Annotated in this window: 39 protein-coding genes and 4 tRNA genes (1 of these 43 running past the window's edge); 6 read left to right on the top strand and 37 right to left on the bottom strand. The window is 35.9% G+C overall.

All coding sequences use genetic code 11. The features are described from left to right. The 16 genes from KS419_RS02140 to KS419_RS02065 form a co-directional block, all read right to left on the bottom strand. Positions 1–1,284: the 5' end (the start) of a DEAD/DEAH box helicase gene (locus tag KS419_RS02140; protein ID WP_217064433.1), read on the bottom strand. It extends 1,893 nt beyond the left edge of the window; 1,284 of the gene's 3,177 nt are visible here — the first part of the coding sequence; the start codon lies at positions 1,282–1,284; its stop codon lies beyond the left edge, outside the window. A 30-nt stretch (positions 1,285–1,314) separates the two neighbouring features. Then, a complete protein-coding gene (pglZ, locus tag KS419_RS02135) occupies positions 1,315–3,810 on the bottom strand; it encodes a BREX-1 system phosphatase PglZ type A (RefSeq protein WP_217064432.1) in 2,496 nt (831 codons plus the stop codon). Between the two features lie 50 nt (positions 3,811–3,860). After that, on the bottom strand, positions 3,861–7,373 hold the full coding sequence (gene pglX, locus KS419_RS02130; RefSeq protein ID WP_217064431.1) for a BREX-1 system adenine-specific DNA-methyltransferase PglX: 3,513 nt from the start codon (positions 7,371–7,373) through the stop codon (positions 3,861–3,863). A 47-nt stretch (positions 7,374–7,420) separates the two neighbouring features. Then, positions 7,421–10,987 (bottom strand): BREX system P-loop protein BrxC, encoded by a 3,567-nt coding sequence (gene brxC, locus KS419_RS02125; protein ID WP_217064430.1) that lies wholly within the window; start codon positions 10,985–10,987, stop codon positions 7,421–7,423. A 14-nt stretch (positions 10,988–11,001) separates the two neighbouring features. Beyond that, a complete protein-coding gene (locus KS419_RS02120; RefSeq protein WP_217064429.1) occupies positions 11,002–11,550 on the bottom strand; it encodes a BREX protein BrxB domain-containing protein in 549 nt (182 codons plus the stop codon). After that, positions 11,547–12,149, bottom strand: a complete 603-nt coding sequence (locus KS419_RS02115; protein ID WP_217064428.1) for a DUF1819 family protein — start codon at positions 12,147–12,149, stop codon at positions 11,547–11,549. Before KS419_RS02115 ends, KS419_RS02120 begins: the two co-directional genes overlap by 4 nt. 410 nt (positions 12,150–12,559) lie before the next feature. Further along, a complete protein-coding gene (locus tag KS419_RS02110) occupies positions 12,560–17,446 on the bottom strand; it encodes an AAA domain-containing protein (RefSeq protein ID WP_217064427.1) in 4,887 nt (1,628 codons plus the stop codon). Between the two features lie 208 nt (positions 17,447–17,654). After that, the gene (locus KS419_RS02105; RefSeq protein WP_217064426.1) at positions 17,655–18,407 is read right to left on the bottom strand and encodes a hypothetical protein; all 753 of its coding nucleotides are present in this window, start codon (positions 18,405–18,407) and stop codon (positions 17,655–17,657) included. A gap of 636 nt (positions 18,408–19,043) precedes the next feature. Continuing rightward, entirely contained in the window at positions 19,044–19,295 is a 252-nt protein-coding gene (locus KS419_RS02100; protein WP_217064425.1) for a hypothetical protein, read from the bottom strand. Positions 19,296–19,454: 159 nt separating this feature from the next. Next, positions 19,455–23,927, bottom strand: coding sequence for a rhoptry family protein (locus KS419_RS02095; RefSeq protein ID WP_217064424.1), 4,473 nt, complete (start codon positions 23,925–23,927; stop codon positions 19,455–19,457). After that, positions 23,927–24,661: a DUF6063 family protein gene (locus KS419_RS02090; RefSeq protein ID WP_217064423.1), complete on the bottom strand. Its 735-nt coding sequence runs from the start codon at positions 24,659–24,661 to the stop codon at positions 23,927–23,929. Before KS419_RS02090 ends, KS419_RS02095 begins: the two co-directional genes overlap by 1 nt. Positions 24,662–24,663: 2 nt before the next feature. Next, positions 24,664–26,169, bottom strand: coding sequence for a hypothetical protein (locus tag KS419_RS02085; RefSeq protein WP_217064422.1), 1,506 nt, complete (start codon positions 26,167–26,169; stop codon positions 24,664–24,666). Next, positions 26,156–27,256, bottom strand: coding sequence for a DUF2399 domain-containing protein (locus KS419_RS02080; protein ID WP_217064421.1), 1,101 nt, complete (start codon positions 27,254–27,256; stop codon positions 26,156–26,158). The genes KS419_RS02085 and KS419_RS02080 overlap by 14 nt, the downstream gene beginning before the upstream one ends. 610 nt (positions 27,257–27,866) lie before the next feature. Then, positions 27,867–28,247, bottom strand: a complete 381-nt coding sequence (locus tag KS419_RS02075; protein WP_217064420.1) for a hypothetical protein — start codon at positions 28,245–28,247, stop codon at positions 27,867–27,869. Between the two features lie 126 nt (positions 28,248–28,373). Then, complete coding sequence (locus KS419_RS02070) at positions 28,374–31,469, bottom strand: AAA family ATPase (protein WP_217064419.1); 3,096 nt, start codon at positions 31,467–31,469, stop codon at positions 28,374–28,376. A 19-nt stretch (positions 31,470–31,488) separates the two neighbouring features. Next, the gene (locus tag KS419_RS02065; RefSeq protein WP_217064418.1) at positions 31,489–32,685 is read right to left on the bottom strand and encodes an exonuclease SbcCD subunit D; all 1,197 of its coding nucleotides are present in this window, start codon (positions 32,683–32,685) and stop codon (positions 31,489–31,491) included. Between the two features lie 189 nt (positions 32,686–32,874). Here KS419_RS02065 and KS419_RS02060 point away from each other — a divergent pair, with 189 nt between their 5' ends. After that, positions 32,875–34,026: a helix-turn-helix domain-containing protein gene (locus KS419_RS02060; protein WP_217064417.1), complete on the top strand. Its 1,152-nt coding sequence runs from the start codon at positions 32,875–32,877 to the stop codon at positions 34,024–34,026. 115 nt (positions 34,027–34,141) lie between these two features. On the opposite strand, the gene KS419_RS02055 is transcribed toward KS419_RS02060, so the two are convergent. From KS419_RS02055 to KS419_RS02005, 12 genes are all read right to left on the bottom strand, one after another. Further along, positions 34,142–34,357: a hypothetical protein gene (locus tag KS419_RS02055; protein WP_217064416.1), complete on the bottom strand. Its 216-nt coding sequence runs from the start codon at positions 34,355–34,357 to the stop codon at positions 34,142–34,144. 158 nt (positions 34,358–34,515) lie between these two features. After that, entirely contained in the window at positions 34,516–36,048 is a 1,533-nt protein-coding gene (locus KS419_RS02050) for a glycoside hydrolase family 32 protein (RefSeq protein WP_217064415.1), read from the bottom strand. A gap of 17 nt (positions 36,049–36,065) precedes the next feature. Then, positions 36,066–36,323, bottom strand: a complete 258-nt coding sequence (locus KS419_RS25120) for a PfkB family carbohydrate kinase (RefSeq protein WP_281419756.1) — start codon at positions 36,321–36,323, stop codon at positions 36,066–36,068. Further along, positions 36,307–36,819, bottom strand: coding sequence for a PfkB family carbohydrate kinase (locus KS419_RS02045; protein ID WP_281419755.1), 513 nt, complete (start codon positions 36,817–36,819; stop codon positions 36,307–36,309). Before KS419_RS02045 ends, KS419_RS25120 begins: the two co-directional genes overlap by 17 nt. A 380-nt stretch (positions 36,820–37,199) precedes the next feature. Continuing rightward, on the bottom strand, positions 37,200–38,315 hold the full coding sequence (locus tag KS419_RS02040) for a glycoside hydrolase family 172 protein (RefSeq protein ID WP_217064414.1): 1,116 nt from the start codon (positions 38,313–38,315) through the stop codon (positions 37,200–37,202). Continuing rightward, positions 38,312–39,784 (bottom strand): xylulokinase, encoded by a 1,473-nt coding sequence (gene xylB / locus KS419_RS02035; protein ID WP_217064413.1) that lies wholly within the window; start codon positions 39,782–39,784, stop codon positions 38,312–38,314. The genes KS419_RS02040 and xylB overlap by 4 nt, the downstream gene beginning before the upstream one ends. 142 nt (positions 39,785–39,926) lie before the next feature. Further along, a complete protein-coding gene (locus KS419_RS02030; protein WP_217064412.1) occupies positions 39,927–40,703 on the bottom strand; it encodes an energy-coupling factor transporter transmembrane component T family protein in 777 nt (258 codons plus the stop codon). A gap of 58 nt (positions 40,704–40,761) precedes the next feature. After that, positions 40,762–41,388, bottom strand: coding sequence for an ECF transporter S component (locus KS419_RS02025; protein WP_217064411.1), 627 nt, complete (start codon positions 41,386–41,388; stop codon positions 40,762–40,764). Between the two features lie 20 nt (positions 41,389–41,408). After that, complete coding sequence (locus tag KS419_RS02020; RefSeq protein WP_217064410.1) at positions 41,409–42,224, bottom strand: energy-coupling factor ABC transporter ATP-binding protein; 816 nt, start codon at positions 42,222–42,224, stop codon at positions 41,409–41,411. Next, complete coding sequence (locus KS419_RS02015; protein ID WP_217064409.1) at positions 42,187–43,080, bottom strand: energy-coupling factor ABC transporter ATP-binding protein; 894 nt, start codon at positions 43,078–43,080, stop codon at positions 42,187–42,189. The genes KS419_RS02020 and KS419_RS02015 overlap by 38 nt, the downstream gene beginning before the upstream one ends. A gap of 16 nt (positions 43,081–43,096) precedes the next feature. Then, positions 43,097–43,831, bottom strand: coding sequence for a nucleoside phosphorylase (locus KS419_RS02010; protein WP_217064408.1), 735 nt, complete (start codon positions 43,829–43,831; stop codon positions 43,097–43,099). Between the two features lie 326 nt (positions 43,832–44,157). Then, a complete protein-coding gene (locus tag KS419_RS02005) occupies positions 44,158–45,372 on the bottom strand; it encodes an ROK family protein (protein ID WP_217064407.1) in 1,215 nt (404 codons plus the stop codon). A gap of 777 nt (positions 45,373–46,149) precedes the next feature. Between KS419_RS02005 and KS419_RS02000 the strand changes: the two genes are divergently transcribed. The 3 genes from KS419_RS02000 (at position 46,150) to KS419_RS01990 (ending at position 48,156) form a co-directional block, all read left to right on the top strand. Continuing rightward, positions 46,150–46,785, top strand: coding sequence for a tyrosine-type recombinase/integrase (locus tag KS419_RS02000; RefSeq protein WP_217064406.1), 636 nt, complete (start codon positions 46,150–46,152; stop codon positions 46,783–46,785). A 61-nt stretch (positions 46,786–46,846) separates the two neighbouring features. Continuing rightward, positions 46,847–47,017, top strand: coding sequence for a tyrosine-type recombinase/integrase (locus KS419_RS25605; RefSeq protein WP_380087555.1), 171 nt, complete (start codon positions 46,847–46,849; stop codon positions 47,015–47,017). Next, a complete protein-coding gene (locus KS419_RS01990; RefSeq protein WP_217064405.1) occupies positions 47,014–48,156 on the top strand; it encodes an IS91 family transposase in 1,143 nt (380 codons plus the stop codon). The genes KS419_RS25605 and KS419_RS01990 overlap by 4 nt, the downstream gene beginning before the upstream one ends. A 465-nt stretch (positions 48,157–48,621) precedes the next feature. On the opposite strand, the gene KS419_RS01985 is transcribed toward KS419_RS01990, so the two are convergent. From KS419_RS01985 to KS419_RS01975, 3 genes are all read right to left on the bottom strand, one after another. After that, positions 48,622–49,011 (bottom strand): hypothetical protein, encoded by a 390-nt coding sequence (locus KS419_RS01985; RefSeq protein ID WP_217064404.1) that lies wholly within the window; start codon positions 49,009–49,011, stop codon positions 48,622–48,624. 374 nt (positions 49,012–49,385) lie between these two features. Continuing rightward, positions 49,386–50,198: a helix-turn-helix domain-containing protein gene (locus KS419_RS01980; RefSeq protein ID WP_246593607.1), complete on the bottom strand. Its 813-nt coding sequence runs from the start codon at positions 50,196–50,198 to the stop codon at positions 49,386–49,388. Positions 50,199–50,984: 786 nt separating this feature from the next. Further along, on the bottom strand, positions 50,985–51,524 hold the full coding sequence (locus tag KS419_RS01975) for a hypothetical protein (RefSeq protein WP_217064402.1): 540 nt from the start codon (positions 51,522–51,524) through the stop codon (positions 50,985–50,987). A 552-nt stretch (positions 51,525–52,076) separates the two neighbouring features. Here KS419_RS01975 and KS419_RS25430 point away from each other — a divergent pair. Beyond that, on the top strand, positions 52,077–52,238 hold the full coding sequence (locus KS419_RS25430) for a DUF771 domain-containing protein (RefSeq protein WP_343215015.1): 162 nt from the start codon (positions 52,077–52,079) through the stop codon (positions 52,236–52,238). Between the two features lie 69 nt (positions 52,239–52,307). Further along, complete coding sequence (locus KS419_RS25425; RefSeq protein WP_217064401.1) at positions 52,308–53,123, top strand: tyrosine-type recombinase/integrase; 816 nt, start codon at positions 52,308–52,310, stop codon at positions 53,121–53,123. Positions 53,124–53,403: 280 nt separating this feature from the next. On the opposite strand, the gene KS419_RS01960 is transcribed toward KS419_RS25425, so the two are convergent. The 6 genes from KS419_RS01960 to KS419_RS01935 form a co-directional block, all read right to left on the bottom strand. Then, positions 53,404–55,677, bottom strand: coding sequence for a S8 family peptidase (locus KS419_RS01960; protein ID WP_217064400.1), 2,274 nt, complete (start codon positions 55,675–55,677; stop codon positions 53,404–53,406). A gap of 17 nt (positions 55,678–55,694) precedes the next feature. Beyond that, positions 55,695–56,810, bottom strand: a complete 1,116-nt coding sequence (locus tag KS419_RS01955) for an ATP-binding protein (protein WP_217064399.1) — start codon at positions 56,808–56,810, stop codon at positions 55,695–55,697. A gap of 442 nt (positions 56,811–57,252) precedes the next feature. Next, positions 57,253–57,339: transfer RNA gene (locus tag KS419_RS01950), tRNA-Leu, on the bottom strand. Between the two features lie 32 nt (positions 57,340–57,371). Then, positions 57,372–57,460 (bottom strand) — tRNA-Leu (locus KS419_RS01945). 36 nt (positions 57,461–57,496) lie between these two features. Next, positions 57,497–57,571, bottom strand: a tRNA-Cys gene (locus KS419_RS01940). 5 nt (positions 57,572–57,576) lie between these two features. Beyond that, positions 57,577–57,651, bottom strand: a tRNA-Gly gene (locus KS419_RS01935). Between the last annotated feature and the right edge of the window lie 20 nt (positions 57,652–57,671).

Genomic DNA, 57,671 nt, shown 5'->3' with positions numbered 1-57,671 from the left:
TTCTCCTTCAGCATACTCTTCCATTAGTTCTTGTTCTTCAATTGAGCTATCTTCATAATCCTCAAAGTCCAAAACTCGTTGAATTTTACGACCTGTTTCCAATGCTTTCTGTAAACGCCCTCTACGCCGGAAGAGGGATAAGTAAATAGCTTCTACCGAAGAGCTCAAACGCCTTTGTAAAATCATCATCGCAAAAGCAACATTAGGTTTGTTATTTTGTTTTGCTCGATTAAAGTAATATCTCACATAGTCTGTGACTGCTTCATATAAGTCGATCTCCGCAGGACTCAAGTCGAACCCTAGTGTTTTTGTTGTCCTCTTTGGGAACAACGGAGTACCATCAAAATTAACCATATTTTCTTTTAAGCGACGAATGACATAAGGATTACTTTTTTCGAAAATGGAATCTCCTCGGTTTAACTGGGAAAAGATATCATGATCAATCAAACTCATGAGGTGGCGGAAATTTTCCTTATCACCTTTGTGAGGTGTTGCTGTTAACAACAAACAATGTTCTGTATGCCTGAGTAAGTTCTCGCCAAGTTGAAACATTTTTGTTCGTTTCACTTTCCGTTTCTTCTGACCAACTGTATAAGCTGCCATTTTATGCGCCTCATCTACAATGACTAAGTCAAAATTGGAGTTTACTATTATATTTTTTATATCTTCTCTAGATGCCCAATATACCGATGCAATCACTTGTTGATGTATATCAAATGGATTTAATTCACCGGAAGCATCTAAATAAGACCGAGTAATGATTAAAAAATCTTCATCAAATTTTTCTTTTAATTCCATTTGCCATTGCTTTAGAACGAGAGGAGGGACTAGGATCAAAGTTTTTCTAATTAGGTTCCGTGCTTTTAATTCTCGTATGAGCATTCCTGACATTATCGTTTTACCTGCACCTGGATCATCTGCTAATAGATATCTTATCTGCGGTGTTTGAAGCATTTTACTATATACTGCTTCAATTTGATGTGGCAATGGAATCATATTTTTATTACCACGGGCCCTTGCTTGAGAGTATTCCTTTTCCGTTCTTAATACGTAATATTGTAAATAGTGTTGGAAGCGCGCCTTCAAACGATCAGAGGCATCTTCATCAGAGTAACGTTCTACCTCTTGTAGTTGATATTTCTCTAAATAGTTTTCAAAAAATTGATTCGACTCCCTCCCTACTGCTTCTACTAGATACAAATCATTATCTATGACTTCCACGTGTTTCACTTGTACTGGTTCTGGCCAAAAAGAGGCTCCTACTATTTCACCTTTTTTAAGCACGTTAATAAACACCTTCTTTTCTATCTCAAATTAATACAAGGTTTCATACAAACGTAAAACGAATTCTTCTTCTAAATACACTACTTTACCTTTTTTAGTCACAGTTTCGATTCTTAACGCGCATGTTTCACCAATCTTGTAATGTTTTTCAACTAGAGTAAATTCCACTTGAATGTTACGAGCACGATTTTCTCCTTTTAAGTCAAATACAAGATCTAATTCATTCGATATTCGCTCGTCACCTTGATAAAAAGCTGCTCGAACTTTACGGGATGTAAATTCATCTGAAATGCTTTGCTCTTGATAAAAGGAAATTGGAATGCGATAATTCGTGATTACTTTATTAATCATTGCAACGGCTATATCTACAGGTTTTGCTTTTTCAATACGACGGTATTCAATTAATGGTACTATTGCTTCTTGAGGCAGTGCTCCACCATGGATAAACTGAAGACCTCCACCTGTTTTAAAACGGTTAAGACTTTTGGCCATCACAACTTCTACATTCTTTAATGGAGTCTGTTTCTCCATTATCTTTATGGAACCCTCTGGAGTTGATAAATGATGTCCAATAGCAAAACGTCGGTTACTATCAGTTACCTCCCCTTCTACAGCTGGTATTTTACCGTGCGGTTCAATTTGTTTAAACTGGAATAAGAAACCATGATCAGCCGTAACGAATATTCGTTTCGCTTGAAGGCGTGATAATCGATCCACAGCATATTCTAAATTATTGATTGCCTGATGGACTGCCTCATAGGTTTCACGTTCTGACTTAGCAGAATCACCAAGTGCGTCGATATGATCATGGTATAAATAAACAAGCCGTTTCCCTCTTAACAACAGATCGGCTTCCCCTGCTTTCATATCCAAAAGCTCCTTGAGTCGTAAAACTTCGGCTTGTGACTCTACAGTTTGTAGAAGTTGACGACGCTTATCCATTCCCTTTGTTGACTGGCCGTCAGCTAGGATACCTTTCTTACTATCTGCACTGAGCTCACGATGTGGTAACAGCGACGCCATCCCTAACTGCGTGTATGTTGGATAACTTGCTGCCATTGGGAGAATGCTAGACTTTCCATTTTCTCTTTGATCTAATTGTTCGTGTAATTCACATGCAGCTTCATAACGCAAAGCATCCGATATAATTACAAATACCCGTGTCTGTTCCTTCTCCAAGATTGGTCGAATCTTTTTTTGAAAAAACGTTCGCTGTGGCATCAATTTTGACAAATCTCCATCTTCCAACATGTAATTCGCCTCTTCACCGAGTTTAAGTAGATAATGATTCTCGTACCAATTCGTCGTTCGACTTGCAATATCTTCTAATATTTCTTTAACATTAAGTCGTGAGAAGTAATACATGAAATGACGATAAGCTTGGTCTATTTGATACAGACTGTTGGCATATCTTTCGTAAAGATCTTCTTCCTGATGCATATTAGTAATAACGGGTTTTAATTTTTCCACTCGAATCGCTTCATACAACGTTTTATATAAATCCTTTATTTTTCCTTTCTTCCCCCAATATGTTTGTAAACGTTGTTCGATTAAAGACAATCTCTCATCTACATGAATGGTTTTATGTTCAAGTTCATCAACACATTTCTCGATTATCAGAACATCAACAACAGGGATGGTAACGACTTTCTGAAAATTATCAATGTCCTGGGTACTTAAAATTCCTCTTACTTGATGAGATCGTTCCCACTTTTTGATAATTTCCTCAATTACATCACGCTCTGTATGTTGTAACCACTCTTCAATAAATAAAGCACAGACGTTAGGAGATGAGGAAGACCACTTCTTTTCCCATTCATCTACTACAAATGACGCATCTCTTCGGAAGTGCTGATAAATTAGGATCTGTAATAGTTCCTTTAAAGGTTCCTGTGTTTCTTCAATCGATACTCCAAAATAACGACCAATAAACTCTAAGGCACGCACTAAAGAAAAATTCCTTTGTAATTGATTACTTAACTCATTTTCTTCCATATGTAAACCATTCATAACAAGTTGACGTGTAATAACCCGAATATCTGGTACGGGTGCTTTAAGTAGTACTGCCATCATACTAAGTTCAAACTCATACTCGCCTGCGCTCTTTGGTAATACTTTTCCTAATTTTCTTCTACGTTCCTTACTTTCAAAGAATAACGGGTACTGTTCCATCATTGATCGAAGTACATGATCAGATACGTGTAATGACTCGGATAACATTGCTACTTCATCTGCTTTGAATTCTAAACTGTAGGATAAAATATCTAACAATACATTTTCCTTATCATTTGGTCTTGGGTTTGCCGAATAAATTAAAAAAGATTCTGTTGGCTTTTGAAGTTCCACTTCAACTTTAATCTTAAAAAAATTGCGGTCCGTTAACTCTCGAACATGAATGTCATCTATCTGTTCTCTTAATTCATCAACAGTTACTTGTGCTTGTGGATCATACCAAAATACAATAGCACGTCCTTTTACTTCTTTTTCTTGTTGTATTTTCTCCTGTAATTTTTCAATTACATTCACCTTTCCCACCTCATTATGTAAAGAGAAAGAGGAGAATCCTCCTCTTTCTGTTATTTAATCTTTGCTAATACTTTGTCAAACTTGGCATAATTCACTTTGACACCATCATCTAGATCAATGGTAATTTGTTCATTCGCATAAGTCGCTAAATGCTTATCAAATGTTTGTAACTCCTCAAGTTTCTTTTGGAAAACTGTTTTTGAACGTTCAAATTCACGTCGATCGGCTGGTGATAAGCTTGGATTAGCTATACGTGTATTTATCATATCAATTTCGTTCTGGTATTTGGATTGAATTTCTTGCAAATGTTCAAAACGGATTGTCGCCATCGTATCCTGCTGATAACGATGCATATAAATAAACGTTCGTAACCCTTTTTGTTTTCCTGAATCCACCAACCAATAAATTGGTCGCTTTTGATAATTTTTACAGTGATCGTTGAAAAACTCATCTATGAAATAACGACGTAACCGATCCTCCGGAGACTCATTTTTCTTCATTGTTAACGATTCTGCTAGCCATTGTATATTTTCATTTACAGTCTCTGGACTAAATCCAATAGACAAAAACTCACGTAAACGCACAATAATGTCATTATCAAAATAATGTTCATCCGTTAATTGAATGAGACCATGTTGATTCGGTTTGAATGTCTCATACTTTAATTCATTAAATTCACCACCAGCATACGCAATACCTTCAAATTCTAATGAGTAACGCCCTAACACACATCCGATAAAGTAAGATAAGAATGACTTTGTATCTCTTTCACGATTAGCTATTGAAAGGGTAATATCATCGTCTTCTACTTTTGATGAGGTTTCTGATTGTAATCCATATATTTCAATAAATACTTGATTTAATACTTCCTCATTTTTTTTAAGAGTTTGAAAACGGTATTGAGTATTCTTATCCCAACTATCATATGCTTCAAGAATTCTCGAAAAGTAATTAGATAGAAATGGGTGCTTTAAAAAATTCCAGGAAGTTTCATATGAATCCCAATCATCTTTACTTAGATTTATATTTTCTTCACTCAAAATATCAATAGAGGACTTATTATCAAAAAGAACTGGTAATGATTTTATATTATTAACTTGAAAGTTTAACGTGGGATTTAATGACCGTAAAAAATTATAAGCCACTTTACTTGTTAAGAAAGCCATTAGATAGTACATTAACTCACCTTTTGGAAAAGCTGTTGAGCCTGCAACATCAAAAATAAAACCATGGGGTGTATAACGTACCCCAAATTTAGATGAGCTGATAAATGACCATGTAAGTCCGCTTTTAAAATAATATTGTTTATTCCGAACCGGTGCGCCTTTATAATCAAGAGGTATCCCATTAAAATCATGAATTTCCTTTCCACGCGATTCCCAATTTACTACATGCGTTTGGTTTCCATACCACTTTCTAAAATTACCACCTTTGTTATATGGAAACCATTTTCTCTTGCTATTTTCTGCATCTGTATGATCTTTCATATCAAATCCTATTTTATTGAAATCGACTTCGTGCCAGTGCCTTAAAAATATTTCATTCTTACCAGTCTGAAGACCTGCCTTTGGCTCTGCAAACTCTCCTAGTAATTTAGCATTTTGGAAAACATTTTTTTCGTTTTCTGTTAACCAGAAAGATATTGGACTTTTAGGCAACTTTCCGAATTCTTTACAATCAAAAATATATTTAAATTCTACGTGACCTTGAGAAACAGCTTCTTTTACTTTTAAAGGTTGTATCTCTTCTCCCTTAAAATTATCAAGACTTAGATATTCACCAATTGAATTAGTAGTCTGGTTTTGAATTACAAACGTACATATTGGTACAGTAGCTTCTTTAAAAGCTGAGTATTCCAATTGTATTAAACTTGAGATAGAAAACTTTTCAATTAACATTAATCTTAATTTTTCATGTGTAGTTATAAACATCCATGTAAATGGAGTCATTAATGATGAATATCCATTCTTCTTTACCATCTTTGTAGTTTTATATATAAACGCAGAGTATAAATCTGATTTATAATCATTATAATGTTGATTAATAAACTTCTTCAGTACAGTATTATACTTACTATGGTACGGTGGATTAGTTACAACCACATCATACTTTTGATACAACATCAATGCTTGTGTCAGTACGGGTAAAAGCCTATCCTTTAACTCATTAAAATAAGATTCATCTAACAAATCACTTTTTCTGCTTTCTAATTCATATATCCGATTAATCCATTCTACATAAGGAATTTCGATTGGATTTATCAACGCACCAAATTGTTTTCCGTTCTCAAATTGACTCAATAATTCATTGATTAAAGATTTTTCGGTCTCATTTTTAGTAAAATAATCAATTGCTTCTTCAGATAGGGATTTGTCAGCATCTACAATTTCATACACATTCAATTTAGGACTTTCACCTTTTCGGCTAAGTCTTGATATGAAACGTGGTTGTTTTTCAGCAGCTTTCATCAGTAAGGCAAAGTTAGCAATTTGTTGTGCACGTTTATCAATATCTAGTCCATATAAGTTATTTTCTAAAATTAATTGTGGAATTTCTCTAGATGGATATCCTGCTTCCACATACATGTCATATAACATTTCAAACGCATAAATAAGTATATGACCAGAACCACATGCAGGGTCGATAATTTTAAGTTCTTCTAAAGAATCGAATTCCGGATACAATTGGTTGTTTTCTTCATGCTTTAAATAATACTCCCAATGCTGAGCTAACTGATTGTCTTCAAATTTTTCATCGTAAAGTTTACCTAAAGAATTTTGTACCATATACTGTACAATCCATTTAGGAGTAAATAATTGGGTTACTACAGGTAAGTCCTCTTTTTTTACGGCAGTATTTCTTAGGCCTCCAACTTGCTCCTTCTTCTCTGACATGTAGTATTGATATAGCCAACCCAATACTTCCACATTATCAGTTCTAGTTCCATCCTCATGAAGTTGAGAGAAATTTTCTTGAGATAAATAATTAACTATCTTACGGATGATTGATTCTTGATCTAATAGATAATCAGGTAATAAAAGCTCTGTATAATCATCAATTCTTTCAAACAAGAAAGGCAGTAATTTATTTAATGCGTTACACTGTGCAATAAACAACTTTCGGTACGCTTGTTCGTTATCTCCTTTTTGAGTTAATTCATTTACTGTTTGGGAGTCAATATCTAGATTCATCGTTTCATATTGAAGCAATATATCTGGTTCATTTTTCCCCGTGCTGCTTGATAAAACATGAACGCGATCAGGCAAGTAGTTATTTACTTCCATATAACGAATGGCAATGATCCGGTTAAACCACGTATAAGCAATTTCTTCAACGAGTTGGTCGTATCCAATCACCTTTATGCGTTGGTGAAGACTGTAAAATACAGTCTTCATTTCCAATGGATATGATTTACCGTTAACATATAATTGCCCATAGTTCTCTTCAATGGAGAAATCTTGTTTATCTTTAGCTATTCCGTATTGTTCCGCCTTTAATGACACTTTTTCAATTAAGTCACGTCTCGCTTCTACTGCGAATTTTTTCAATTCTGCCTTATTCATCGTTTCACTCCTATATAGAGAGAGCAGATACTTATCTGCCCCACATATTATGATTTAATAAAATAATGTGTTTGTAAATCTTTAGTTAATCTTTTTTTCAATGATTGAACAGCACGCTCTAAATCATCTTCGGAATCAATTGTGGTAAGTTCGCTAAAAAACGATTCATACAATTCATATTCAGTAATCTTCTTCGGTTGTCTTTGTTTTGAATGGGAGTTTCCTTTTAACTCTTGCATCATTTGACGTACTTTATTCTCCGTACCATCAATAAGTTCATTTAATTGTTGTTGATTAATTCGTGCGCTAGAAATACGATTATTTTCTTGAATTTTTTGATATAGTTGGTCTGCCTTTTGTTTTTGTGACTGAATGTAATTTCCTATTTTCTCATACTGGACATATCGCTCCAGCATATCATTCAGTTGAGACATTGATTTTTCAGAGTGAACCAATACTGCTTTCTTTTGTTTATTCGTTTCTGTTTGAATTACATCCTTCAGGTTGTTTGTTAGCTTCGATAAGTCACTAATTTCTCTTGTTGGTTTTTCTTTCAGTAAAATTTGTTGCATTCGTTGTACAATTTCTTCAAGTTTCTCATTATTAAGGATGATTTCTATTTCTTGTTCATGCTCTTTAAGAGCATGAACAGCTTCATCAAACTTAGCGATTGGATTACCTTCATAGAAACCTTGAAGCGTTTCTAAAATGTCATACCAGTTTTCTATATCATCTTCGTATTGGACAAAGGTACGACAAAATTGTTCAGGGTCACGAATAGCAAGTAATTTTTGTGTGTCATTCGCAACTGTTCGTATATCACTTTCACCAGGGTAAGGGAACTCACTCGTTGGGTCTTGCCTGCGGCGACGTTCTCGAATTCTTTCTATAGGCTCTACGAATTCATTATTGATTTTTTCTCGAATTATCTCAGCGTAAGCATCATATGAGTCATACGGTTGAGTTATGGAGAAGAAATCTCGAACTAGTGCAATGAGTTCTTGTTTGATTTGATGATCCATCTCGACGATTGGTAAGACAACGATACGGTCACGTTCCGATACTTTTTCTAATCGCACATAAAACTGATTGGAACTTGGTGTAAACGGTTCTCCTGCATATGTAAAACGTAACTTATTCCCATTCATCAAGCCCATTAGTATACCTATTGTATCTTGCTCTTCCCACCCATACGGAACAGCATTATACTTTTGTACGACCTGTTTTAATGTTCGTTTGTCATGGGAACGTTCTAGCTCCTCAATAAAGTGCTTCACTTCATCCAAAGCATTTTTATTATAGTCCTTGAATAAGTCAAGTTGTCCCAAATCTTCAGCAACCTGCATCCATTCATGCTTACTATTTTTAAACGTAATAGGTTTTTCAATATAATGGATCTTGGTGAAAGTATTACGAATTAACATATCCATAGCCTGGTTTACTTTGCTTTCAAAACTACCATTGAAATCACGCTGTTGACCCTGAATATAAAATGCAGCACTATCACAGGCTTTGGCCAATAATTGTTCAGCTTTTTCTACATATTCATCCACTTCCGCCAACTTTGCATCGTAAATACGTTTTTGTTGCTGTGTCGTAGTAGTTGATTGTTTACGTCTTACATAGCTATCCACCTGCTGAATATATGCTAATGCACTTTCTGCTTCTGCAATGAGATCTTTATCTAAAAGAATGATTAAATAACCAGAATTAGCTTGTAAAGCCGCTTCTGAATCTGTCATGCCTTGAGAAAATACTTGCATCGTTAGTTCGTGATTCATCTGACCTTTTACATAATTGTCGAAACGCTTATTATAGTCAAAGTTCTTTGTTAGTTCATTATGTTTATATTCGTATTTCGGAAAACGATACATCACGTTAAAAAAGAGGTTTCCTAACCGTTCTTTAACTGCAGTTGGATTATAATCTTCCACACGAATATCGCGATTAATCTCTTGTTCCTCATCAGATAAAAAAGAATAAGAACCATCAGCATGTTGCTCAATAAACATCATGGTTTGAAGGCGATTTAAAGATTCTTTCACACGATATTCAAGAGGCTGACGTTCATCATATACTGTTTCAACCATTAATGTTGCGATATTACTTGATGTAGCTTTGATTTCGTCAATGCCTTTAATCAAATAAAGTACTTGTAATACCGAAACGTCATATACTAGCAGTCCTTCATTGTTTCTAGCACGATCATGTGCACGGGCAATTGTACTCGTAATGGAGGATTCCAAATAATCGCGAATGGAAGGATAAAATTCTGCCATCGTAACCATGTTTTCTACATTATACCCTGCATTTAATTGCCCAGCTTCCTGGAATGCCTTTAATAGAGAACGTTCCCCACGGGATGTATGCTGTCCACCTTCACCTAAGTTTCGAATTTTCGTGAATATTTTCTGTAATAACTCAATTTGATATGGGACAAATGGATAAAAATCTATAAACTCATCAATGGAACGATAACCTGATCGTAACTGAGTATTCTTCTTATCAAAGGCTAAACGGTTATAGATAAGTTTTCCTTCTTGATCATGAATTGTTTTTAACTTATCTGCACCAATATCCGTTTTCTCTAGCAAGCGCTTTTTAATAACTTCATCCGTATTGGCACTCGATAAGTTTATTTTCGTTTCAAATCGTCCTTGAATTTTAGAAAAGTCCTTTGTGCTGTCAAGATCAGAGACGGTTGCTTCTAATTTTTCCTGTGATGTTACAATAACCCACGCCTGCCCCTGACAAAGGTCTCCTAATTTCTCTGTAATTGTTTGTAAATTCAACATTAAACTCGTATTATTTCCAATATACTGGCCAACTTCATCAGCTAAGAAAACGATTCTATAGTCTGGGCCTTGCTTCTTACAGTAATTTGCAACTAGTTGGGCAACCCTTAAGGCATCAATTGAAAACCATTCACGGCTTATATTAAAAAAACTTTCTGCTGTATCTTTGTCATATCCTACTGCTTCCAATGCTTGAATGACTTTCTTCTTACGTAATAAGACCTTTAATCGAAATTCTTCCCAAGATTTTCCGTTCTTGTCATAAATCACTTGTTTAAATGTGTAGTAATTACCGTCATCATCCAGTTGGCGTTCCATTTCTGCAACCCATAGCGTATCCGAATAACCTAAATGGTTATTAAATACCCTCAGGAACACCTCAAAGATCCGTTCTTTTTCCGAGTCATTAGCGGATGATGTGGAACGTGAGTCTATATTGAATAGTAGTGCATCTGTTCTCTTCTCAGATACTTTTTGCATCATGTCTAACAGCTCTGTTTTGTTAGTCTTTTCTCTAAAATAATCAGCAGGTGTTCTCCCCACAATTGACTGATTATGTAACAAGTAGGATAAAATTTTTAAAAAATGTGATTTACCAGAACCGAAGAAGCCTGAGATCCATACACCGACTTTTGTTGATGGTTGATCATATATTGCTAGATAATTACGATAAAACCGTTCTAAATAATGTGCACTTTCCTCTGTTAACACATATTCATCTAGTTCATTCTCGATAGTTGATTCATCCACCTGCTCCGCTTGTACAACATTATTAATGGGGCGATGTATATCTTTCTTAAATAACTCTTCTATTTTCACTTATTTCCCTCCCTCTAAGATATACGCGATAATTGATAGTCATCTTCATAATCTAAAATTCCAAATAACTTTAACCTTAACCCTGTAAATTCGCCTGGATAAAACAAAACAATTGGTTTCTTATAACCTTTACTAGAGATAGCTTTCAACAGTTTACTTGATCGTAAAAAAGGATGAGCTGTACCGACACCAGTAATAAAGATGATGTCTGCTTCCCTCGTTTCATTCATGAAGTGTTGAGTTATTTTGTTGTTTTCATTTAATAATGTTCCAAAAACATCATCCAATCCACGAAGTCCTTCTTCTTCTGATATCTCATATAATTCTTCTAATTCATCCTCATCAAAAAAGGAAAGGAGAAATTCAAATAAATTCACCTCTTTGATGTTAATTTTTGTTCGCTTCAACATATTTTTTAGATAAATGCGAACTTGTAATTCATCTTTGGGTGGATAATCCAATACAAAATGTGGAATATCACTACCAATTCCTTTTGGTCTCTCAAATTCATCCTTGGTAATTCGTGTTTCCATTTGTTCTAAACGCTCGTAAGTAGTTCTCATAGTTCATTCACCTTTTCTAAAGTTGTGAAAGAATACAGAAGAGGTGCATTCTTTTCAGCATATGATTTTAATGGCCTATTCATATGTATTGATTTAACTGTGTATTTTGTCTTATCAATCTTTTCGATCATGTTCGATTCTCTAAAGAAAAGGATTAACGTTCGTATTAACCGCTTAATGGTTTCTGGTCTCCATTCAGAAATTTTATTACTTTCGCTTGATTTTTTTTCAAAAAAATAATGAAAGTCATTACTGTACAAATGTTCTTGCTGCTCATTTTTATATAAGATAACTTCATAATAAAACTCCAACGGTACTCTATAAACTTTTAGAAATGAATATAAAGTTAACGCTTTACGATTATACACATTGGCATCTAAAAAATATCGCTGCATTTCTTCGTCTAAGATAACTGCTCGATTATAGACCATATTAAATCGGTTACTTATACTAACAGGACTCCTTAACTGAAATAAATTATGTTCCGTAACTTCTTCTAAAATTTCTCTTTTGTTTTTCCCTTTTAATATTAGTTCCAAAACAATGGCTATATCATTTTCTGACCATTTTTCTTTTGTAAATCCTGCAGAATAATCCATGTTAATTTCCTTCCCAAATCTTTTTTCCTATCATTAAAATGTTCTATAATTTTTCCAAAGTTTTCAGTTGTCAATCCCAATTATTTGAGTGGCAATATTCAAGATAATAAACAATCAATAGCTTTTTAATTATATGGTGAGTTACATAGGGGTAAAATTTTTAAATAAGCAAATTGGAATTATTATAGGAACGTACCCCAACATAACATCAGGAAAGGCTTATAACTTGGCTTATCATTGGCTTTCCAAAATATTCCCTTTTAATTAAATTATAACCTTAGGGTTGTACAATTAAAAGGGATATTAAAAGTCATCTAGTAGAAAAAGCCTAGATAACTCTAGGCTTGGAATAGTTGATTCTTGTTGGTGAATTTTTGTACTATGGGGATATTTATTTCTCAGTCTAATCCTTACTCTTTATATGATGTAAACCAAGCAGGTCTCTTCTTTGTTGCACGACCTCCGTTTTTGGAATAGGTAAATTCAATACCTTGCTTTTTTAATTGTTGTACAATCGGTGTTAATTCTTCTGCTTCAATTACCCATAATGATCCACCTTTTGGGCGATTATCGATTACTTCGAAACCTTCATTTTCTAAATAAGACTTGAGAGAGGGTGTGTGTTTAACCTTTTTATCGTGAGGTTTTCTAGTCTCTTCCTCGGGTACGGAAACAATTGGTGTAATAATTTCTTCCTTAAACAGAGATAGTTGCTCTTGTTCGTCTCCGGAGAATAGATGCATTTGTTCCACCTTACTTGACACATGGTCATCCTTGCTTTCTTGGTTTCCTTTGTCTTTCTTCTTGCCTTTATTTTGTGTACTCTTTTTCATTAAAGTTATGGTTTTTGTATTAATAGAGCTCACCAATTTATCACTGTTTTGTTGATTCTTTGATAAACTACTTTCATCAGAACTGTCTTCTTCCTTAGGCTCGTGTTCGTAACCTTCTGGCCATATGTCATAAAAGTCTAATGTTTTCCACAGTAAATCAAGTGCTGTTTCAGGACTTCGATAATACTCGCTCCCTCTAACACGCCAGAATTTCCAACCACATCTTTCTAAAATTCTTTGTCTATTCATGTCGTAATCATAACGTTCTGGTCCGTGCCACTGATCTCCATCACATTCAACAGCGATTCTTCCAGTTGTACCCTCAACAACCAAATCAATTCGGAAGCCAGCAACTTCATGTTGAGGAACCACTTTAAATCCTCTTGTTGATATTTGATCAAATACTGCCCTTTCGAAGTCACTTTCACATTTTTCACGATTAGATTCCATTGTCTCTTTAGAAGGATTCTGACAATAAGCTATTAATTGGTAACGTAAGCATGATTTATTTCTAAAGTCATTAACTGTAGGAGTATGGAATAACCATAGCTGATCTTTAGCACGACTAGCTGCAACGTTAAATCGGCGTCTATCTTTTTCTGATGTTAATGCTCGCATCCCAGTTTCACCTGGTGCAGCAACTAGACTTAAAAAGATGATGTCTCGTTCGTCCCCTTGGAATGCATAGGCATCACCGCAAATAAGGTTTCTTCGTTCCATTTCTTCTGTTCCAATTTCATTCACTAACAATCGATGGATTTCTTGCGCTTGACCAATACTCTGAAGACTAATTACTCCCATTGTTTTACCATTATAACTTGGGTCATTTATACATCTTTTTATTTGTTCTACGACAGCCTCAGCTTCTGGAAGGTTTAAAACTTTTTGTCCTGATCCTTCACGATAGCCATTGGCTATATGTTTAGTCTTTATTGGTTCCAGCCTATTGGGCGGATATTGCCGCAAAGGAGTTAATGGGGTATTTGTATAACATATTTTATTTGAGAATTCAATGATTTCCGGCATACATCGGAAATGCTCTCGTAATGTAATTCTTCCTCCAAAAAGAACATTTGCAAGATCAAAGAATGAAGTATCTCCATCCAGCATATCCGCTATTTCGAAATCAAATAGAAATTCTTTTCTCAAATAATTAACATCATCCCTATTTAAACCAACATACTCAGGACTGATTTGCTTATCGTCACCAACGACAATTAATTTTTTCGATAGATACTTTAGAATAACAGCTTCTGGACCTGATTGACTCGCTTCATCAATAATTGCCACATCGAATAAATTCGATTCCATTTCAAATGTGTCAAAAACTCGATACAACGGCAACACCCACGCTGGTATGGCATCACGACAGTAATTCATATGGAATTGAGCATCTTTTAAATGTTTAGGGGCGTGTTTACCCGTCTTTTTACCAGCTTTTCTTATAGAGGTTGACCAAGCCATTAAATGCTGCCGTTGTGTTTCTGTCATATTCATTAAAGTAGAACTCCATGCTTTATTAGCACCTAGTTCTGTGAGTGTTGTTTTAATATCTTTCGCAACTTTTTCTAGGTCACTCGTTAATTGCTCTACATCGAAATTGATAAAGTTATTTAACCAAGTGTTCACCTTCGCCCAATTCAATGCTTTATTAAAATACTCTATCCTGTTTTTCCATTCAACATAATTTGTGGAATGGCTAAGTTCATCGTAAAGGGATGGTAGACTTTCTTTTAATAGCATTTTTAATTGGCTGAAACGGTTTGATTTAGTTGCATAATGTTCTAATTGTATTAATTGATCATAGGAGGTAACATACTCTTCTACGTTCCTTTTTGTAATCGATGTCCTGATTCGTTCAACAACATCATGCGTATCTGTCTCTACTCGATTCAAAATATCCAGCATATTATTTAACGATTCTTCGATAGTTTTTATTTCAACTTTAACAGCAACTAATTCAAGTTTGTTTTTTAAGGATAAAAGGGAATCTTTTGATAGATTATTTGAAAGCTCTAATGGAATTTCTTCAAGCAAATCTCCCAACTTCATTATTTCATTAAAAATCTCTAATTCATTTTTTATAGCTGCTATAGTTAATCCTCGACCTGTTTTCTTAGGAAGCTCTATGTTCAGTTGGTCATTCATTAAATGATTTATTAAATTAATCGCACAGTCGACTGTTAACACTTCTTCCAACCTTATAAGGCTTTCGAGGTTATCGCATTTCCTTCCATCTATCTTTACATCTTTTACGATATACCAAGAATCCTTTACCACTTTCGGACGAATTAATGGAAAGCCTAGCCCTTTACCACTCTCTAGGTGTTTACGAAGTAAAGATGTATCTGACTTAACGTCATTTAGTAAGCGCTCAGATAGACCAGTCACTACTACAAGACTATGCTTTTTTGATAATTCACTAACTTCATTAAGTAGTGCCTCAACTTGCTGATAGAATTCTTTCCACGCTTGTGCCTTTTTATTTGATAAATCATCTAAAACTCGCTGAATCCAAGTTTCACTCTTATTTTCCAGTAGTTTTATAGTAGAAAGAACTTCTTCAGTAGTTGATAATAACTCATTTCTTGTTGCATTAGAGTAACGATAAAACGGCTTTAGCTCTTCTTCTGGAATGTGCTGATGTTTAGTTAGTTGTTCTCGTAGTGAATATTCCCTATATGTGAGTCCAGTAAATTCCTCAGGAGTCAATAAACTCTTAGAGTCTGGAAAGGTACGTTTTAACTGTTCCTCTATGTTCGAATCAATCTCATCGAAAAGACTAACTAATTCCATAATTTCATCATTAGTTAATGGAAACTTATAATCTAAAGGAACATTATCCGAAATCCACCCGTACTGATCACTATCTTTTCGTAATTGTTGGGCTATGTTTTGAGCAGTACCTACATAAGCTCCATCTATTAGGTGATGCTTATACGTTTCACTTTCTCTTATTGATCGAAGTTGATGTTTTAAAGCTGCTTCATGCTGTTTTAAATCATGGAGCTTTTTAATAAGGTGTTCGATTTCTTTTTGAGTCACATCCGGATCCCAATCATCACGTTTATTAGAAATCATATGTATCACGTGTTCTAAATCCTTAAACGATTGTGAATCCGCCCCTAATAAACTCACACAAAGACCTTGAAGCTCTACAGGAAGTTTAGCCTTTAAAACTTTTAACGCACGGTCCGTTTCTGAAGTAATCAGCACTCTTTTTCCTGTTGCTAGTAAGTGTGAGGTTAAGTTAGCAATGGTATGACTTTTCCCAGTCCCAGGTGGACCTTGAACGATCACACCATTTCGACTACTTAACCTGGATATAATTTTTTCCTGTTCTTCATTCGCTTCTTTCGGAAAATAGATAATATTGTCCTCTGCTTCCACACCAGTGCCCATTCCCTCTACACCATTGGGTTGTAAGTCATCCATAGTTTTAAAAATGCGGGTTACTCCTTGTGGTATGGAACTAGGATCACTCTCTATATTATCTATAATATTCGTACAAGCTTGTTGAAAGCCTTTTTCCACCCTTTTTCTTAAGATTAATGCTGGACTGTATAAAACAATAGGTTCATTTGCAAAATTATGTTTATTTTCTATTTCTTCTTCGTAATAAACACCTTCAGCAGATAATGATTGCACGTAGGATCTTAAAATGGAATCTTGTGTGGTCTTGTCCCAGAAGTTTTCTTGTAATAAATGGATCAATTCAATAACCGGCTGAAGTGAAGTACTATCGAGACGGTCTTCTAACTCCAACATATCTTGTTCTAAGTCTGGATTAATCCCTTGAGCAGAAGGAACAACACGTATTACACCAGTATCCGCATCAAAATCAAATGTTGCCGGAACACTCAATAGATGGCGATGGACAATCTGCCCATTCGGTGTCTTCCAGTTCAATAAACCGACACCTACAATCAGCTCAAATTGTTCACCTAAATTTTTATGCTTTTGGTAAATGGAGAATAAATTTGTATAGATCAATTGAACTTTCTTAAAGCGCAATACCTCTTCCTTCCAAGGTATCCACTCGTTTTCCATGTATTTTTGAAATTCATTAGTAATTTCAGGATGGTCGTTTAAATTTATGTATCTTGGTTCTGGTGATTCATCCTCATCATCTTCAACATAGTTAGGATTAGGAATTTGTTCAACCAGCTTAGGCTCTTTATTTTCATTATTTAATTCATCTTCTGACTCTAACCAAGTAACTATTTTCTCAGATGGCGAAGGGACAGGAGGCTTAATTGGCTTTTCTATTTCTATCCAAACATCATGAAAATCTCCATCTTGTAATGGGGTAGTACATTCCTTTTCTTCAGGAACTTCAGAAAACCACAAAACATCGTCGTAATTTTCCACGTTACGAACTAAAGGAGTCTTCAGCATGGAAAATTCCTTCAAATATGTAAATAAACGCAAAGCCCGCTCTTTATCTAAGTTAGAAGAGTTCATACAAACATCCCCTCCAAAAGTCTTATGTAATAAGAAATACTCCCTTACTTTATTTTACAGTAAAGGGAGTGAACAATAAACCTATTATCAAAACAGTTTCTAGAAGAGACTAGATTAATGAAATAATTTAACTCCAAACAGTGAAGACATTAAAGGGTATGTCTTTAATTCTTTTTGGCCAAGCATTTGTACTATTTATTTTAATCTTTTAGCTAAGATAGTCATCAATTAGTATTTTGAGATGGTCAAACATTGTTGCCTTAAAATTAATGGCCTTAGATAATACCTTTATTTGTTGTGATTCTGTTAACTTTGCAAAACGTTTTTCTCTATTTAAAAAAGAAACAATAAATTTTCTTCTTTCGTCTGTTAATCTTTTTTGATCTCTATAAGGAAGTCCAGCACGTTTGTATAAGAACTTCTTAACTTCCGGCCTAAATGCTTGATTATCAATCCAGTTTAATGTTATCTCAGTTGTATAGTCATTTATATGTTCAGATGGAATTGTTGGGTTATATTTAAGGTCACTAAGTTCTTTTTTTGTTAAGGAGGTATACTGGATGACAGTTTTCCAAATCACTTTTCTACTTTCTAGTAACTTCAATACACTTTGCCGTGTACTTTTCGTTTGTTCACCACTTGGGTGACTTCTTCTCAAAAGCTTAAAATACTGAGAAACCCTCCCTGAATATGGTTCTAGTATACAAGGCACAGTCTTCATCAAAGTTTTATTAACGATAAAATGATAATAATCATATTTTCCAACCAAAATATATTCATCTTTTTTAGGATCTTTCTCTACAGGGAATAGTAAATCAAAGGTCGATAGGTGCTGGAAATTCCCTTTCATTCTAGTGAGAAACACACCCGTCACATTAGGGTTGTATAAAGGAACTATCTTGTCCAATGATATATATACAATATCATCATGCGAATCATGTTTTATTGAACTATTAGCCATACCATCCCTCCTCATACTTAACATATGAGTTGAGAAAATTGTCCTATTACAGACTGATTCCATACGAGGTTATGATATCAAATAGAAATTTTATGACTTAAAAGGTGACACTCGAAAGCGGTGCCTTGCCCCCACGGTACGCTAAAAATTTAGTACATGGGAGAGTAGGCACTCATTGCATAGCTCACCGGTACTATTACTGACATTTAACCTTTCAATTTTAAAATGAAAAACTCCTAAAATTCTTTTAATATACAAGCAATAAAGAAAAAACGAACTCCTTTATTCGGAATCCGTTCATAAGTCATTAAGCTAACTCCAACCACGCAGCCACTTAACATTGATAAAAAGATGAATTACTAAAAAGTTAAGGTTACATAGAGAGTTATCTATTTTTCTATGTTGATTGGCAGAAATAACTCAACTATTATTTATCCATGTTTGAATTTTACTTTCTATTAACGTAGAAGCGAAAATTCCCAATGCGGATGTTTTACCTGTCCCAGCTCTTCCTAATAGGACTGACAGTTTAGATGATTCAAGAATCTGTAACGCTTTCGCCTTTTCATCTCTAGCACGTTGAGTGTTTTCTTCATTCCCTTCTTGAAGTTCTCCAAATTGTTCATCAATAATTTTTCACCAGTTTTGCTCGCTGGATAAACTCTTTTCTAAACGACTATTTACTATTTCGACTACCACTTGTTTATACTCTTCATAATCTTTTAGTTTGATGTACGTATTTTCCACATCAACGTACAGCTCACCTTCCTGCAAGAAATCAAGTACACCTTCAATCTTTTCCGTTTGAAAATCCGTTTTTTGGTCTAATGGTAAGTTCGTTATTTCTTCAACAATTTGATCATAGCTAAGTAAAGTATGGCCTTGCATCGAGGGACTAGACACTTTAATCTATTTTATAGTTCTGCATTTCCTTCTCTACCAGAAATAGCTAAATGAGAGCAAAACGCGCAGATAATGTTTTAGCTAGCCCTCCATAAAGAAGAATGAAACACCGGAATCGTCCGCTTAATGTTTCGTTTGCCAAATTCACTTCACGACTTCTTCTTCAAACTTCGTTGTCATAAAAGAACTCGGTTTGACGTATTTTCTTCTGTGAGAATGCACTCGACGCTTTCCGTTTGGATGTTCTTCAAAATACAAATCATGAAGAGAAGGAAACTTCATGGATATTTCTGATTTCATTAACTCCGGGGGTGCAACAACAATGAACTGGTACCTCAAAGCTTCTGTTATAGCAAAGATTGGGTCTACAACACTTGCTGAAACAGCATTGGCTAGTGGATTATCCATATAGATGAATTGCCAATCTTGGTCAGACACTTTTCTCTTGTGAGACATCATCATCAGGAACATAATTGTTCTTCCGCTCACCTTTTGCCCACCACTACCTGTTGCACTTGAATCTGAACCTTCATTAAGTTCTTCCCAATCAATGTAATATTCAGATCTAGGGACATCATACATGAATACGTTCTGTTCATCCAAATAATAGATATCGAACTTTGGATATTGGTTACCTAATGCAGAGTATACAACATCTGCAACAGACACATATTCCTGTATTTCTCTAATGGTCAAAGATTCAATTGCCTTTCCACTCTTTTCGATTTTGGTTATAGCTGCATTAAAGAAATCTTCTAATGGAATTTGATATTCCTCTGCTTTAATTGGTAATTTACGTTTATTTCTAATCTTAACGAGCGGGAAATCATGTCCTCCACGGTTTTTAACCACCATTTCGCCAGCCATTTCAAAAATTGACTTCACAACGTTTGCTGCAAATTGTGATGCGTACTTCACCCATCGCTTTCTTGCTTCGATTCCTTTAGTTTTATCATTTTCTAAGTTATCTAATTCAAACTGGGAGACTCTCCTGATGCTTTCTAACCTCTCTTTTGTAGATGATAACTCTTGTATATTGAGCATATGAAAACTGTCCAATATAACTTCTTTTAACTTCTCATCCCAAGTAGCGTTTTTGATATCGATAATTGCACCTTCTCGCTTACTTGATAATTGACGGAAGACACCCTTTCGTTGTTTGAGTTGCGCATCATACTCTATGCCCCATTCCGAGATTACAGTTTTTGCATTGTTCCGAATTTTATTTGAGATGTTTTCTCTTAACGGGAAGTACACTTCTCCTGTTATCCCCATTTTAGTTAAAAGAGTTGCTTTTTCTCTGTCTATAGAGCCGAAAAGTTTTTCAAGAGAGTTCTTTTCCTTTGCCTTTAGCTCTTCTAATTGTTCGGTTTCTTCTTTTTCGGCATTTATGGATTCTTCTATTACATTTAAATCCATCCCAAGCCAATCTTCAGCTTTTCTTCCGTGCACTTCTTTAATACTTTTTACCATTTCATCTACTGACTTTTGAGTGCTTTCTAATGAACCTGATAACCTATCCACTTCCCCTTTTACCTCATTGTACTCCGATTGTGTTTTGTCGCGTTTTGACTTCTTCATATCAAAGTCTTTCTTTAAAATATTAACAGGTTCGGATGGTTCTTCCATGTCCAAACCGTTTGCATTTAAGACTAGAAGTTCTTCTGCCTTTTCTTTTGTTCTATTAAAATAATGAACGCTGTCATTTCTCAGTGTTATTATTTCTATTTGTTTTTCTTCCATGCTTTTGCGTAGGCTATGAAAATACTCCATCTTAGTTGAAATAGTGGATAGAGGACTAGACAAAATAGGTTTTTCAATTAGTTCTTCTAATATTTTTTCTTTAGGTAGAGCAGCGTCAGGTATGACTTCTTGAATTATTTTAATCTTACCAGACTGTTCGGACTTCCAATCCACATAGCTAGCAAACCAATTATTTTTCATTGCTTCTATTTCCGTTACTTGCAATGAAAGTTTTTTCTCTTCTGCATTCATCTGTTTCAATAAGCCATCAACTTCCGCCTCATTTTCCCTCTCCTCTTTGTTTTTATTCAATGCAGAAATGAACTCATTAAGTTGAATTTCATTTTGTTTGTTTTCCGATAGTTTCTCCTGAAAACGAAGGAAGTTTTTTTTTGCTTTTTCTGACATTTTTTTTTTGATTTCATAATCATTATTTAATTTTTCAAGGAATTTGCTCATTTTTTTGAGCATGTCTTTCACCAATGATAATTGGTCTTCAGTCACTTCCGCACTTTCGTTCTCGTTGAAATTATCAAGCTGATTTGATAATTGCGACACAGACGAAATGACCTTTTCATTGGAAGCAATTTGCGCCTCAACCCCACTTTTCCTTTGTCGGGATTTCTGAATGTATTCCTCCCAAATAGATGGGTCTTCTACGAAGGTATCTGCCTGGTTAATTAGAATGCCCCTACGGTTCTCTTTTGTGTCTAATTCGAATGACTTTTTCTCAATAACAGCTACCTGACTTTGTAATAAAACATCACGAAAAAGTTCTGTATTACCTAAGTCAGACATCACTAATATAGAATACTTCAATGAAGGGAACTTTCGATTGTAAACCTTTCTTTCTTCTAATGACAATTGCGACAAAAACTCTGAACCAGATTGAAAGAAAATGTTCTTATCCGAAAGAACGTTGCAAACTTTTTCAATGTCCGCGTTAGGCACAAAATGGTCTTTGTCCGATAACTGTAGCTGTTGTTCAATTTTCAGTAATTCCAGATGTAGCGATTTATCATCTTTTTTCCTTTTTGATAGTAGGTCAGATAAATCTTCTATCTTGGAACTAATCCACTCGAAAGTTGGTTCTGAAAATTCTATATCTATCGTAAGTAATTCTGAAATTTTATTACGAAGATACTCTTGTTTTATTTTTTTTGCTTTAAGGTCCTTTTCTTTTTCCTTTATGCTTTTTTCAAGATACCTCTTATCGGACTTAACTTTCCCTATTTCTTCTTTAATTTTTTCAGTTTCATTATTAAAATTCTTCTCTGATTCCTGTGCGTCGTTCATATTTTTAGTAAGCTCTTTAGTCGATTCAACCAATTCTTTTAGAATGCTTTGTGGCTTTGATTGGACCGCCGGACCATACTTTCCCTTCATTTCCTTTGCAAAGGAATCAAATTTTTCTAGGTCCTTTTTCAACTGATTTAATTGCTCACCAGTTCTGCCTATTTCTGTACGTAATTCATTAGCTTCCTTTGACTTTTTCCTCCTTATAGTTTCCGTTTGCTCCATGTAAGAGTAGTAGGAATTTTGAGCAATTTCTAATGATTGATAGGCAGCTTTCCAGTCTTTTTGGATTAAGACGACTACTTCTTGTTCCTTCTTTTTGATTTCAGAAATCTCTTCGGATTGCTCTAGCTGTTCAATTTTCTCCAAAGTTTCATCGTATTTCTTTTTTTCTACGCGGTATTTTTTAATGGCAAGATTCAATTCCGCTTGTGTTAATTGCTCCTCCACTTTTTCGAAATCTGCTTTTGCTTCATCAAGCAAAGTTTGATATTCGTCGTATTCCTCTTTAATTTCCTTTCGTTCTTTTTCTTTACGTGCATAATTCAAATTGGACTCTTTCCAACTTACTTCGTCTTTTTGGTCTTGCAACTCATTCAATTCTTTCTCTGTGTCCGTTATTTCTTCATTTATTTGCGTCATTACATTGTCAATGTTGGCAACAATATTTTCGCCCATTTCTTTATGATGCTGTAATTTTTTGCTGATTGTCTCGTATTCTTCAATGCTAGAATCGAATCTTCCTACAACGCCTAAAACGTCCTGGTGTGATTTCTCTCTTCTAACTAAAGAAGGTAAATTTTTTGCGATGGATGCACTGTCTTTGAATTGTTCACTCACTTCTTTTTGAATATCAATGTCCTCTATTAATTTGTACCGTTCCGTGATAGAAGGAATTAGCATGTTTCTTACAAACGTTTCATTTGTTGTTGCATTCTTTTGATCGTCAAAGTAAGGAGCTATTCCTGCCTCTTTTCGGTTTATTTTTTTAAGTTCTGACCAATCAGAATCATAGACGCCATTGTCTCGACAAGTCTTAAAAAAAGTTGACTTTCCGCTTGGCGCGCTGTGAAAGTACTTTTCCTTTTCTTTTTTTAGGTACTCCTCGAAATCTTCTAATCCCATTGCTAATTCTTTTTTTTCATCCCATATTGGCAACTCTTCCATGTTGAAATCCCCTATTTCAAACTCTCTTCCGAACAGTCTATACCTGATACGGACTTCAGGAGTTGGTTGTGTTACTCTTTCAGCAGACATGGCGATGCCTGTAATTAGTCTTTTTAATGGTGTTACCCACCATTCAATAACAACATAGAATGTATATGGATTGAATTGGCTGCCTTTCATGAAAAAGTGCTTAACTTGATTTTGCCCTTTATCACCCCAACTTGTTTCAGGGAGGAAGATTTGATTAATGGCTTGCAACAGTGCCCCTTTTCCGTTCCCGTTAGGGAAAGTAATAGCGCCATTGACCGGGTTTCCTTCGTCATCTAAGAAATCAAAAATCAGTTTTCCGTATTCTTTTTTCTGTTTGTCGTATTTTAAGTTGTATACTCCTATTCTTAAAATCCCCGCCATTACAATTCACTTCCTTGGCTTTTTAAAATTAAGTTTCGTATGGAATTGAATCTTGTGTCATCCCTGTAAGCTAGATTCATTCTTTCATAAAGAATTTCTGTCGGATAGACAATAAACGTTCCCATGGTTGGGTAAATTCTAACAAGGTTATTGTCTTCTAAGAACTTCATTAACATATGGACTATTGCTGACTTGGTTTTAAAAGACGGAAGTAGTTTCGAAGCCTTTTCATCTTTTAAATTTCTAGTAGAAAATACATTGATTACTTCCCATATATTTATCCCCCACTGCTCTTCGAATTTTGTATCGTTTTCTATTTTTTCAGACCATTCATTAAGAACATTTTCAACGTCTTTTATTAATTTATAGTAACTTGTTCCCTCAATGTCCATTTGATTTCTCATTACAATATCCGTATCAATTTCAGCAAGGTAAACCAAAGCGATAACACAGAGCACATGGAACTGCTCCTGGTTTTCAAATCCGAATTTTTGTTTCAATTGACTATATGGGGTAGAAAACAAAGAACCGTTGTCAGAAGCTACCAAGTGTATATAATCTGAGCCTTCCAATACTTCCGTTCCTGATGCGTTTGCACACTGCTTCACAAAATCCCTAATAGCAGCATCGGAAAAATACAACACACCCTCTTCCTCTTTTGCATGTACAAATCCATTACTAACTAGTTGGAAATATATCTTTAACCCTTCGAGCATTACATCTATTCCTCCCATCTTTAAGCCACTTTCTTTGGTCTTTTCAAGTACAACGTTCCAGCCGTAATTACTACGGTTTTATCAAATTCCAATAGTATGGAAGAGTCTTTTTCAATGTAGATAACGCAACTTTGTATTTTTTTAAACCTCGGATTGTTTACAATGAGTCTTTTTATGAACTCTTCCCTGTCATCCTCGTACGTTTCCGTCACTTGAATAATGCTAGGCACTATGAATTTTTCTTTGGAAAATTGAACCCAAAGTTCAATGGCGTCTTTCGACCACCCCTTTAAGTGAGTGAAGGATTTAATAGAGAATTCCCCTTTTTCAATAAGTTGCGTCATTATTGGCATCCATTTTGATAAGATATTGTCCCAATTTATATGATAGGAATAAGCCTTAACCTCAACCTTTTCTTTATCCTCTTCTTCTAGTTCTTCTTGGACATCTCTTTTGGTTATGGCTTGTCTTTCCCAAATCCTCTCCAATGAGAATAAATCAGGAGAAACCGGAGATAACAAAGGACTTAGTGTTTTATCAAATATTTCAACATCCACAATCCCTTTTTCTTGAATTAATCCTTCCCAGTAATTCTCCCTGAAACGGATAGACGAATTCTTAATTAGCAAGTCAGGTCTATTTGTCCGTATATCTATTATGAATGCTATGTTTTTTGTTACCAGTGTATTAAACTCAGCATGTTTATTGGTGGTTAACCGAAGGTGCTCCCTTATTTCATTCATGCGTTTTTTTGCTTGCTCATCATATAGCCCTTCGTTTTTCTCTTCTAAACGATATAGCATTGTAAACATCTTTTGAAAATTTTCTTCTTCCTCTTTGAATTGATTTTGTATCTCTTTTTCTCTTTTACTTTTATCATCAAAGGAATTTTGAAGAATTATCTTAGGTTCTCTTGCGATTCTCTTTCCGTAATCTTTTTCTTTGTTTATTAACGTTCTGACGCGATTTAACAGAAACTGGGTTTGTTTCAATACCCCATCGATATTCCCTTTTTTCAACAGTTGTATCAAGTACAATTGTTCGAGTGTGATGGATAGTTCTGCTGTAATTTCCCTGCTAGAAAATATGATGAATTGAGAATCGTCCGTAAGTCTGTAGATTATTTCAGGGTTCTTCCCCATTGCATCCTGGTCTGCGACCAAATAGGAAAACTTATGATGCAAAAACGTTTGTTTATTATGTGAGTAGTAAGGTCTTTTATATGAATCTAATGTTTGAGGACTTGAATACAACATCGCTGCAACCAATCGTTCTATTTCCTTTTCTGTGGCGTCTATTTTCATTTCTGCCATGACGTCCCTAATAATCTCTTTAATATCGCTCTCTTTTCTTGCTTCACTATTCCTTACTTCGCGATAAAAAAGCTCAAGCAGGGCAGCCATCAAAATATTCTCTATATACGGATTTATTGAAGGACCTAGTTCCATCCCTTTCCCAAAAGTAAAAAAGGGATTAAGTAATTTCATCCTCTCTTCGTATCCGTCCCATATTTCAGAAATTAACATGGTTCCACCCCTTTGCTTTGAGCATTTCGTAGTTCGTTACTTCTTGCGGAATGCGCCTTTTTCCTTCCCATAGAGCTTGTAACTTATTGCGATAGAACTCATCTGATTCATCTTGGAATTCTTCCAAGAATAGTTCGTAATCCACTTTATCCTCTTTCTGCCCTTTTTCAATATGGGGTGGATTTGGCTCTACTTTTAGCATCCACCTATATATTCCCTTTGCGATTCTAAAGGACAAATCACTGTACTTCCTTTTTACTTTTGCGTAAATACTAATGCCTTCAGGGTCAATATCTCCCACATAGTAGTATGCTTTTTCTGCTGCGTTATCAAAAAGTGTGTATAGATATTCTAGGTTGGCTATCGTTTGTTTTCCTCTTGCGTACACAATCATATCTATTTCTAAATCAATTATTTGGCTTTCTTCTTGTAAATATCTTCGCACGGAATGGTAGAATGAATTATTTTCAATTACCAATACTGTTTTTACTTCACTTAGCGGTATTCTTCCGCGCGTCTCGTAAGGAATCGGTTCAGGAAATTTTTTTGCGTCCAAATCCTCGATGGTTAATCCTACCTTAGTTAAAAAGTTTTTCCCATTTCCTTCCTTGGGGGTTAGCCACTTTTCATTTTTAAAAAGCTGATACATTCTCTCCTCAGTAGTAACGACGGACGGCTCTTTTTTGTTTTTAAGATAATGGTAGAGTGGGGTTAACCTGGACCAGTTTTCTTCTGTTTGTTGTTCTGGATAATTCACAAAACTCGATAGGTTTAAATATACGCTGTAATTTAAAATATCTGAACGATTCCACTGCTCTTCGTGCTTCTTTTTTACCTTTCTCCAATGGATAGGCAGTTTAATCAGTGGGTGTTTTTCTTTTTTTCGAGAACTAACTACTTCAATTTCATTTAACTTTTGTAGCGTTAGTATTTCTTTTTTTAATATTTCTCTACCGCCAGCTTCTAAATATCGATTTATTGAGTTATATTCACCTTGCACGTAGTTCTCCAAATCCTCTAAGTTGAAGTTCATCTTTTTATTAGTATTTAGGTAATTCGCAATAATGTTCTTAATCGTTTTCCCCATCACATTCACTCCTGGAACAAGTCTCTACTTTTCCCTCTTTATCTACAATAAAAACCATCTGTTCTAATGCATCCAACAGTTTTTGGATGATTTTATTTGTTGTATTGTAATCTTAAGATTTCTTCTTTCTTCTGCCAATTTTCTAACTGACAATCCTCGTTTTCTCATATCACCCTTGATGTTATGAAACTAATTGCGGGTTAAAAATTTCAAAAGATAACTTTTATTTATGGAGAGGTGAAAGAATACTCCTCTTTCCGATACCTGCCCTCGAGAACTTCATTCTGCTGAACAGTTTTATTTAATTAACTTAATCTTTGACTCTTATATTCTCCAGCATTTCCTGTTTATTCTTATCTGTTTTTCTACTACCCACAATTTATCTAATCCCAATTTAATTAATCAAAGCTACCCTGAAAGGGCCAAGGGGACAGGTCCCTTGGCCAGCTTTCTGATAGAAAAAATAGCAATAGAAAAGATTCAATCATCACCCAGCCTTACATTCTTTATTAATCCTGCTCGTAGGTGGAGTGAGAAGGACAGTTTATTGTACCTGTTACCCACAAATCTAACTGGGACACGTTACAGTCCCACTCATTTACAAACTTTACTAGGCCACTGTACATGTCCCCCTGTCCCAAAAACTTCCATTTAAAACATCATAATTTTTACGTGCATAAGACGATTTCTCCACATGACGTAATAATAATCGTTCTAATACCTTCCTTTCATGGGTAGTGTCATTATTAATACATCTATTATGGGACGTAGTATAGACATGCTCTCCCCAATTTTTTATTTCATCCATCGATGCAATATAACGGTCATGATATACAATAATTTGCCAATTATTGAGCTTTGCAAGTTCTGATGTAACAGCGTAATTTTGTTGATGCCGCTGCTCAACATTATTTAGTTTCATCTCATATAAATAAACAGGTAAATCCTTAGTAGTATTATTTATTTTCCAGTCAGCGAGACAATGCAGCAAAAGAAATTTCCCCTAAGTATTTTTTAACATTTTATAAATTTATCCCGATAATTCTGTATATTATATATTAATTGCTAGTTCCCTAATGGTATTGTTCTAGGGAACTAGCATAATACTCAAACAATTTTATTTAATAACAAACTCTGTCTTACTAAAGCCTTCCTTCGTCTTTTTAACCTCTAGGATGGCAGGAATAGTGTTTTTCAGCTCTTGAACGTGGGAGATTACTCCAATCATTCTTCCTGATTTTTGTAAATCTATTAATGTGTCGATGGCCTTGTTTAATGATTCTTCATCTAATGACCCGAAGCCCTCATCGATAAACATCGTGTCAATAGAAACACTACCTTGATAGCTTTGAATGACATCGGCCATTCCAAGTGCAAGACATAGGGAAGCATTAAATTTCTCGCCACCAGATAAGGTTTTCACATCCCGTGTTTGCCCTGTATATGCATCAAAAACGTCCAATCCAAGACCACTCTGTCTTCCGTGGCTCTCTTGTCGTTCACTGCGAATTAAATGAAACTGTCCGTTGGAGATGCGACGTAACCGTTCATTAGCAGCAACAATAATTTGCTCAAGGAATTCTATTTGTAAATAACGCTCAAAGGATATTTTACTGCTGTTTTGCCCTCTTACTACATCATATAGATTAGCAATAATTTGAAGTTCCCTTTCCACTTCTTTCACCGATTCTTCTGCTTCTGTTATTTTCGTTTTTAAGTCGTTCGTTTGTTGGTGATACTGCTTCGATTGTCTTAGTTGTTCACCGGCAGTTTCATTTGCGTTTTTCAATTCTTCTACTTCCGATTGTAGAGCCTCTAAATCCACTTTCGTTTTATCTTTAAGGGATGCTTTCAATTCAGCTACTTGTTGCTTCAATGTAAGGAGGTCACTCCTAAATTTCTCTATTTCAACTTTTAGCTGCTCTCGATCTGCCTTTGGCATTTTCGCCTGCTCGTAAGCTTCTTTAGACGGAAAGCTTGCATCTTGTAAAGCCTCATTAAAATGTCTTTCCGCTTGTTTCCGCTTGTCAATACACTCTGCCAATCGTGATTTAGCATTAACTACATCGGCAGTCTTTTTGGTTGCTTCTTCCTTTGTAACTGTTAACTGCTCTTGGGCATCTTCCCATGCTTTTTCTAACTTCCTTTTACGTTCTTGGGCTTCATTTATTTTTTCATTTAACGTTGTCAGTTCCCTAATTTCTTCTGGGATTGGTTTTAACTGTTCCTCATATACCGCTTTTTTCGTTGTATAACTTGTCTTTGCTTCTTGGTAGAGTTTTTCAGTATCATCTTTTTGAATGTCTAGCTTTTTAAGCTTGGCTTCCAGGTCTTTCGCTTCCATTCTTAATTGTGGGAGTTTTTCTTTCCTTTTTTCTAACTTATCCACTTCAGCCTTTAGTTTTGTACCTTCCTCCACCATATCGCTATAGGCTTGGTGTGCTTGGTCCGGTTGGATACCAATTTCAGCAATCTCTAATCTTTTGTCATCGAGCTGTTCTTTGATAGATTTCAGACGAGCCTCTACATCAAGGTAAGCACGATGAAATTTATCGCGTTGTTTCTTTGCTTCCTCATACTCTTCTTTTGTCGGTACAGTTCCTTGTTGGTTAGTTGCCTTATTGGGATGTTCCTTACTGCCACATACAGGACAAGTCTCTCCATCGTGTAAATGTTCTGCTAGAATGATAGCTTGCCCTTTTAACCAAGCTTCTTCAAGGGCATCAAATTTATCTTTTTCAACTTGGTAGGCTTCCTGTTTCTTTGAACGTTTTTTCTCAAGATCCTCTTGATTTTTTGCAACATCTAAATATCCTTTAAGTGTTTTAGCGTGGTCTCGCATTTCTAACAATTGTTGATTTTTTTCGTTGAACTGATCAGCTGCTTGCTCACTTCCCTCTACGTTGCTTCTTAACTTTTCTTGGGAGTTCTTGACGTCAGTCATATTTTCTAAAATTTTCTTGCGCTTACCTTCTAAATCCCAAACAGTTTTATTAATACTTCTTAACTCTTCCTTGTCATTATCAATCTCTTTAACCTTAGGAAGATAATCATTGTAGCGGTCTAGCTCCCTCGAAACTTCTTCTCGCTCGGTTTTCTTCTTTTCTTCTGTGTCATAAACTAATTGAGCTTTTTCTAAATCTTTAAGCGCATTTTTTTCTTTTTGCTCAGCAAATTTAAGTGCCTGAACTTTACTTGTTTCATCCTGTCGCCACTGTTTAAGATGCTGCTCGAAAGGCTCTATTTTGATGGCCTTTTCTGCCTGTTCAAGCTGTATTTGTTTTTCATAAACCACCGGCTCTTGTTTCTCTAAGCTTAGTAGATGCTCTTCTTTCTTCTCCAGATTACGAAATTCTCCATTGACTGATTCAGCTTTGTGATAAACTTCTAACTTTTTATCATAAGCAGCATTTGCATCTTCCGCTCGTTTGTTATTTTTATCTATTTCATGGTTATAAAAACTTGTTTCCTCTTCTAATCCAGCGATTACTTGATTCGTATTAAATGTTTCTTGTGAAAGGGCCTCAAAAAGTGTCGAGCCATCACGTTCAGGGATTGTAGCAGCAATATCAGAAATGTATCGATCCCTCGTGTGAACTTCTCTTTTATACTTATCGTCTTTCTCTGTTTTCTTATCTTTTAACCGTTCACTAAACCATTTATATGGCTCTGTTCGAAAGATCTTCCGTAAAATAGCTTCCTTATTGTCTGTTTGGGAAGTTAACAGTTTCCTAAACTCCCCTTGTGGAAGCATGACAATTTGACTGAACTGATCCTTCGATAACCCCATAATGGCTTCTACTTTTTTATTAATCTCAGAAACTATTTGTCTATCGACACAAGGTATTTCTTCATCATTAATTTTTTCAAAAAACTCATACCTTTCACCTGTGGCGCTTTTGTTCCCTTTCTTTTGGTGAGGTAGTTGCCTTAAAATACGATAATGTCTCCCGTGTAACTCAAACTCCAATTCCACTGAAGTATAGTCGTCATCATTAGCAAAGTGACTACGGAGAAGCTTAGCATCACTACGGTCTTCCCCACTCGCAGAGCCATATAAGGCAAAGCAAATACCATCAAAGATTGTGGTTTTCCCCGCTCCTGTATTTCCTGAAACAACAAATATTTTATTTTCCTTCAAATCTTTAAATTCAATTACTTCTTTATCTTTATATGGTCCAAATGCAGTCATTGTAATTTTAATAGGTTTCATTATTCTTCACTCCCCTCGCCTAATTTTTTACAGTAGCTTTCTCTTTTCCTAGTTCTTGTGGTTGTTCACTCTCATGACTTAAAAACTCTTGCAAAATTTCTTTAAAAATAGTTTCCGTTTCCTCAGATACTGCCGTTCCTTTTACTTCTTGATAAAAAGCTTTAAAAAGGGATAATTCATCCATTTTGTTCCGTTCCATTCGCTCACTAGTAACATCTCCATCGATAGAATGGATTTGTATTTTCCGTTCCACGTGCATGGCATTAGGATATACAGAGCGTACTTTTTCCATAGGAGATAGGACAGGCGTATCATCTAACAGGCGAACAAATACATAATCATCATTTTTAGGGTGTTTCAGTATTTCTTCCATCGTTGCTTCCACTGTTCTTAAGTCACGTCTTGGAGTCAATAATCGTTTTTCAAGCTCGACCTTCCCACTTCCGTCTAACTCAACAATATAAAAACCTTTTTTATGATGTTCTTCTGAAATAGAATATTTTAAAGGTGAGCCAGCGTATTGGATTGTTTCATTAAGTACGTGATGGGCTTGGTGCAAATGCCCTAAAGCTGTGTAATGAAAGGCTGTAAAAAGTTTAGCATCCACATGCTCTGCCCCACCAATCGCTAAAAGGCGTTCTGAATCACTTGTATTATCTTTTTCTTCCCCATGAGGTGTTACAAAAGCATGTCCAACAAATACATGACGTACATTTGGGTCCATCTTGTTTTTTAATTCATCCGTAATTTTTTTCATAGCATCATTATGGGACCGTATTTCTTCATCTCCAAATGCATGTCTAACCATGCTTGGATCTGCATATGGTACAAGGTGGAAATGGACTTCCCCATGCTCATCTTTTAAAACAACCGGGTCTAATCTACTAGACATCTGCCCAACAACGTGATAACCCTTAGATTTCATGATTTTGCTTGCAAAATGTAGACGACTAGGACTGTCATGATTTCCTGCAACCGCTATCAAAGGTGTGTTTAGTTTAAGGACGATTTTTTCTAGTACATCATCTAGAAGATTAACTGCTTCGGTAGGAGGCACTCCCCGGTCGTACAAATCCCCAGCAATAATTACGGCATCTGGCTTTTCCTCTTCTACAGCCTTGACGAATTCCTCAAGTACATAGCTCTGATCCTCCGTCATATACACCCCTTGCACAAGCTTTCCTAAATGCCAATCAGCAGTGTGAAAAAACTTCATTGTCCATCCCCTCCATTTTTTCAATATATCAGTAGATTTATAGAATATTTTAATACTGCATTTCAGATTTCCTTTTAATTACCATAACTTTAAGTTAATACAATATTAACAACTGTTATAATAGTTGTCAACGGTTTTTACATTATGTTAATATCTAATTAACATTTTGTTATGAGGTGAATTAGAGTGATGTCAGATAGCATTAATGAAAGAATTAAAAATAGAAGAAAAGAATTAAATTTATCCCAGGCTGATTTAGCAAAGAAAGTTGGCTTGAAGCCACCAGCAATTAGTCAATACGAGTCTGGAGCAAGAAAACCATCCTATGAAGCGTTAAGAAAACTGTCTTTCGCCTTGGAAGTAAATACAGAATATCTTGTTTCTGGAATTGACAAAAATCAAACAGAACTTCCAATTAATAGTTTGGAGCGAGTTATTTTAAAAGTAATTCACTCCCTACCATCAAATGATAAGGAGAAATTATTAGATTATGCTACATTTTTGGCAACTGGAAAAAAAACTAAAATCGATAGAGTATTTGAAACTCCAACTGACTATGCGAATAATTTGTTAGAGGAAGAATTTTACAAAGAATTACCAATTGACCTATATAAGATAGCAGCAAAATTAGGGTTAAGAATAATAGAAGATAATTTAGCAGAAGGAGAAGGAATTTTAATTCAAGGTGATCATCCTGTAATATTACTAGATAATCGTCAATTAGAAACAAGGAAAAAATTCACTTTTGCCACCTTAATCGGACATTACATCTTACCTTGGCACTTAAAGTCCAGTTACACAATTAGAAAGTACAATAAGAATGAGGATAAAAACTTAGATATTAAGGGAGATAATCTAGATGAGGTACCAATAGGGACTTCAACCCTTTTGACGGAAGAAGTTGAAGAAATGGAAGCCCATGAATTTGCTGCAAGTATTATTATGCCTTCTAAAGAATTGCAAAAAGATTTTGTTTTGCAAACAGCAACTATAGAAACGTTGAAAGAACTAGCTGGTAATAAATATAAGGTATCACTGTTCGCCCTATTAAATCAGTTAGTTGATTTTGCAGAAGACAAATATGCAGTTGTACAATCAAAAGATTTTAAAGTAATTAAAAATTATCAAGGTAGACGTCCTCTGGTTTCTTCTGAAGTTGATAAGAGGAGTATAGCTGCCACCTTCTTTACCATGCCTCCCGTTGTAAAAGAGGTTAGAGAAGGAGAAGTACCGGCATCATGTTGGGTACTAGATGCCCATGAAAACGAAACGGTATATGAACAGTCAACTTATAAACCCGAGATTGGAAAAGTTTTAACATTAATAACATTTAATGAATAAAGACTTAGTGATAAAAATAGGACAAAAACAGCCACCTTTTTACTTGTGGCTGTTTTTGAATTCATAGGACTATATGGGAATCTATTGTATAAACCATCAAAGTCGATTATAGTAATTACGAAATTTTCTCAGCGATTAACCTACGCCTCTCTTCTAGGAAAGTGTCATAATCACCTGAATCCATTTCAAAAATGGATCTGGGTATACAGTTCATCTTAAGGTTTTCTAGAAGGGCTTCCCAACTATCTATTTCACCAATTCTTAATTGTTCCCCATTTACTTGAGCTTTTACCTTATCCATATATTCACCAGGTGCTTGCGCTTTGACCAACTAAGTTTACCACCTGTTCAGTATAAGCATAGTTAGCTATTTGATTATACAGCCTTCTGTTATTATAACCATTGACCTGTAAATACTTCTTAGGAAAAACGTGATGAACATCTCCCCTTTTACCTTTTTTCAGCGGTATCTATAGTCCCTTTGCCCCGCTAAACAAATACACACTTCAGTTTCCACCAGTCAAAACGATTAACCGAAACCTTTCCACCCTCAGAAACTAATCTAAACTCAGCACTTTTATGATTTGTGTAAATCCGATTAGTAATTACAGTTTCACCATCATTTATAAACAATTCAAGAGATGTAGTATCCATCAATAGGTGAAGTTTCACCATATTACGATTTTCCATCACCGTTAAAGGTGCTTTACTAACACCTTTTGGACCAACACCAGCATTGTTTCGGTCCACCCTTATTTCCTGTTGCAGAAGATCCACCAAGACCTCCGTTCTTTCTTTTCCATCCTCTGACACTCTTAAATGTAACCCAAACACAGAAGCCTCTGTTTTATCCAAATCAACTTCAACCACCAGTTCTGAATTGCAATCGACCAACCCAATCTTCTCGCCCTTCTCTCCATCAATTCCATCCAGATCATATTCTTTCGAAAAAATAAAGGGTTCCAGCTTCACATGGTCTCCACGCAAAGCTTTCAACTCATCAACTGGCTTTTGCTTGAGAACATTACCTTCTAACACCAATTCTCGCGGAACCGTCATGGCACCAGCCCATCCATGTGCCTCCGATGGCCATATCTTAGAGGTCCAATTGTCCATCCAGCCGAACATTATTCGTCTTCCATTATCATCAATAAACGTTTGAGGTGCATAGAAATCTGGACCATAATCCAATATGCCTGAGGCTCCACGTGTAAACAGACCATGCTTATAATTCATATAACCTATCATATAAATTGGATTCGAGAATTTTTTCCCACTCATATTCATGGGAGAAACAATGAGAACATGCTGGTCACTAATGGGGAATAAATCAGGGCATTCCCACATATCCCCTTGCGATCCATCACTCTCCGCAGCGACCCCCTTATACTCCCAATGTTTCAGGTCCTCCGAATTATATAAAACAATCTTTCCTTTTCCATTCTTACTTGTACCCACGACCATGTACCATTTACCATCATATATCCAAACTTTAGGATCCCTAAAATCCTTTGACGCCTCCTTTGGAATATCACCAGCGGCAATAACAGGGTTATGTTGGTATTTTTTAAAGGTAAGACCGTCGGTGCTTTCTGCAATACATTGCACTTCTATAGGATGCCGTTTATCTACATGACCTGTATAAATTAAAACTAATTTCTCCCCATCAACGACTGCACTTCCAGAAAAACAACCATGGCCCTTCACATCACCATAATCATAAGGTTCTGATGGTGCAAGTGCTACCGGCAGGTGCTCCCAGTGAACCAAATCTTTACTCTTCGCATGTCCCCAATGCATGGGACCCCAATGAGGGCCAAAGGGATAATGTTGATAGAACATGTGGTATTCCCCTTTATACTGAATAAGTCCGTTTGGGTCGTTCATCCAACCTGCCGGTGCCATCATATGGTAGTGAAGGCGATATTCTGATTTCAGTACCTCTGACGATTTTTCCTGAATTACCTTGTTGGCTTTATCTACCATCTCATTATGTTTCACAACCATCTTATCATGATCCATAACCATCCATCCTTTATCTATCTCCTATTCCCATCCCTACATTCTTCCCTAACTCTATGAATATCGTCTATAGCAGGTAATGCCGTCATTGCTCCTTTTTTAGTCGTTGCTAATCCACCTGAAATCGCAGCAAATTCTAGCAATTCCTTCATTTCATCAAAACTCAGATCCGTAAACGACCTCTCTTGTTTCGATAACTGATATAATACACCTGATACAAATGCGTCTCCAGCACCAGTTGTATCTACTACATCGACCTTAAGTGCCGGAAACATGGTGCAGGGACCGATATTGCTCTCTTTGCCATCGCAAATAGCTTCCTCCAGCCCCTGTAGTAACTATGACGAGTGGGATGTTGTACTTCTTAAGCTTTTCCACCCCGGCTTGAACCTCCTCTTCCTTTGTAAGGAGGACCAATTCTTCATGAGAGACCTTCAATACATCTACTTGAGATAACAATGAAAGAATTTTAGAACTAGCATTATTGGTATCCTTCCATAGGGATTGCCTTATGTTTGGGTCAAATGAGGTCAACAAACCGTTATTTTTCGCAAGCTCGAGAGCTTTTCGAGTAGCGGATTCGGAAGGTTCCTTTAAACTAATGGAACCAAAATGAAAGATTTTATACTGATGAAAGGGAACGGAAATGATGTCACTAACATCAAGAAAGCGGTCCGCACATAGTTGGTTGAAGAATTCAAAGCTCCGCTCCCCCTCTTTATCTAATGTGACAATGACAATCCCGGTCCGATTGTTTTTTGAAACTATCATAAAGCTCGTGTCAACACCATAACCCTCTAGTGTCTTTTTAAATAGAGGCCTAGTGAGTCTTCACCAACCATGCCAACAAAAGATACATGCCCCCCTAGTTTGGTATGCCTACAGCAACATTTGCTGGAGCACCTCCTGCAAACTTCTGATATATTTCATTGTTAATATCTATGAAATGAAATCGATCAAAGCTTCTCCTAAACACAAAATACCTTCTTTCATATGACCTCTCCCCACTTTCCAACCGTCAGCGTGTTTTGCTAAAAACATTTAAAGTAACAAAACACTCAACCACATACCAACTGCATATTGGCTAAATTAGAGCCTCTTACACTACTCCTTCCAATAAAAAACCACACAACCTACACAGTAATTTTCCCTTATCGGTCCCACCTTGCTTTGAAATCTGGTAGTTTCGGAAATGGCTGATGTGGTTCCGTTTGGTACCAATAAGCCACGGATGCGATGTCATCACTGAGTGGCTTGTATCGCTTATAATGGGGAAAATTAGGGTACCAACCTAGCGTCTGTACCGTCACCTTTAAGTCCTTTTCAAAACCTATCGCATCTAACAAATGCCAGCGGTATAGACTAAATTTTCGCGGTGCCCGGTCATTAATTATCTTCGCAAGTGGCATACCTACATAAGGATAGTTAAAGGCTTGTTCATTATTTTGGAAAGTCTCATTATCAGAAGTATCCATGTTGGAAAAACCCCAGGCCCCACCAAAATAATCTTCTGCTCCCGTATCGGACATTGTAGGGAATTCCTCATCACCATCCAAATAAAACTTCACTTCCCCTTCCCCCCACCAGTTACTAGACAGGGCATTCCAAGCTAAATAAGTTCCAACATAGTTTCCTTTACCTGCAATTCCATCAACAATAGTATAATTAGGGTCCTCCGTACTAGTCACACTTCGTCGGTACTGTGCATGGAAATAGCCCACATCTTCAGGTATATGCTTTAGCTTATATTGAATTTTATAAGCTACAATAAAGGCATCCACTGGTCCTTCATTTTCCAACGTAAATCTAGCTCCCTTTCGAAAAGGCATCTGCCAATAGCAATTACATCCCTTCTTAGGTGCCACAACAACTGGAATGGAGTTGACAAGATGAGGAGCATAATCATGCCCCATGGCAAAAAAAGCACCTAACGGGCATTCTACCGAAGGATTCGGTTCATCATCCCAGTATATTCGTAAAACAAGTTCGCTATAGTTTTCTAAACTGCTAGTAATAAAAAAGTAATTAATGACACCCATCCCTTTAATATCAGCTAGTACCGCTGTTTCTCCCGATTTAATGCTAATGAACGGTCTTACCTTGTTACCCCTACCAAGGTCTAAGGCAGGGCCGCTATGTTCCAAAAATGGATCTGTCGGGTCTGGGTCCCAAAGACAAGCCTTTCCCTTTTCCCCTGTAGGATTCTCAGGAGATATTTGTCGGGTTATTCCCCCTAAATCGAACGGTAAATTATCCATTACACTCATTTGACATCCCCTCCATTGAACGTTGAAAAATAGTAATTCTGTATGGTCTTAAACTCTTTAAAACTTTCATTATACTTCTCAATAGATAAATTATTTGGCTGTGCTACCCTTACTATCTTTTCTTCTAGTAGTTTGTTTATTACCGCTAATGAAGGGAAAATCTTAGCTTCTACCCCTGCCATAAGGGCAGCACCAACGGCTCCTTGCTCCTTTACTTCACAAACGTAAATGTCCGCTTGAAAAATATCCGCTTGTATTTGCAGCAATACAGGACTCTTCGTCCCACCACCTGATGTAATCACTTTATGGAATGACAAGCCAATTTCTTTGAAAACTTCAATCCGCTCTCGAAGAAAATAAATCATTCCTTCCATAGCTCCTCGGATAAAATGTCCCTTCGTATGATGAAAGGTTAAACCGTGAACTACTCCCTTTGTCTTGTCAGGTGCCCCTCGCTCCCCATTAATATACGGGAGAAAAGTAAGTCCATCACTACCTATAGGAATATCCGCTGCTAACTGATCCAATTCCTCAAACGTAACTTTATCCCCAGCCAAATTTCTAATCCATTGTAAAACAATACCCCCATTCAAACTTGTTCCGACAAAGTTATACATCCCAGGGATAGCATGACAAAATGTTGTCAGCCTCCCTAACGGATCCAATAACAACATATCGTAAGATAAACTAACTTGACTTCCGGAACCAATATTACAATTTAGCGTTCCAGGAGAAGTGACGGAATTGCCAACCAATTGCATGGAGTGATCGGAGCCGCCATAGATAATACGAGCACCATCTAATACGTGAAATGACGAGGTTATATCCTGTCGTGCATATCCCGCTAGCTCAAGGGAGTGATAGATAGGAGGAAAAAGAGCTGGATTTATCCCCAGCTTTTTAAGTAATGACTCATTCCAATTAGCCAACGCAAAGGAGTATGCACCAGTTGCGCAAGCATCACTATGTTCCGTTGCTATTATCCCTGTCAGTTGATACCGAATGAAGTCCTTTGGCAACATGACTTTATGTATCTGTTGAAACAGTTGTGGCTCGTTTTTTTTCAACCATAATAGAGATGGGAGAAGCATGCCTACATCGAGGGGACCATATTCGTCATTACAATTTAACTCTTGAAGAGTTTGTTGAATTTCTTTCACTTCCTTTGCGGTCCTTCGATCAGACCAAATAATCGCTCGTCTGATAGGTCTACCGAGGCGGTCCACCGCAACCAACCCATGCATCTGCCCCGTAATACCGATGGCATTTACTTTGTAGGTTGTAGGAATTCCTTTTAGTGATTGACAAACACACTCCCACCAATGGATAGGGTCTTGTTCTGCAAAACCAAGCTCCGGCATTTCCACACCATATTCTATTTTTTGATCGTAAAGAAGTTCTAAGTGTTCATTTATTAAAACGGTCTTCACACTTGATGTACCAATATCAATCCCAAGTAACTTCTTCATAATTAACTCCACCCTTGACATGAACGTAGGTTAATAATTACATGGCATTTCGTCGTTTGATTAGTATTAAAAGAAGTAGGGAGATACTTCTACCGTTCTAACAGTAGAAGTATCTCAACCTATTCACACGGATAGGGCCAACTTAGCTAACATAAAGAAGGATTCTATAGGCAATTCCGACGACGCCAAATAATGCTACAGACAAAACAATGAACGTATCGATGGCTCTTTTTTGTGGATCCCGGTAATACGTTTTCTTATTATCGGAATTGAATCCCTTACTCTCCAAGGCAACCACTTGATTTTGGACATTCATCATTGAGTTTTGAATCAGGGGTACCATCAAAGGAATAAACGCTTTCATTCGATTTAGAAGACTTCCTTCCGTGTTAAGCCCCCGTGACTTCTGAGCATTAATAATTTGAAACATCTCTTTCTTTAGTACCGGTATGATTTGGAAGGTCGAAGTTAAGACAAAGGTAGCTCGGTAGGAGATTCCCGCTTTATTTAGGGCTACTCCCAATTCGGTCATGTTTAACGTTCTTATGGCCAAGTATAGTACCGCAATTAAGGGCACAATTCTACTGTAGACATTTCCTGCAACCGTTAACCCTTCCTGATAAAACACAAATCGAGTACCTGTAATGACTTCCCACACAACGGTTTCATTAGACGGGTTAAGGATGCCTTGTATCATGAACAAACTGACCCCTAGGAGGATGGCTGCCAAAATTAATACTTTGAAGCCTCTAATTAATCCCTCCGTGTAAATCAATATTAAGGCTGCCACAAATACTACTGCCGATAAATAATAGTTAGTGAAGGTAAAAATACCTACAACCATCCAAAAGGCAAACCATATTTTTGTCATGGGGTACAGGTTTTTGATAAACGTATCTTTCTCATTTATTTGTAGCATTGTCATTACCTCTGTTTTATAAAATAGTAAACCTTATCCATAATCAAACACTATAAGACTATTTTTTTGCTTTTCTAGGAGGAATTAGATTTTTCATAGTATCTGGTAGCTTCTTAAGGATCAAGAAAGCAATGATAACAGCAATACCTTTGTCAACCAAGTTAATTGGTAATCTCGCTAGGAATGCAGAAGAGAAGATATCTTGACCTGCTGCTAAGAATCCAGCAACTACTAAATCTACTCCCGCGCCACTTACACCGCCATATAAGAATACGACAATCGGTGCTGCTATAAATGAGTTAGCCAACGTGACAAATACAGTAGCTAAAGCAACATGTATCCAGTTTTTAAACCAGCCGTATTTGGCCATAAATCCAATAATAACACCCGAGGCTAAATTAGCTAAGCCAAAGGCCATCCCCAATACATCTCCATGCATAAGTCCCAGTACAACATTGGTCATAATTCCCGTTATTCCACCGATGAGTGGTCCAGTAATCGCCGCAATAACAATGGTTCCGATAGAGTCCATAAAAAACGGTAGTTTCAGTTGCCCAGCAATGATACCGCCAATTACGTTAATTGCAATCCCGATTGGAATTAATATCAGTGCGTAGGTAGTTCGAGTCTTCCTGCTAATCGTTGCCGACTTCCTTACTTGATTATTTTCTTGCTTAACTTCCATGCCGTCCATTCCTCCTTAAATTAAGTTGTTATTCTATTTTTGAAGTGTGTGACGAAGTCATTCACACTTAAAAATATTCCATCTTTGCAAACGGCATTGCCTAGTTGGGTAATTTGAGGGGGTTCTATCCAAGCTTTTTTCAGAACATCTTCCCTCCTGAAAACCGTTTGACAATCAGCATCCATTAATACTTGTCCCTCAGCCATGACAATCACTCTGTTTGTATTTTCCGCAACAAAGTCCATATCATGAGAAATCATAATCACCGTATTCCCTTGTTCGTGGAGGAGATCCATTGTGTTCTTCAGTATCTTCCTTCCATCCTCATCCAATCCCCCCGTCGGTTCGTCCATAATGACCACTTTCGGAGAAAAAGTTAAGATGGAAGCAATCGATACGATTTTTTTCCTCGTATAATCTAAAGTCATGGGGTGTTTTGTTAAAATATCCTCTATTTCTAATAAGTCCACGACATACTCTAATTTTTCCTGTGCTTCTGTCTCAGAAAATTTAAAATTTTTCGGGCCTACTAACAGCTCGTCTTTTACCGTTTCACAGAAAAACTGGTGGTTCGGATTTTGAAAGGCATAGCCTACTTTTTTGGAAAGAAAACTAACGCTTTTCCCCTCCGTATCCTCACCATCCACCGTTACTGTTCCTTCCGTCGGCTTTAACAAGCCATTAAAATGCCTGACTAATGTAGTTTTTCCACTTCCATTCTGACCAATAATGGATACAACATCATTATGATGAATATCAATATCCACTCCTTTTAAAGCACGAACACCACCCTTGTACTCATGAACAAGATTTCTCGTTTGAATAACTGGCTCCACTTATGTCTCCCCCTTTTTTATCCTCATTGCTGAAAGCCCCTACAGCTTCATCAAGTGTAATTGGGAGGGTAGTGAATCCCTTTTCTTCTTTCAATCCATAAGCTGCATCCGTTACTTGAGGTAGTCGGATATGATACTGGTTCAATAACTCTTTTTGCTGAAGAATTTCCCTCGTGTCTCCATACAATTTTACTTCTCCATCAAACAACACCATGATTTTAGATGTGTACTGGGCAATTTTTTCAATATTATGGTCAACCATTACTACCGTTCTCCCTAATTGATGAAGCTTTGACACTAACGAAAATATCTCATCTCTACCAATTGGATCCAATTGTGAGGTAGATTCATCGAGGATTACTACCTCTGGTTTTAAAGCAAGGAGGCAGGCAACTGCTAGCCTTTGTTGTTGCCCCCCTGAAAGTTGAAACGGTGATCGGTCAAGGAAGTCTGTTAAATTGCAATCTTTTGCAACTTTTTTAACTCGGTTTAGCATTTCAGTACGTTCAATTCCCATGTTACACATGGCGAAGGCAATTTCATCTTCCACTGTCTCCTGAGTAAATTGACTTTCCGCATCTTGAAAGACAACACCTACATGATTAGTTATAGTTCCTACTGTCGATTCATCTAAGAGAATACCATTTACAATAACATTTCCAATCCAGTCTCCTCCAATTGTGTGGGGAGCGATCCCAATCATGGACAAACATGCAGTTGATTTACCTGCTTTATTTCTCCCAATAATTCCAACAAATTCACCTTGATTAATGGTAACTGAAATGTTTTTAATTGCTGCTTCTTCCTCTTTTGGGTAAAAATACGAGTAATCTTGAAACTCAATAATAGGTTTCATCTAATCCTTCCACCACCTAACCTTGCTTGTTTCGTTCATTCGCTTCCATAATTCTTATTGCCTCAATCCCAACCTTTATTGTCTCTTCCATGGAGCCTTCCATATTTAAAATGCAGCCTGCTCTTAATTTCCGAATAGCAGAAACAATATAGATAGCTGCTGCTTCCATCTCTGAGGCGAGCGTTCCGCCTGCAACCCAGCAGTTCCACCGTTCTTTCAATGTAGTCGCATTTGGCATCGTATCCGGTTCCACTTCTCCGTAGAAGGAATCCTTCGATTGAATAATTCCTGCATGATATTCTTTGTTTAGTTTTTGGGCCGCCTCACAAAGTGCCATTGATACATTTAAATCCGCAGTCGCTGGAAACTCCATAGGCATATACTGCCTTGTTGTACCCTCATCCCTTACTGCTGCGGTACCTATTACCACATCACCTTTCTTAATGAACTCCTGCATGGGACCTGCAGTACCAATTCTAATAAAAGTATCTGCACCAACTCTACTAAGCTCCTCTACTGCTATAGCTGCAGAAGGGGAACCTATTCCAGTAGAACATACAGAAACTTTGGTACCGCTTACATAACCGGTGTACGTTATATACTCTCTGTTTTCGGCTACTTTCCAAGATTCTTCAAATAAACTAGCAATTAACTCGACTCTCCCAGGATCTCCTGGTAGAAAGACATACCTCCCAACATCCCCTTCCACAAGGTCCACATGGTATTGTTTGTTGTTAGCATTTAATAACATTTCTCTGCCTCCTTATGTCTTTTGTATAAAAAAATTTTTAAAAGTCTAGCATTTGTTATTCTTCAAATGAGAGACTTCTAGTCAACATTCGCTTAGGTTACAACGTTATATGTGATATACTGTCCATTTTGCGGATACATGAGGTGTATGATGAAAACATGAATTCAAAGTACAATAAAATAATAGAGTAGCTATGTTAAATTAGTCATCATAGATGCAGTAAGTAGTGTAATGTAGTCGGAAATAGGCTTATGTAAGTAACTCGGAGGCCAAAGCTAATTGCGATTCTCACGAAGTCCATTAACCTTGACCTGCAAGTTTATTAGTTACTCAAGAAAGGCAGTCGGATTATCTAAGAAGTTATCTGCGGCAATCGCAGCTGCTCCATAAAGAGGTGGATCATTCTTAAACATGCTCATTTGAATAGTCAAGTTTTCATAAACGCTTGGGAGTAATCTCGATGAAATTGTTTCATCTATTTTTTTCAAGAGGTAGTCTCCTCCCCTAGTCATTTTGTCGCTTATGACAATAAGCTCAGGATTGTATACGTTTACAATATTGATTATCCCGTAGCCTAAGTAGGTACCAATTCTATCTATTACTTCGATAGCTAATGGGTCTCCATTATCAAGTGCCTTAAAAATCAATTCTGTGGTTAATTTATCTGTACTGTTTAACATACTATCAGGGTATATGGAAAGCTTTGAGGTAACGTCCTCTTTTAAGGCAAAGGTAGAACAGTACTTTTCAAGGCAGCCATAATTTCCGCAGCTACAATGTCTGCCATTATAATCAATACTCATGTGGCCCACTTCTCCAGCAATTCCTTGAGTACCGGTAAAGAGGCGACCTTGATCAATGATACCTGCTCCAACCCCTTCACCAACTAATAAGTACACCATAACATCAATGTCTTGTTTCGTTTCTCCAAACCACCATTCTGCAAGGGCTGCAGCATTGGCGTCATGTTCTAAAAATACTGGTATAGAAAATTCATCCTTTAGTTCTTGTTTTAAATCAACTTCTTCCCAACCAGGTAGTTCAGTAATTAATCCAATTTTTTCATTGTTCTTAAGAAATGGTCCTGGTAGTGCAACACCAATTGCAGCGACGTTGGCGTATCGCTTTAAAAAAGAGTGAACCATGTTTTTCATTTCTAGTAATATTTCAGCAGACCCGTTCATCATCGAAATCTTTTTTGTTTCTACCTCAAACTCATAACCTGATAAATCATATAAGCCTACAGAAAAATATCTTCTTGATAATTTAACGCCAAGGAACTTATACAGATCCGTATTTATTTGGATGCCGATTGACCTTCTTCCTTTTTTTCCCTCGACAATTCCAACTTCCTTAACAATATCGAATTCAATTAAGCTGGCAACAATTTTAGTAATGGAAGCTTGTTTAAGTCCAGTGTCACTAGCTAACTTAGCTCTAGTACATACTCCATATTTTCTAATTAACTTTAAGATGATGGAGCGGTTCATTTTCTGAACATCTTCAAAATTAACCCCTTTGTCTTTTTTTAGTCTATTCATTGGTCTACTCCCTAAAATCTATCGTTTTTTTATTAATTAAGTTTATCAATTAACTCGGTTAATCAAATAATACTGCTAATCTTTTATAAAGTCAACAATATTTTGACTTTTCGAATATATTTGATAATTTTGTGTTAAATCTTTACTTTAAGCACGTTCAGGGGACGAACCGATGCTTCACAACACCTCGACAAAGTAAAAGTCCAACTAAGCAATGAAAATCGCGTAGTTGAACTTTTGTGTGTAGAAAAATTACGATTATCCTTTTCATTAACCCGACAATAAAACTAAAAGCGCGCTACCATTATTTTAGTGCGTACTAACTCACTTGTCGTGTTATATAATTCAATCTAAAATATAGTGGCAAGCTCATTCTTAGACTTCTACCCTATACATAATAGTGGCTTATACTGCTCTTGAATTTCTTATTCATCTTACCAGCAAGTTAAAGTGAATTTTCCTACTGGGCGTGCCCCACCCCTTGCTGTTAATCATACAGGGACGGAGGGATGAGAAGAACGAAATCGCTCTGCGATGGCTAAAACCCCACCTAAATTTGTTCAGTAAAAATACAAAAAAAGTATGCCTCTTTTATGGTATTGTTTAATCGCCAAAGAAAACAAACCAAAACAAAGAAAGGCATACTTTTTATTATGATCATTATAACATGTACACAAAAGAATATGCTTTTCCATTTTTTTTATGCTTCTCGTGCTCCTCCTTCAATAGTTGGTACTTTGTTTACTAGATCAAATACAACTTACCGGAGGTTATTTTATGGAGCACTATGAACGAAAAATTGAATTGTTCTTCGAACTTAAAGGCACACCAGAATCCTCAAGGAAATCCTATAGACGAAGAATGCATTCCTTTTTGAAATATATACAAGAAAAAGACATAACCATCGAGGAAGTTACAGATGAAGACGCCCAACAATACATCCTACACCTGAAAAACGTTAGAGGTCTCTCTCCTGGTACAATTAATAATTACATTTCCTCTGTTAGGTTTTTCTACACCTATGTACTCGATAGAGAGTGGAATTCTAGAAAAGTCCCAAGGATGAGAAGACCGGTAAAATTCCCTGTCATCCCCCCTAGAGAAGACATACTCAAAATGTTGGATGAGACGACTAATCTAAAACACAAAGCTTTTTTTGTTCTAATTTATGGCAGTGGTTTACGTGTAAGTGAAGTAGCGAAACTAAAAATCAAGGATATTTGTAGTAGAACGATGCGAATCCGTGTGGAAAAAGCAAAACATAACACGAATAGATATACCATTTTATCAGAGACAGCTCTTCAAATACTTCGTTTGTATTTTAAGAGCTACTTTGCCAATATACCCTATACAAAAGAGGATTGGTTATTCCCTGGTCAAGATAAAAAAGATCTATTAGTATTAAAACAATAAAGAACACGTTGATAAGGTTAGGAAAAGGTTAAATCTTGATGAGAATATTTCAGCACACACCTTGAGGCATTGTTTCTCAACCCATTCTCTAGAGAATGGTGTTGATCCTGTCTTCATCTCACAGATGCTTGGTCATAAAAGTATCAAAACAACATTAACTTATCTGCACATGACTTCAAAAAGTTTAATGGGTATTAAAAGCCCTCTAGATTCGGATGAATTCAAGCTATGATTACTATACAAGACTTGTTTCAAGCATCTTATCCGAAATATAAAGAGACCTTTCGATCATCTTTCCAGCAGGATAAAGCAGCTAATGACATAGTAAAGTGCAGAACATCCGCTTTAGGTACTTATTCCTATGAGTGTGAAGAATGTGATCATATCCTTGTAAGAAATTATTCTTGCCGAAATCGACACTGCCCGATGTGTCAGGGAATTAATAAAGAGGTTTGGGTGGATCAGCGCAAAAAAGATATCCTAAATGCCCCTTATTTCCATGTGGTTTTTACGATGCCTGAACAACTAAAGATGGTTATTTATCATAATCAAGAATTACTCTACGATTTGATGTTTAAAGCGGTGGCTGAAACATTATCGGAACTCTCCGCTGATGAAAAGTATTTAGGAGCGCAAATTGGTTTCCTTTCTGTGTTACATACTTGGGGACAGAATTTGCATTATCACCCGCACATTCACACGATTGTTTTGGCGGGTGGGATAAACAAATTAAATCAGTGGCGCAACACCAGTAAAAAATTCTTTATTCCAGTAAAGGTATTATCAAAAAAATTTCGCGGTAAATTCCTATACTATCTAAAGCAGTTCTACAAACGGGAACTACTAAGTTTTTATGGCGATGCCATCTATTATAAAAATCCAAAAGAGTTTCAAAAATTATTAGATACGTGCTACTCCTTGGATTGGTACAGTTACACAAAAAGAACCTTTTCGGGGCCACTGGCAGTCATGGAGTACCTTGCCCGCTATACCCATCGTATTGCCATCTCGAATCAAAGGATTTTATTGGCGGACATGGATACAGTAACTTTTAGCGTGAGAGATTATAAAGACAATAATAGTCAAAAGAAAGTTACCATGAAATCCGTAGAATTTGTTCGACGTTTTCTAATGCATGTTCTCCCGAAGGGATTTGTAAAACTAAGGTACTACGGGATTTTAGCTAATCGAACCAAAGCGACTAAGCTATCATTATGTAGATCATTAACAGGAAGCCCTTTATATGAATCTATCTTTGAAGGCTTAAATTATATTGAGATTTTGTCCATTATAGTAGGTAAAGACCTTAGTCTGTGTCCGAACTGTAAAAAGTCCCATTTAAAGTCAAGTTTATCAGGAGACTCCTCATAAACAGACTGAACAGAATAGATATTAAAAAAAGCCCCTTCAATGGGGAGGGGGGAACTATGCCTAAAAACGTTACTTTTTAGATAGACGAATTCATCCAGAGATTAAAAAAAGCATCAAATAACAATTATAAGGATCTACCAAAAGATTGAAACCCCATAGTGCAGTGGATGAGCGACTTCCTTCTTCTGGGGCAATCAAAAATTTTGCGTATAAGGTTTATGTATAGGAATAGATAGAGGCACAACGAGCAGATAAAATCCGCTCGTTGTGCCTTCTTTCGCGCAAAACTTCCGATTGTCCCCTTCTGGAACCGTCCCCTTGCTTCAAATCCATCTCCAGAAAAAACACATATCTTCCTTTTCATGATTTAAATTCTTTCTCTTTCTAAAAGTGGTACCTGCTCCCCAGTACCCTTACTATAGTTACTGTCAACACTCAAAAAAAAAGGAAAGAAAACCGACACTACTACTCTATTTTTAGATTTATGCCATTTTTAAGAATATGGATATGCGCGTTAGTTCGAGTTTTTTTATTATGGCATGCCAAAATTGCTTCAAGTTCCGTCATCAACTTTTTACTGTTTTCCGAATCTCTAGAAAGTTTAATAAACCATGTTTTCAACTCTTTTTCAGTGTCTACTCCAGTTTTACTCCTCCCTCTGTTATATCTAGAAGTATTCATATCCTTATATCCGATATATTTGCTTGGTCCAAATAAATTGATTTGAGGTATAAAATACCAGTGCTTAAATTGTGAGAGTTGTGAAATGACATCGAGTTCCTCACTTAAATCTGAATTGAATTGCTTTATATTTTGTACTACCTCATCTAGAGATGTTACTAATTCATAATCCATATTACTCCCCCCCTAATTTCTAATTGAAATCCCTTCCCTTAATAATCCTTTAAGCTCCACAATGTTTAAAACATTTTCCGGTTTCTCATTCAACTAACCATCGACCTCCCCGATTAAATTACTTCAACATCCTTCCTCATCCAATAATAATCCTGATTAACAAAAGACCAAAGTTCCATATTTTACTATAATTTAATTTTATCTTATTTCAGATAACTTTTACTACCTTTAGGAAAAGGTGCCTGACCCCCAGTCCGGTGAATTACTAAAGCATCCTCAAACTCCTTTTCAGAAAGAATGTGCATAATTCTCCTCCTCATAAAATTTATTAAATTAAAACACTTTAGAATCGAGAGCAACAATGTTAATTCTGTTTATCCATTGGCATCTTTCCTTTCGTTAATTTTTTTACTCAGTTCTTTATTTTCTTTTGCAAGTTCAAGTAGAGCTTTATAAAGTTTCAATGTAATGTTTGGGGTTAACTTCTCTTGTTCCATTTCTTGTGAAAAATAAGTAAGAATATTTTCAGTAGCTTCTTTAGGTGGTTGGTTTAAATATCTATCAATATCACCTTTAATGAATGGCATATTCTTTAAGTTTTCTAATTTAACTTGATCAAATACAATGGAGAGTGGTGTTATTTCATTTGTTTCATCCTGGTAAGGTAAGTACCCTGCTCTCCTAAAAAAATGAGGGATGTTTGAAACTGGCTCTATCCAATCCAAACTATGCGTGGGTAATTTTGGGAAAAAAGTTTTCGTAATGATTTCTCTTATATCATCTTCCTCTGTTGTAATTAAATTAAAAATATCATGATGGGTGAGTAAATGCGAGGCATCAAATTTTATATCGTTTTCATATATATCCATACAAACAATAGCAACTAATATTGGAGTCCCTTTTTCCAACTTGACGCCGATTTGAGATTCATATAAAAAACGAGCAATTTCATTTGATGGAATCATCCAATTACGCCATTTCTTTACTCCTTTCAGTTTTCCTTCCCTCACGTACTGTCTAATTGTAACTAGAGACTTTCCCAGTATCTTTGCAACTTCATCCAATGTGTAAAGGTCTTGAAGTTCTATTTGAGGGGTTAACTTATTAGGTACTAAAAGACTAATATTACAATCCTTAGAAAATTCACTGTCTATCCTTTCAATAATCTCCTCTTGGGACTTTGTCATTTCCAATTGAAACACTCCTTCATAACTTTATTAACCATCACTTATAATCACTTATGATAACTTATGTATAATTTACAATGTTAATTGTGTATTGTCAACAATTTTCTTAAAATTAAAATATATAACCTAAAAGGGTATACCGTGTCCCACTCCCGATATCCCCGCTACATATAGAAAAACCGAGCAAACCGCCCGGTCATTTTTCTGGTAGATAAAATTACTACAACCTTTAAGCAATACAAAACTCCGACATTAAACTGTTTAATAACTATTATTGTAATTTAGTCTAAATACCAACAATATCCGTTACTATAGTTAGAAACGACTAGGATTTTTTCGTTTATCTATTATTAAAACTACTATGCCACGTTTCTACGGTGCATTAGTAGTTTTCGGGCATTTTAATCATTTATTTAGATTTAGTTAATTTTATATGGGGTTTTAATTTCTGTAATAGCTTGAGAGCAAATACTTCCGTCGGTTTTCAATAACGCATTATGCAAGTATCACTATCAGGAGAAAAGGTGCCTGACCCCTAGTGTCGTAATAGATTACTGTACCCGGGGCAGGTACTTTAATCAGCAGAATTAAAGGGGAATGGTTAACCTATTTCCAGAATACTTCATATCTTACTTCTCACTCATTTTAAAATATATAGCCAAAATACGATTTAAATTTTTCATATTTTGATTCATTAAACTTTTACTGTTCAACTAATACTAATCCGTTTATAATTCCTATCAGGAAATTTAATTGTTTTTTTTGCTAAAGCTTTTAGTCTAGTAATCAATTTTTTATAAAGTTAATTATTTCTACTAAGTCCCCTGCAGATGAACCAGCGAAATCAAAGTGGGTCTGTTTGGTACAGAGTTCATTCAATAATTGTTTAAACGGTAACAACGATACTCCTTCTAATCGAATATATTCTAGTTCTTTTGGATCTTTAACATTCCCGTGTACAAAAACATAGCGCCAGGTACTGTTTGGAAAAAATTGTCCTCTTATACGCTGTTTCTTTTGGGCAGTATACTTATTTTCTACCCACTGTTTGACACAAGTTGAGATTTGTTCATCTGTTCTTAATTTTGCACTAGAACTTGATTTGACTCCTAACTCAGTTACTAATTCACTTGTAAGCCTACTAATATAGGTTACGGGACGAATGCCTACTTGAACTTCGCAATGAACACAATCCCAATTGCTCTGTCCAAGGTTTTTTATAGCCAAAATGTCAACCTCATCAATCTTATCTTTAACTCCTCTTATAGTAAAATAACCATTCCGATTAAACCATTCCTCCACCAAAGTTTCAGCTTGAAGTGCCATTTGATGTCCCCCATCCTTTCATATTTACACTAATTCTACCTCTTTAACACATACTTTGTCCCCTACCCCCTCACTAATTTTCCAAGATAATCTTTATTTATTACTATTAAAGTAGATATTTTAAGTGTATTTTCACTAAGCTATTGTAATAATTAATTTGGTTGAAAATACCACTTTTTGTAACCTTCGAAATTTCATACTCCCTGCCGATAAGGCATAGTATCCGCTGATAATTAAATACCAACCACATGTGGCGATTGTTATAAATCTATTTTCAAAAGCATTTTTTTGCTTTAAAAATACAACTTATCACCTAAGAAGGAGTGACATCAATGCTAGATTATACAACAAAAAAATAGTAAAAATTATTTCTTTGTGGATCCATGCGATATTAAAAGAGGGCAAAAACTATCTGTTAATTTAGATATTCCTTTCCCACCTTATTCTGTGCTTATAAAAAATAGAGCTACAAGAACTTCAACAATTAAAATTATCTGTGTCTATTGATCTATGAAAGATCTTGAAAAAAAAGTGAATAGAAAATCAGATTAGATAAAAGGGAATATCCTCTATCGAACTATATTTAAGGAAATCCTTGATTCAGAAAATGGTGGATTTGTTTTCTATCCAAAATCTAAAGGGCAGACATGGTCATTTCATGCTGCAAAAATGGCAAAATTTTTGGATGAGAATTTTGAACGAATTTTTCCTTAACGTACAAGTGTTAAGTAATCAGCCGTTTTATCTTTTAATAAACTTTATAATTATCAGCCAAGCATTATCGTGCGAGATGAGTATTTTGAAAACTGGTTTAAACTATACAAAACAAACCTAAGTACCACCACGTTGCTTCATTACGACATTACATTGAAAGAAATTCGAGCACATTTTGGAAACAAGCCCTCGCAGAGAATTAAGAGACATGACTACCAACAGTTTTTAAATCAATTTGGAGCAAATAAATCACGAGAAACAGTAGAGAAGGTGAATACACACATCCGTGCACTGGTACAAGATGCTGTAGAGGAACAAATCCTCCTACATGATTTTACGAGGAAAGCGAAGTTATCAGAGACAATACCTGCGAAAAAGGCAGAAGAAAAGCACTTAGATTTTTTAGAAGCCAGACAATTAAAAAAAGCAGCTAAAATGCAATTAGATCAAGGCTTAGGGTACTATTTAATCTATTTAGCTTTGGCCACTGGGGCTCGTTTTTCCGAATTAGTCGCACTGACAAGAACGGACTTCGACTTCGACAACTGCACCATAAGGATCGATAAAACTTGGGGTTACATGAAACGGTCACCTGAAGGATTTGATCCCACAAAGAACGAGAAAACCAACCGTATAATTAGAATTGGCGAAAAAACAATGGCTATCTTTAGAAGATTGTTTGATACTTCACCACCAAATATATATAATTTAGTTTTTTTCAGCGAGGATTCCAAATACAAAGTTATTAGTAACACTGGGGCAAATAAGCTACTACAAAAAACATTAACTGAATTAGGAATTGAGCCAATTACAATGCATGGGCTGCGTCATACCCATGCTAGTATTATGTTGTTTAAAGGTATATCTATTTATTATGTGAGTTAACGTCTGAGGCATAAAGATATCGATACTACACATAAATTTCTATGCCCACATTGTCAAAGAATTACGTGAAGAAGATGAGCAAAAGACCGTTGATATTTTTGAGGATATGTAAGCTCTGAGCCTATATGTCACTTTAGAAATGTAATACAGTGATATCCTAAGATAACTGCCCTTTTCATTTATTAAGAAACTTCAAATGAGAAATTTACTGCGACTAAAAGCAATATAGTATAGATATAATGAACTACAATCTATCCCCTACTTTAAAATCCAAATTGTATTAAACCCTTATTAAAACTTCATTCCTAGACCTTATTGAAATTGGTTGTAATACCTTATATTCATTTAAAATATCTTCGTAAAGATTACCTTGGTATTTAGGTGCATGGATAGTAACTACTGCAGAATAATCCATTCTTTCAAAACTACTCCCATTTCTCCCCATCCCATGTAAAAGTAGGAATGGCTGTTCAAGAGAGGTGTTGCGCATGACCTTCCAATTTTTAACAACCGTGTCCCATTTTAATTCAACTCTTTTTTCCGTTTCGTTCTGATATTTGATAGGAGAACTCGAGACGGGTTGTCCACTTAATTGCCATCCTTCTTTTATCAAATCATTTATCAGCTCAGAATCATTATCAATATGAACAGTTTTTGTTTTCTTCCCATTTTTTAAAGAATACTTTTTATGATGTGGATAGAAAGTATGCTCTATTGCCGATTCGGTATAATCTTCAGCATGTAACATATTTGCTTTAGAAAGAGTCGCTATTGTCCATGAAATGTAAATATCGCCTTTAAGTTTAGAATTTAGTGGCAAAGGAATAGACAATTTTGCAATTCCAGTAGGATTAATTGATGCCGAATATACAATTGTCACTTTATTTTCATCGCAATTTAATATTTCATCAACAGATTGATCCAAAACACCATATCCTAGATCATTGTCAACGTTATTAGGGTTAGTTGCTGCATGGATTAGTAAAGCTCTCGACGATAATGCATTAAATTGTTTACACCTTCCTAAGAGCTCTGCTGCTTTCCCAGCAATATAAGGGGATGAAAAACTTGTCCCCGCTGATAATTCTTTCCCTTTGTGATTTAAGCTTAGTAAATGAATTGGAAATTTATCATCCCCTCCAAATGCAACTAGATCTGGTTTTACTTTACACCCTTCTCTTCCAGCACCGATACAGCTATAAAATGCTCTTTTTTTACCCATGTTACTATAATCGTAAGTAAAAGAACCAACCCCTAATCCATTAACAAGATCTGCTGGAGCCTGTATCCTATTTAATGGAGCAGGTTTATGCCCATCATTTCCAACTGCAACTACAAATAACTTTCTGTAATTCCAAGCCAAAGTATCTAAAGCATATGTGAATCTACTAATCTCATCATCTATTATTGGACCTATAGGGCCAAATGACAGGTTGTAGACATCGATATCATTTCGTTCAGGTACAATTTTTTCAATTAGATCAATAGCTTCATATAAATCAAAATCTCTTGGATCACTTTTCGGCAGAACTCTAAAACTTTCTACAACTACAACCGGATCACTTAATTGTGAAAATGATTCATATTTATTTAAATCTCCATATAATACTACACCTGCTACTTGGGTGCCATGTTGGATTCCACTAGGATGAGGTATAGAAGGTACCGACTCATTCTCTTTAACATATTTGGATAAATAGGGGTTAGACTCATCAACCCCTCCATCAAATACACCTACCTTAATCGGAGAAGTGTATTCCCCTTTTGGGGGTATTAAACTCAATTCATCAGTTTGAAAGCTTCTTAGTTCTGGAAACAAGTTCACTTTTAAAGGATGAACCGTTCTTAAAGGGTTAAAATCCGATATATTATCAATTACTTGCCTCTTAACCAAGGCACTGATAAAAATTGGACCATCATGATATTCCTTAATCTTTATTTTTTCTGGTAAAACATTATTTTCAATTAAAAGTGCTTTAAATTTTTCTATAACTTTATCACTTTTTTCACCAAATGGGTGTAAAACAAATTCAACAGTTCCTTCTTCCCATTGATCCTCAAATCCTTGCATAACCTCATCTGATTTTAATAACGATAAATTCTCAAGTTTCCTTATATCATTTTTAAAACTTTTGGTTAAAATGGCTTCTTCTTTACTTAGAGCATCTTCAAGTGCATCTAAACTACTAGAATTTACCTTAACAAAATGCATCTTACTTATTACTGTTGTTTCTTCTAATGGTTTTATCCATCGACGTGATCCAACATTTTCAAATTTAGACTCTCTAAAAAGTGAATTGGGAGTGTATGACTTTGCTAAAAACTTCTCATTCAGTCGAACTGTGACAATAATTTCATCTATTTTCTTTTCACGTGGTATCTGTGAAATATCACGCTTAAGTTCTATAATGTTTTTTTTCACTCTAGCTTTTGCTTCGGAGTAGGTTCTTGGAAATACAGTCGGACCATTTCCGAAATTCTTTTGCGCTGGTTCAATTAGATTTTCTCCATAACCAAGAATTGGTAAGTATTTAGGGTTTTTCTTATTCTCCATTAATGTATCACTCCTATCTATTTATCGCTTTTCAAATGGTGATTTACAGTTGACGTACTTATACCTAGAATTCTTGCTATATTTGATTGTGTTATCTTTGTCCCATATATTTGCTTTAATTGTTTAGCTAACAACTTATTAAATTCACCGTTTTTACCTTGGAACCTGTCTTTTACCTCTTTAATTAAAACAATATTTGGGTCACTTTCATCAATTACCACTTGCCTTAATATTTTTTCACAGATTTGTTTGATATCAGAAGGACTAATGTCATTAACAAACTCGTTTATTAACTCAATTATTTTGTTGTCAATTTTAATGCTGAAGCTTTCTTTATTTAAATACACATCCCACAACTGTTGTCTTACAGTATTATTTGGTAGAGGAACTTCCAATTTAATATCGAATCTCCTCCAAATTGCCTTATCAAGATAATCAGGAAAGTTTGTTGCTGCGATAATTATTGATTGTGCTGGCCAGTCCTCGAGTTCCTTTAATAATACATTTACAATTCTTTTCAGTTCCCCTAAATCAGAAGGATCATCTCTCTTTTTAGCAACTGCATCAAATTCATCTAATAGTAAAATTGATTGAGACGACTTGGCATAATCCAATACCCTCTTTAAATTTTGACCTGTTTTACCTAAGTAACTAGAAATAGTAGCAGATAAATCGAGCGTAATAAGTGGCTTTCCTAACCCATGTGAAAGGTATTTAGCTATCATGGTCTTTCCTACTCCTGGTGGGCCATAAAGTAAAATACTATTAGGTGGACTAATTCCCATGGATATAAGTTTTTTTGCATTTTCTCGCTCTCTCGTAAATCGTCTGATAACTTCAAATATATCGTTATCTAAAATCAAATTCTCATCATAACTGTCTATTTTTTCAACCTTAGCCAGTGATAAGAATGATTCATTATCTGTAGGTGGAGGGGTTACTCCCATTGATCTGGTTAAAGGAGCACCCGCACTGTATGTAGTTAAAATTTCTGCAATTTCATTAGAAATGTTAGGGTAATTTTTCTTTATTTTTCTAATAATCATATGAGCTGCTAATTCTACAGATCTTTTATCACCTAATAATGAATCTCTAATTAGCCCTGGAATTGCATTCAATACCTTCTCCGACATTCGATAACACCTCTTCTATTATCATAATCGAATAATTATATGGTTAATACCATATAAGTAAACATTTTAGTTATATTCGATATAACCAATTATATATCACAATCGAATTTTTTAAAATAAAAACCTAAAATTTTCCTACAAATAAACTAGTATCATTATTATTTCCTTGATTACATTGTAAAACAAACCATTGTTAATTAAGCAATATTGAGCTGGAGATTCTGGTAACACTTTCAATTAAATTGACTATGAAAAGAACAAATAAAATGTCCCAAGCACAGAATCATTTCCGCTATTTCTCTGTGTAAAATTTGTGTAAAACGAATTCAAATCCTACCTTTTTCGGTTCTTTTTTTCTAAAAAACAAAAAAACTCAGGAACGTTGATCTATCAACATTTCTGAGTTTATAATCTGTTTTAAACTTAACCTAACTTTATGTAATGGTACCGGTGGTCGGGGTCGAACCGACACTCCCGTGAAGGAACGGGATTTTGAGTCCCGCGCGTCTGCCAATTCCGCCACACCGGCTTAATTATTGCATTTGACAGTTTATATAAAAATGGTGCCGAGGGCCGGACTTGAACCGGCACGGTAGTCACCTACCGCAGGATTTTAAGTCCTGTGTGTCTGCCAATTCCACCACCCCGGCAGGACTTATAGAGATATTAGTTTGTCAATTAATTCGTGGAGGCGGCAACCGGATTCGAACCGGTGAATAAAGGTTTTGCAGACCTTGGCCTTACCACTTGGCTATGCCGCCACTTTTGGAGCGGAAGACGGGATTCGAACCCGCGACCCCCACCTTGGCAAGGTGGTGTTCTACCACTGAACTACTTCCGCAAAATGGCTGGGCTAGCAGG

Source organism: Evansella tamaricis (assembly GCF_019042215.1).
Taxonomy (GTDB): Bacteria; Bacillota; Bacilli; order Bacillales; family Salisediminibacteriaceae; genus Evansella; species Evansella tamaricis.
This window is presented reverse-complemented; position numbering and strand designations above follow the sequence as displayed.

Excerpts from the sequence above, each read along its gene's own strand:
- pglX (WP_217064431.1), bottom strand. The coding sequence starts at position 7,373 with ATGAATAAGGCAGAATTGAAAAAATTCGCAGTAGAAGCGAGACGTGAC.
- KS419_RS02120 (WP_217064429.1), bottom strand. The coding sequence starts at position 11,550 with ATGAGAACTACTTACGAGCGTTTAGAACAAATGGAAACACGAATTACC.
- KS419_RS02115 (WP_217064428.1), bottom strand. The coding sequence starts at position 12,149 with ATGGATTATTCTGCAGGATTTACAAAAGAAAAATGGTCAGAAAATGAT.
- KS419_RS02110 (WP_217064427.1), bottom strand. The coding sequence starts at position 17,446 with ATGAACTCTTCTAACTTAGATAAAGAGCGGGCTTTGCGTTTATTTACA.
- KS419_RS02105 (WP_217064426.1), bottom strand. The coding sequence starts at position 18,407 with ATGGCTAATAGTTCAATAAAACATGATTCGCATGATGATATTGTATAT.
- KS419_RS02100 (WP_217064425.1), bottom strand. The coding sequence starts at position 19,295 with ATGCAAGGCCATACTTTACTTAGCTATGATCAAATTGTTGAAGAAATA.
- KS419_RS02095 (WP_217064424.1), bottom strand. The coding sequence starts at position 23,927 with ATGGCGGGGATTTTAAGAATAGGAGTATACAACTTAAAATACGACAAA.
- KS419_RS02090 (WP_217064423.1), bottom strand. The coding sequence starts at position 24,661 with ATGGGAGGAATAGATGTAATGCTCGAAGGGTTAAAGATATATTTCCAA.
- KS419_RS02085 (WP_217064422.1), bottom strand. The coding sequence starts at position 26,169 with ATGTTAATTTCTGAAATATGGGACGGATACGAAGAGAGGATGAAATTA.
- KS419_RS02080 (WP_217064421.1), bottom strand. The coding sequence starts at position 27,256 with ATGGGGAAAACGATTAAGAACATTATTGCGAATTACCTAAATACTAAT.
- KS419_RS02070 (WP_217064419.1), bottom strand. The coding sequence starts at position 31,469 with ATGAAACCTATTAAAATTACAATGACTGCATTTGGACCATATAAAGAT.
- KS419_RS02065 (WP_217064418.1), bottom strand. The coding sequence starts at position 32,685 with ATGAAGTTTTTTCACACTGCTGATTGGCATTTAGGAAAGCTTGTGCAA.
- KS419_RS02060 (WP_217064417.1), top strand. The coding sequence starts at position 32,875 with ATGTCAGATAGCATTAATGAAAGAATTAAAAATAGAAGAAAAGAATTA.
- KS419_RS02050 (WP_217064415.1), bottom strand. The coding sequence starts at position 36,048 with ATGGATCATGATAAGATGGTTGTGAAACATAATGAGATGGTAGATAAA.
- KS419_RS25120 (WP_281419756.1), bottom strand. The coding sequence starts at position 36,323 with ATGTTTCCGGCACTTAAGGTCGATGTAGTAGATACAACTGGTGCTGGA.
- KS419_RS02045 (WP_281419755.1), bottom strand. The coding sequence starts at position 36,819 with ATGATAGTTTCAAAAAACAATCGGACCGGGATTGTCATTGTCACATTA.
- KS419_RS02040 (WP_217064414.1), bottom strand. The coding sequence starts at position 38,315 with ATGAGTGTAATGGATAATTTACCGTTCGATTTAGGGGGAATAACCCGA.
- xylB (WP_217064413.1), bottom strand. The coding sequence starts at position 39,784 with ATGAAGAAGTTACTTGGGATTGATATTGGTACATCAAGTGTGAAGACC.
- KS419_RS02030 (WP_217064412.1), bottom strand. The coding sequence starts at position 40,703 with ATGCTACAAATAAATGAGAAAGATACGTTTATCAAAAACCTGTACCCC.
- KS419_RS02025 (WP_217064411.1), bottom strand. The coding sequence starts at position 41,388 with ATGGAAGTTAAGCAAGAAAATAATCAAGTAAGGAAGTCGGCAACGATT.
- KS419_RS02015 (WP_217064409.1), bottom strand. The coding sequence starts at position 43,080 with ATGAAACCTATTATTGAGTTTCAAGATTACTCGTATTTTTACCCAAAA.
- KS419_RS02010 (WP_217064408.1), bottom strand. The coding sequence starts at position 43,831 with ATGTTATTAAATGCTAACAACAAACAATACCATGTGGACCTTGTGGAA.
- KS419_RS02005 (WP_217064407.1), bottom strand. The coding sequence starts at position 45,372 with ATGAATAGACTAAAAAAAGACAAAGGGGTTAATTTTGAAGATGTTCAG.
- KS419_RS02000 (WP_217064406.1), top strand. The coding sequence starts at position 46,150 with ATGGAGCACTATGAACGAAAAATTGAATTGTTCTTCGAACTTAAAGGC.
- KS419_RS01990 (WP_217064405.1), top strand. The coding sequence starts at position 47,014 with ATGATTACTATACAAGACTTGTTTCAAGCATCTTATCCGAAATATAAA.
- KS419_RS01985 (WP_217064404.1), bottom strand. The coding sequence starts at position 49,011 with ATGGATTATGAATTAGTAACATCTCTAGATGAGGTAGTACAAAATATA.
- KS419_RS01980 (WP_246593607.1), bottom strand. The coding sequence starts at position 50,198 with ATGACAAAGTCCCAAGAGGAGATTATTGAAAGGATAGACAGTGAATTT.
- KS419_RS01975 (WP_217064402.1), bottom strand. The coding sequence starts at position 51,524 with ATGGCACTTCAAGCTGAAACTTTGGTGGAGGAATGGTTTAATCGGAAT.
- KS419_RS01960 (WP_217064400.1), bottom strand. The coding sequence starts at position 55,677 with ATGGAGAATAAGAAAAACCCTAAATACTTACCAATTCTTGGTTATGGA.
- KS419_RS01955 (WP_217064399.1), bottom strand. The coding sequence starts at position 56,810 with ATGTCGGAGAAGGTATTGAATGCAATTCCAGGGCTAATTAGAGATTCA.